The 57,671-nt window shown below is 45.7% G+C and carries 51 protein-coding genes (1 of these 51 cut by a window edge); 27 read left to right on the top strand and 24 right to left on the bottom strand.

What is annotated here, in order from left to right:
* On the bottom strand, positions 1–579 hold the 5' end (the start) of the coding sequence (locus ACQEXP_RS03305; protein WP_426968204.1) for a HAMP domain-containing methyl-accepting chemotaxis protein. Its footprint begins 1,422 nt before the window's first position; only the first 579 of its 2,001 coding nucleotides appear in the window; it begins with the start codon at positions 577–579; the stop codon falls past the left edge of the window.
* A gap of 162 nt (positions 580–741) precedes the next feature.
* Positions 742–1,281: a DUF3332 domain-containing protein gene (locus tag ACQEXP_RS03300; protein WP_269375559.1), complete on the bottom strand. Its 540-nt coding sequence runs from the start codon at positions 1,279–1,281 to the stop codon at positions 742–744.
* 569 nt (positions 1,282–1,850) lie between these two features.
* On the opposite strand from ACQEXP_RS03300, the gene ACQEXP_RS03295 reads away from it, so the two are divergent.
* The 4 genes from ACQEXP_RS03295 to ACQEXP_RS03280 all read left to right on the top strand — a co-directional run bounded on the left by ACQEXP_RS03295 (position 1,851) and on the right by ACQEXP_RS03280 (position 7,105).
* The gene (locus tag ACQEXP_RS03295; RefSeq protein WP_426968202.1) at positions 1,851–3,401 is read left to right on the top strand and encodes an alanine/glycine:cation symporter family protein; all 1,551 of its coding nucleotides are present in this window, start codon (positions 1,851–1,853) and stop codon (positions 3,399–3,401) included.
* Between the two features lie 488 nt (positions 3,402–3,889).
* Positions 3,890–4,996, top strand: coding sequence for a pyruvate dehydrogenase (acetyl-transferring) E1 component subunit alpha (gene pdhA, locus ACQEXP_RS03290; protein ID WP_269375561.1), 1,107 nt, complete (start codon positions 3,890–3,892; stop codon positions 4,994–4,996).
* Positions 4,989–5,972, top strand: a complete 984-nt coding sequence (locus tag ACQEXP_RS03285; protein WP_426968200.1) for an alpha-ketoacid dehydrogenase subunit beta — start codon at positions 4,989–4,991, stop codon at positions 5,970–5,972. The genes pdhA and ACQEXP_RS03285 overlap by 8 nt, the downstream gene beginning before the upstream one ends.
* Positions 5,969–7,105, top strand: a complete 1,137-nt coding sequence (locus ACQEXP_RS03280) for a dihydrolipoamide acetyltransferase family protein (protein ID WP_426968198.1) — start codon at positions 5,969–5,971, stop codon at positions 7,103–7,105. The genes ACQEXP_RS03285 and ACQEXP_RS03280 overlap by 4 nt, the downstream gene beginning before the upstream one ends.
* A 49-nt stretch (positions 7,106–7,154) precedes the next feature.
* Here ACQEXP_RS03280 and ACQEXP_RS03275 read toward each other — a convergent pair whose 3' ends face one another.
* The 3 genes from ACQEXP_RS03275 to ACQEXP_RS03265 all read right to left on the bottom strand — a co-directional run bounded on the left by ACQEXP_RS03275 (position 7,155) and on the right by ACQEXP_RS03265 (position 10,703).
* Positions 7,155–8,801, bottom strand: a complete 1,647-nt coding sequence (locus ACQEXP_RS03275) for a methyl-accepting chemotaxis protein (protein WP_269375564.1) — start codon at positions 8,799–8,801, stop codon at positions 7,155–7,157.
* Positions 8,802–8,968: 167 nt separating this feature from the next.
* Positions 8,969–9,940 carry an electron transfer flavoprotein subunit alpha/FixB family protein gene (locus ACQEXP_RS03270; protein ID WP_426968196.1) on the bottom strand — a complete coding sequence of 324 codons (972 nt, stop codon included), beginning with the start codon at positions 9,938–9,940 and terminating at the stop codon, positions 8,969–8,971.
* A gap of 10 nt (positions 9,941–9,950) precedes the next feature.
* A complete protein-coding gene (locus ACQEXP_RS03265) occupies positions 9,951–10,703 on the bottom strand; it encodes an electron transfer flavoprotein subunit beta/FixA family protein (protein ID WP_426968194.1) in 753 nt (250 codons plus the stop codon).
* A 110-nt stretch (positions 10,704–10,813) separates the two neighbouring features.
* Between ACQEXP_RS03265 and ACQEXP_RS03260 the strand changes: the two genes are divergently transcribed.
* The gene (locus ACQEXP_RS03260) at positions 10,814–12,472 is read left to right on the top strand and encodes an electron transfer flavoprotein-ubiquinone oxidoreductase (protein WP_426968192.1); all 1,659 of its coding nucleotides are present in this window, start codon (positions 10,814–10,816) and stop codon (positions 12,470–12,472) included.
* Positions 12,473–12,499: 27 nt separating this feature from the next.
* Here the strand turns inward: ACQEXP_RS03260 and ACQEXP_RS03255 are convergent, their stop codons facing one another.
* Positions 12,500–15,067: a DUF294 nucleotidyltransferase-like domain-containing protein gene (locus tag ACQEXP_RS03255; protein ID WP_426968190.1), complete on the bottom strand. Its 2,568-nt coding sequence runs from the start codon at positions 15,065–15,067 to the stop codon at positions 12,500–12,502.
* Between the two features lie 363 nt (positions 15,068–15,430).
* Here ACQEXP_RS03255 and ACQEXP_RS03250 point away from each other — a divergent pair, with 363 nt between their 5' ends.
* The 5 genes from ACQEXP_RS03250 (at position 15,431) to ACQEXP_RS03230 (ending at position 22,909) form a co-directional block, all read left to right on the top strand.
* Entirely contained in the window at positions 15,431–16,891 is a 1,461-nt protein-coding gene (locus ACQEXP_RS03250; protein ID WP_269375569.1) for a DUF3360 family protein, read from the top strand.
* Positions 16,892–17,279: 388 nt separating this feature from the next.
* A complete protein-coding gene (locus ACQEXP_RS03245; protein ID WP_269375570.1) occupies positions 17,280–18,512 on the top strand; it encodes an L-lactate MFS transporter in 1,233 nt (410 codons plus the stop codon).
* 63 nt (positions 18,513–18,575) lie between these two features.
* Positions 18,576–20,189 carry a VRR-NUC domain-containing protein gene (locus tag ACQEXP_RS03240; RefSeq protein ID WP_426968187.1) on the top strand — a complete coding sequence of 538 codons (1,614 nt, stop codon included), beginning with the start codon at positions 18,576–18,578 and terminating at the stop codon, positions 20,187–20,189.
* A 134-nt stretch (positions 20,190–20,323) separates the two neighbouring features.
* Entirely contained in the window at positions 20,324–22,681 is a 2,358-nt protein-coding gene (locus ACQEXP_RS03235) for a fatty acid cis/trans isomerase (protein WP_426968185.1), read from the top strand.
* Positions 22,682–22,720: 39 nt separating this feature from the next.
* Entirely contained in the window at positions 22,721–22,909 is a 189-nt protein-coding gene (locus ACQEXP_RS03230) for a hypothetical protein (protein WP_006879632.1), read from the top strand.
* Between the two features lie 36 nt (positions 22,910–22,945).
* Here the strand turns inward: ACQEXP_RS03230 and ACQEXP_RS03225 are convergent, their stop codons facing one another.
* Genes ACQEXP_RS03225 through ACQEXP_RS03215 form a run of 3 tightly spaced genes read right to left on the bottom strand, consistent with a single transcriptional unit; the run spans position 22,946 to position 27,816 of the window.
* Complete coding sequence (locus ACQEXP_RS03225) at positions 22,946–24,205, bottom strand: sigma-54-dependent transcriptional regulator (RefSeq protein ID WP_426968183.1); 1,260 nt, start codon at positions 24,203–24,205, stop codon at positions 22,946–22,948.
* Complete coding sequence (locus ACQEXP_RS03220) at positions 24,192–26,552, bottom strand: ATP-binding protein (protein ID WP_426968181.1); 2,361 nt, start codon at positions 26,550–26,552, stop codon at positions 24,192–24,194. Before ACQEXP_RS03220 ends, ACQEXP_RS03225 begins: the two co-directional genes overlap by 14 nt.
* Positions 26,539–27,816 carry an ABC transporter substrate-binding protein gene (locus ACQEXP_RS03215; protein ID WP_426968179.1) on the bottom strand — a complete coding sequence of 426 codons (1,278 nt, stop codon included), beginning with the start codon at positions 27,814–27,816 and terminating at the stop codon, positions 26,539–26,541. The genes ACQEXP_RS03220 and ACQEXP_RS03215 overlap by 14 nt, the downstream gene beginning before the upstream one ends.
* 357 nt (positions 27,817–28,173) lie before the next feature.
* Between ACQEXP_RS03215 and ACQEXP_RS03210 the strand changes: the two genes are divergently transcribed.
* From ACQEXP_RS03210 to ACQEXP_RS03195, 4 genes are all read left to right on the top strand, one after another.
* Positions 28,174–29,634: a pyruvate kinase gene (locus tag ACQEXP_RS03210; RefSeq protein ID WP_426968178.1), complete on the top strand. Its 1,461-nt coding sequence runs from the start codon at positions 28,174–28,176 to the stop codon at positions 29,632–29,634.
* Positions 29,635–29,868: 234 nt separating this feature from the next.
* The gene (locus ACQEXP_RS03205; RefSeq protein ID WP_426968176.1) at positions 29,869–31,617 is read left to right on the top strand and encodes a formate--tetrahydrofolate ligase; all 1,749 of its coding nucleotides are present in this window, start codon (positions 29,869–29,871) and stop codon (positions 31,615–31,617) included.
* A gap of 146 nt (positions 31,618–31,763) precedes the next feature.
* A complete protein-coding gene (locus ACQEXP_RS03200) occupies positions 31,764–33,653 on the top strand; it encodes a DUF294 nucleotidyltransferase-like domain-containing protein (protein ID WP_426968174.1) in 1,890 nt (629 codons plus the stop codon).
* A 7-nt stretch (positions 33,654–33,660) separates the two neighbouring features.
* Positions 33,661–34,380: a 3'-5' exonuclease gene (locus ACQEXP_RS03195; RefSeq protein ID WP_269375888.1), complete on the top strand. Its 720-nt coding sequence runs from the start codon at positions 33,661–33,663 to the stop codon at positions 34,378–34,380.
* An 81-nt stretch (positions 34,381–34,461) separates the two neighbouring features.
* Here ACQEXP_RS03195 and ACQEXP_RS03190 read toward each other — a convergent pair whose 3' ends face one another.
* A complete protein-coding gene (locus ACQEXP_RS03190; protein WP_426968172.1) occupies positions 34,462–35,058 on the bottom strand; it encodes a DUF1294 domain-containing protein in 597 nt (198 codons plus the stop codon).
* A 206-nt stretch (positions 35,059–35,264) separates the two neighbouring features.
* Between ACQEXP_RS03190 and ACQEXP_RS03185 the strand changes: the two genes are divergently transcribed.
* A complete protein-coding gene (locus ACQEXP_RS03185; RefSeq protein ID WP_426968170.1) occupies positions 35,265–35,585 on the top strand; it encodes a hypothetical protein in 321 nt (106 codons plus the stop codon).
* 67 nt (positions 35,586–35,652) lie between these two features.
* Complete coding sequence (locus tag ACQEXP_RS03180) at positions 35,653–36,339, top strand: helix-turn-helix transcriptional regulator (RefSeq protein ID WP_426968168.1); 687 nt, start codon at positions 35,653–35,655, stop codon at positions 36,337–36,339.
* Between the two features lie 9 nt (positions 36,340–36,348).
* On the opposite strand, the gene ACQEXP_RS03175 is transcribed toward ACQEXP_RS03180, so the two are convergent.
* Positions 36,349–36,564 (bottom strand): cold-shock protein, encoded by a 216-nt coding sequence (locus tag ACQEXP_RS03175; RefSeq protein ID WP_269375582.1) that lies wholly within the window; start codon positions 36,562–36,564, stop codon positions 36,349–36,351.
* An 82-nt stretch (positions 36,565–36,646) separates the two neighbouring features.
* Complete coding sequence (yjjG, locus tag ACQEXP_RS03170; RefSeq protein WP_426968166.1) at positions 36,647–37,321, bottom strand: pyrimidine 5'-nucleotidase; 675 nt, start codon at positions 37,319–37,321, stop codon at positions 36,647–36,649.
* A 95-nt stretch (positions 37,322–37,416) separates the two neighbouring features.
* Here yjjG and ACQEXP_RS03165 point away from each other — a divergent pair, with 95 nt between their 5' ends.
* The 5 genes from ACQEXP_RS03165 (at position 37,417) to ACQEXP_RS03145 (ending at position 41,587) form a co-directional block, all read left to right on the top strand.
* Complete coding sequence (locus ACQEXP_RS03165) at positions 37,417–38,325, top strand: LysR substrate-binding domain-containing protein (RefSeq protein ID WP_426968164.1); 909 nt, start codon at positions 37,417–37,419, stop codon at positions 38,323–38,325.
* A 133-nt stretch (positions 38,326–38,458) separates the two neighbouring features.
* Positions 38,459–38,593, top strand: coding sequence for a hypothetical protein (locus ACQEXP_RS03160; RefSeq protein WP_426968162.1), 135 nt, complete (start codon positions 38,459–38,461; stop codon positions 38,591–38,593).
* Positions 38,594–38,663: 70 nt separating this feature from the next.
* The gene (gene elbB, locus ACQEXP_RS03155; protein WP_426968160.1) at positions 38,664–39,314 is read left to right on the top strand and encodes an isoprenoid biosynthesis glyoxalase ElbB; all 651 of its coding nucleotides are present in this window, start codon (positions 38,664–38,666) and stop codon (positions 39,312–39,314) included.
* Between the two features lie 292 nt (positions 39,315–39,606).
* Positions 39,607–40,755 carry an L-threonine dehydrogenase gene (yiaY, locus tag ACQEXP_RS03150; protein ID WP_426968159.1) on the top strand — a complete coding sequence of 383 codons (1,149 nt, stop codon included), beginning with the start codon at positions 39,607–39,609 and terminating at the stop codon, positions 40,753–40,755.
* 100 nt (positions 40,756–40,855) lie between these two features.
* Positions 40,856–41,587 carry a dienelactone hydrolase family protein gene (locus tag ACQEXP_RS03145; RefSeq protein ID WP_426968157.1) on the top strand — a complete coding sequence of 244 codons (732 nt, stop codon included), beginning with the start codon at positions 40,856–40,858 and terminating at the stop codon, positions 41,585–41,587.
* Positions 41,588–41,639: 52 nt separating this feature from the next.
* Here ACQEXP_RS03145 and secF read toward each other — a convergent pair whose 3' ends face one another.
* The 4 genes from secF to ACQEXP_RS03125 all read right to left on the bottom strand — a co-directional run bounded on the left by secF (position 41,640) and on the right by ACQEXP_RS03125 (position 45,734).
* Positions 41,640–42,542 carry a protein translocase subunit SecF gene (secF, locus tag ACQEXP_RS03140; RefSeq protein WP_269375589.1) on the bottom strand — a complete coding sequence of 301 codons (903 nt, stop codon included), beginning with the start codon at positions 42,540–42,542 and terminating at the stop codon, positions 41,640–41,642.
* Positions 42,543–42,544: 2 nt separating this feature from the next.
* Positions 42,545–44,392: a protein translocase subunit SecD gene (gene secD / locus ACQEXP_RS03135; protein ID WP_426968155.1), complete on the bottom strand. Its 1,848-nt coding sequence runs from the start codon at positions 44,390–44,392 to the stop codon at positions 42,545–42,547.
* Between the two features lie 85 nt (positions 44,393–44,477).
* On the bottom strand, positions 44,478–44,960 hold the full coding sequence (locus ACQEXP_RS03130) for a hypothetical protein (protein WP_426968153.1): 483 nt from the start codon (positions 44,958–44,960) through the stop codon (positions 44,478–44,480).
* Positions 44,961–45,062: 102 nt separating this feature from the next.
* On the bottom strand, positions 45,063–45,734 hold the full coding sequence (locus ACQEXP_RS03125) for a hypothetical protein (protein ID WP_269375593.1): 672 nt from the start codon (positions 45,732–45,734) through the stop codon (positions 45,063–45,065).
* 54 nt (positions 45,735–45,788) lie between these two features.
* On the opposite strand from ACQEXP_RS03125, the gene ACQEXP_RS03120 reads away from it, so the two are divergent.
* Entirely contained in the window at positions 45,789–46,364 is a 576-nt protein-coding gene (locus tag ACQEXP_RS03120) for a hypothetical protein (protein ID WP_426968151.1), read from the top strand.
* 195 nt (positions 46,365–46,559) lie between these two features.
* A complete protein-coding gene (locus ACQEXP_RS03115; protein ID WP_426968149.1) occupies positions 46,560–48,842 on the top strand; it encodes an EAL domain-containing protein in 2,283 nt (760 codons plus the stop codon).
* Between the two features lie 53 nt (positions 48,843–48,895).
* Here the strand turns inward: ACQEXP_RS03115 and ACQEXP_RS03110 are convergent, their stop codons facing one another.
* Both ACQEXP_RS03110 and phhA read right to left on the bottom strand, forming a co-directional pair.
* Positions 48,896–49,225 carry a 4a-hydroxytetrahydrobiopterin dehydratase gene (locus tag ACQEXP_RS03110; protein WP_138972024.1) on the bottom strand — a complete coding sequence of 110 codons (330 nt, stop codon included), beginning with the start codon at positions 49,223–49,225 and terminating at the stop codon, positions 48,896–48,898.
* Entirely contained in the window at positions 49,218–50,009 is a 792-nt protein-coding gene (phhA, locus tag ACQEXP_RS03105; protein ID WP_426968147.1) for a phenylalanine 4-monooxygenase, read from the bottom strand. Before phhA ends, ACQEXP_RS03110 begins: the two co-directional genes overlap by 8 nt.
* 226 nt (positions 50,010–50,235) lie before the next feature.
* On the opposite strand from phhA, the gene ACQEXP_RS03100 reads away from it, so the two are divergent.
* Entirely contained in the window at positions 50,236–52,236 is a 2,001-nt protein-coding gene (locus ACQEXP_RS03100) for an acetoacetate--CoA ligase (protein ID WP_426968145.1), read from the top strand.
* Positions 52,237–52,287: 51 nt separating this feature from the next.
* Here ACQEXP_RS03100 and ACQEXP_RS03095 read toward each other — a convergent pair whose 3' ends face one another.
* Positions 52,288–52,866, bottom strand: coding sequence for a class I SAM-dependent DNA methyltransferase (locus tag ACQEXP_RS03095; protein ID WP_426968550.1), 579 nt, complete (start codon positions 52,864–52,866; stop codon positions 52,288–52,290).
* Between the two features lie 144 nt (positions 52,867–53,010).
* Between ACQEXP_RS03095 and ACQEXP_RS03090 the strand changes: the two genes are divergently transcribed.
* Both ACQEXP_RS03090 and ACQEXP_RS03085 read left to right on the top strand, forming a co-directional pair.
* On the top strand, positions 53,011–53,889 hold the full coding sequence (locus ACQEXP_RS03090; protein WP_138972028.1) for a LysR family transcriptional regulator: 879 nt from the start codon (positions 53,011–53,013) through the stop codon (positions 53,887–53,889).
* A 193-nt stretch (positions 53,890–54,082) separates the two neighbouring features.
* Positions 54,083–54,976, top strand: coding sequence for a cation diffusion facilitator family transporter (locus tag ACQEXP_RS03085; protein WP_426968143.1), 894 nt, complete (start codon positions 54,083–54,085; stop codon positions 54,974–54,976).
* Between the two features lie 33 nt (positions 54,977–55,009).
* Here ACQEXP_RS03085 and ACQEXP_RS03080 read toward each other — a convergent pair whose 3' ends face one another.
* The 3 genes from ACQEXP_RS03080 to ACQEXP_RS03070 all read right to left on the bottom strand — a co-directional run bounded on the left by ACQEXP_RS03080 (position 55,010) and on the right by ACQEXP_RS03070 (position 56,399).
* Positions 55,010–55,498, bottom strand: coding sequence for a GNAT family N-acetyltransferase (locus tag ACQEXP_RS03080; protein ID WP_426968141.1), 489 nt, complete (start codon positions 55,496–55,498; stop codon positions 55,010–55,012).
* Positions 55,499–55,515: 17 nt separating this feature from the next.
* Positions 55,516–55,866, bottom strand: a complete 351-nt coding sequence (locus ACQEXP_RS03075) for a hypothetical protein (RefSeq protein WP_426968139.1) — start codon at positions 55,864–55,866, stop codon at positions 55,516–55,518.
* Positions 55,867–55,982: 116 nt separating this feature from the next.
* The gene (locus tag ACQEXP_RS03070; protein ID WP_426968137.1) at positions 55,983–56,399 is read right to left on the bottom strand and encodes a hypothetical protein; all 417 of its coding nucleotides are present in this window, start codon (positions 56,397–56,399) and stop codon (positions 55,983–55,985) included.
* A gap of 265 nt (positions 56,400–56,664) precedes the next feature.
* Here ACQEXP_RS03070 and ACQEXP_RS03065 point away from each other — a divergent pair, with 265 nt between their 5' ends.
* A complete protein-coding gene (locus ACQEXP_RS03065; protein ID WP_426968136.1) occupies positions 56,665–57,060 on the top strand; it encodes a hypothetical protein in 396 nt (131 codons plus the stop codon).
* Positions 57,061–57,124: 64 nt separating this feature from the next.
* Here ACQEXP_RS03065 and ACQEXP_RS03060 read toward each other — a convergent pair whose 3' ends face one another.
* Together ACQEXP_RS03060 and ACQEXP_RS03055 are read right to left on the bottom strand one after the other, a co-directional pair.
* The gene (locus tag ACQEXP_RS03060; protein WP_426968134.1) at positions 57,125–57,520 is read right to left on the bottom strand and encodes a DUF2391 family protein; all 396 of its coding nucleotides are present in this window, start codon (positions 57,518–57,520) and stop codon (positions 57,125–57,127) included.
* Between the two features lie 17 nt (positions 57,521–57,537).
* Positions 57,538–57,648 carry an ACT domain-containing protein gene (locus ACQEXP_RS03055; protein WP_426968132.1) on the bottom strand — a complete coding sequence of 37 codons (111 nt, stop codon included), beginning with the start codon at positions 57,646–57,648 and terminating at the stop codon, positions 57,538–57,540.
* Positions 57,649–57,671: the final 23 nt, after the last annotated feature.

Genomic DNA, 57,671 nt, shown 5'->3' with positions numbered 1-57,671 from the left:
TGATGAAAGCGCGTTGGCTAACGAGGTATAGCTATCTGCATAGAGCCTAAATAGACGCTTACGCTCTCCTCCCTCTTTATTCCCTGCTTCGTCATTGATTAAACCTTGCAGTTGATCGAGTGCCACCTCTGCGATAGGAGCGGCTTCAAAGATAAACAGTGAGTGAGCAGGAAGGTTTTCATCGCTATGGCTGAGTTCGGCGATTTCATTCAATGATTTGGTTACCACTGTCCATTGCGACAAGACTCTTTGGTAACTATCTGCCACTAACAGTGTTTCTAATTGGGGGATCGCTTCATCAACCTTGAGCACCGCTTGGGCTAAGTTGTCTCTCTGCTCAGCCCCCGTCATTTCATCTCCTCCAAGCAGCATGTACGCTCGCAGAGAAGATACTGTGGCTTGAATAGATTGCTGAATTGAACGACCGGCATCTACGGTCGGCAGATCACTCTCTAGCAGTGAACGAGTCTGCGTATCGACGGTATTAATGCTGCGGAAGATTAAAAATGCGGAAACGATAAAAAGTACTGCAAGTGACAGAAAACTTAGCTGTAACTTCCCTGATATCGTGAGTTTCATCCATTAACTCCTATAGTAAGTTCAATGCTTACTATAGCGTCTTGCTCAATGTTGTTAAATAAATGTGTATCAATAAATTAAACTTTTGTATGAGGCGGTCGGTAAGTGCAAAAAAAAAGTCCCCGCTAAGCGAGGACTTCGAAACACGATATAACTGGGCTATTAAATATTTGCCGCTGTTACGTAATTCGTTAGCTCATCATTAGAGACTGTCGTGATGTACTGGTCATCTAGGTAGAAAGCTACGCTATCTTGTGATTTTTCACCACGAAGTACTTGTTGAGTACCATCAATGTATGAAATATCCATCTGCATTGTGTTCTCGTCGATTTGCTGCATCGTTGCTTTTTCGATGTTTGCGTTGTTCGACAAAGGAACATCTTTAAGTGAGCTGTCTAAATGGCCGTTCACTTTGATGTAGTTTTTGGTCGGAGTATCCACTACCGCTGGTGATTTACCAGAAATTGGGTTGGTACCTGTCCAGAACTCAATCGCGTTGAAAACGAATAGATCGATAGTACCAGCGATACCATAGACAGGTGAAAGAAGCAGGAACATACCTTCACGACCGTAGCGGTTATCTACCACTTCTAGGTTGAATTTTGAAACAAGACCCGTTGTCGCCATTTGTCCCATACAACCAGTAAGAGAAGAAACACCTAAGCCTACTACGATAGCCATTTTTAATACGTTAGTTTTCATGTATACCACCACTTAATCAAGATGGCGCGCATCGTACTCTTGTTTTCGGCTAAATCAATCCATCACAATAGACATTTGACACAAAATTTACTGTGTTAACCTTTTGTTTTAAATAGGTTATTTCCTACAACACAATCTAGATATAGTGTTGTGATAATACCCAATCCCCCCTCTATAGTGATCGTGCAGCTCGGATTTAGGCTCGATAACATTTTGTTTCAGAATGCAGTACAAATAATCTGCAAAATCGGGGGTTAGCCTCATCTACTACTGTTCAAATAGTAATCAGACAGTTTTATATATCCACCCAAACCGCAAAATATCCGACCAAAATAGTCAATTATATCTTTATATAAAATCCAGATTTTTCACAGAAAGCAGTGAATAAGTTCAAAATTAGCCTGACTGGTTAGTAAAAATCAGAATTGTTTGCTAGATCAACTTTTCCGTCAAAGATGTTGCGTGCTTATTTATTAAATGAATAATAGGCAACGTTACACAAATGTAACAAAACACAACACAATATAAGTATTATTTATAAAAACACCCATTTCACAGGCAGGAAAAGCATGACAAAGCGTATTTCGCTAGCCATATTGGCGAGTATATTTGCAGGTAGCGCTGCAGCATCCAACTTGGATGACAAAATCAACGAAGTCGTTGCACCTATCGTTAACCCTTTTGTAGGAATGATCTTCTCGACTATTCCGTTCCCTTTTAGTGACGTACAGGTGCCGTGGATTGTTCTTTGGTTAGTTGTTGCAGCAACTTTCTTCACAGTCTACTTAGGCTTCATTAACGTGCGTGGTTTTAAACACGCTATCGAGTTGGTATCTGGTAAGTTCTCAGATCCAAAATCAAAAGAAGATGGTGAGGTTTCTCACTTCCAAGCACTGACAACAGCTCTTTCGGGCACAGTAGGTCTAGGTAACATCGCAGGTGTTGCTGTGGCTGTGTCTATCGGTGGCGCTGGTGCAACATTCTGGATGATCCTTGCAGGCCTACTTGGTATGTCGAGCAAGTTTGTAGAGTGTGCGCTTGGTGTTAAATACCGTAACACGAACCCAGACGGTTCTGTTTCTGGTGGTCCAATGTACTACCTAAGCAAAGGTCTTGCTAAACGTGGCAATGCCGCATTCGGTCGTACTCTTGCCGTTCTGTTCTCTGTGTTCGCTATCGGCGGTTCACTTGGTGGCGGTAACATGTTCCAAGCAAACCAAGCGTTCAAACAGGTTGTAAGTGTTACTGGTGGCGATGCTTCATTCTTTGCAGATAAAGGTTGGTTGTTTGGCCTGATCCTAGCAGTGATCGTTGGTATCGTAATCATCGGTGGTATTAAGTCTATCGCTAAAGTTACTGAGAAGGTTGTTCCATTCATGGCAACCATCTACGTTGGTGCCGCAATCATCATTATCTTGATGAACTTTGATCGCATCGATGACGCATTCTCAGCAATCTTTAACGGCGCATTCACTGGTGAAGGTGTTGCTGGTGGTGTAATTGGTGTTCTAATTCAAGGCTTCAAACGTGCGGCGTTCTCGAACGAAGCGGGTGTTGGTTCGGCGGCTATCGCTCACTCAGCGGTAAAAACAAAAGAACCAATGTCAGAAGGTTTTGTATCGTTACTAGAACCTTTCATTGATACTGTTGTTATCTGTACTATGACTGCACTAGTTATCATCATCACTGGTTACCTAGACACTGATACAGGTCTAGCGGGTGTTGAACTAACGTCTGCGGCATTTGGTAGCGCAATTAGCTGGTTCCCTTACCTACTTGCTGTAGCCGTAATCCTATTTGCTTTCTCTACTATGATCTCTTGGTCATACTACGGTCTAAAAGCTTGGACTTACTTGTTCGGTGAGAGCAAAACAGCAGAAATCATCTTCAAAGTTAAGTTCTGTATCTTTGTTGTCATTGGTGCGGCAATGAACCTTGGTCCAGTCATCGACTTCTCAGATGCAATGATCTTTGCAATGGCTCTAGTGAACATTGTTGGTCTTTACATCCTAGTACCAGAAGTGAAACGTGACCTAGCGGATTACCTAGAGCGTTTCAACGCAGGCAAAGTGTACAAAGCACAGCAACAAAAACAAAACCTAGCAGAGCAACCAGAATAATCTGAAATTTCGCTCTAACTCGTTAAACAGCAGGCTTCGGTCTGCTGTTTTCGTTTAGATACACGGCTAAAAAACAGATATTTTGTATCTAAACTTGCAAACCAATCCTCTAGAACAAGCTCAATCACAAGTATAAATAACTAACTATTTAGCCCGCCTTTGTTAATAAACGCGATTTTTCGCCACAATTCACGCAAGTGTAAGCTCAGCTTTACTACACAATAATCATTCTCAACATGCGACTTTTAACATCTTTGTTACACTTACCTTAAAGTGTAATGATTGAAATTGATCGCTGTTTTCATCTTTGTTTACAGGTGAAAAATACGCAGGTGGCGAATTCATCAGCAGGTTGTTTTAGTCACTTACTTAGAGATGTATGAAACTTAAGTATCTATCTGGGCTTTGATGTGCCGAAACATGGTCACTGAGTCAGACACCGTTGCTCGAAGTGCGATCCACTAATGAGTAACATAAAGGAGATAGTAATGAATGTTCAGACACTACCCATGTTACGCTTCATCGACCACGAAGGTAACGCGGTCAACCAACTTCCCGCATGGGCAGACTTAGCGACCCTAACCGATTTTTATAAAGATATGCTGCTCACCCGAACTTATGACAATAAAGCGGTGGCGCTGCAACGAACGGGTAAGCTGGGTACTTACCCTTCCCATCTGGGTTCTGAGGCTTATGGTGTGGCAATTGGTCATGCGATGCATCCAAGAGATGTCTTTATTCCCTATTATCGCGATATGCCCGCCATGTGGGTACGAGGCATCGCGATGGAAAAGAACCTACAATATTGGGGAGGCGATGAACGAGGCAGTGACTTTCATGTCGCGCCCCAAGGTAGCGATACCCCAGAACCATGCCATGACTTACCTTTCTGCGTACCTATTGCCACGCAGTGCACCCACGCTGTTGGTGTTGCTGCGGCACTGAAAATAGACAATCAGCACCATGCCGCCCTCGTCACCTGTGGCGATGGCGCGACTTCGAAAGGTGATTTTCTAGAAAGCATCAATTGCGCCGGTGCTTGGAACCTGCCACTTGTGTTCGTCGTGAACAATAATCAATGGGCAATATCGGTACCCCGAGCGCTGCAATGCGCCGCTGATTTTCTCTCTGATAAAGCGCAAGGCGCTGGGATCCGTGGAATTACCGTCGATGGGAACGATGTTGTTGCTGTGCATGACACGGTTCTAGCGGCGTTAGATCGCGCCCGCAAAGGTAAGGGGCCGACACTTATCGAAGCCGTCAGTTACCGCCTCAGCGATCATACCACCGCCGATGATGCGACGCGTTACCGGAGCGGTGACGAACTGAACCAAGCTTGGCTATATGAACCCGTTAAACGCCTCAAAACCTATCTGATTAGTCACGGTGCATGGAACGAAAACCTTGAACAAGAGTGGCTCGTCTCGTGCAAACAACAAGTCGAATTAGCCGTCGAACACTATCTGTCTCTGCCACCTCAAGCGCCTGAAACTGCGTTTGATTTTCTTTATGAGCAAGCCCCCGTCGAACTGAATCAACAACGCGATGAGCTAATAAACAAAGCAATGCGCATGCAAGGAGGCAAACATGGCTGAACTTACCCTAGTCGAAGCAGTTAACCTTGCACTGCACTATGAAATGAGTCACGACTCTAGCGTGGTTGTTCTGGGCGAAGACGTCGGCGATAACGGTGGTGTATTCCGTGCCACCGTTGGCTTAAAAGAGAAATTCGGTCTTCGCCGTGTGATTGACTCCCCGCTTGCTGAAGCGCTTATTGGAGGTGTCGCGGTTGGCATGGCGAGTCAGGGATTGCGACCCGTTGCAGAGTTTCAGTTCCAAGGGTTCGTCTTTCCTGCGTTGGAGCACCTTATGTGTCACGCGACTCGCATGAGAAATCGAACACGTGGTCGCCTAACCTGTCCCGCCGTATTTAGGGCACCGTTTGGCGGTGGCATTCACGCTCCGGAACATCACTCTGAAAGTGTCGAGGCCCTGTTTGCTCACACTGCTGGGTTTAAGGTTGTCATCCCTTCTTCCCCACAACGCGCATATGGATTGCTATTAGCGTCGATTAGAAGCAACGATCCCGTTATGTTTTTCGAGCCAAAGCGCATCTATCGCACCGTCAAATCTGATGTGATTGATAACGGAGAAGCGCTTCCCCTAGATACTTGCTTTACTCTGCGTAAAGGCCGAGACATTACTTTAGTGACATGGGGCGCATGCGTTGTTGAGTCACTGCAAGCGGCGCAAACCTTATCCTCGCAAGGAATTGAAGCGGAAGTCATTGACCTCGCCTCCATCAAACCCATTGATATGGATACCATACTTTCATCGTTAGAAAAGACTGGCCGATTGCTCGTTGTCCATGAGGCCAGCAGAACGTGTGGCGTTGGGGCGGAGATCCTTGCTCGCACCGCGGAAAAAGCGATGTGTCTACTAAAAGCACCACCGAAACGTGTCACGGGATTCGATACCATCATGCCTTACTACCGTAACGAAGACTATTTTATGATTCATGAGCAAGACATCGTCTTAGCTGCACGTGAGCTTGTGGAGGGTTGGAAATGAAAACGTTTTTATTACCAGATCTGGGCGAAGGTCTAGCAGAATCCGAAATTGTCGAATGGCACATTAATGTCGGCGATTCGGTCGAGCTAGATCAAGTGGTGCTCACCGTTGAAACAGCAAAGGCGGTGGTGGAAGTACCGGCACCCTACTCAGGCGTTGTGGTCAGTCGCCATGGCGAAGCAGGTGATGTGATAAACATCGGTGCACTGTTGCTCGAAATTGAAGAGCAACCTGAGTTAGTCGGCACCGCTGTGACAAAACAGAAGCAACAAGACGCAGCCACTGTGGTTGGCAATGTGTCGCAAACCACACACCATGTCGACGTTGACGATTTTTGGATCGGCAGTACTCACAGCCCTTCTACTGACGGGCTGGTTACGGCGCTACCTTCAACACGCCTGTTGGCTAAAAAGCTCGGCGTAGACTTAAACGCTGTCAGCGGTACCGGACCAAATGGAATCATCACTGATAATGACATTTATGCTGAAGCACGTAAGCAGAGTCCTGGCACTGAAGTGTTAAAAGGTGCACGTAGAACCATGGTATCAACCATGTCTGAGTCGCATCACAGTGTCGCGGCGGTGACGATTACCGAAGAAGCGTCTCTCGCAAATTGGACAGCATCGGAGGATATATCCGGGCGATTGATTCGTGCCGTTGTCTATGCCTGTCAGGAAGAACCGGCTCTGAATGCGTGGTTCGACGCAGAAACCATGACCCGCTGTGTCCATAGCCGAGTCAATATTGGTATTGCCGTTGACAGCAGCCACGGGCTCTACGTCCCCGTATTGAAACGCGCTGAGAGTTATGACGATAACGGCATCCGAACATGGTTAAATGAAACCGTCCAAGGAATCAGAGAACGTAAAATTGGCCGAGACAGTTTACAACATGCAACCATCACTCTCTCTAATTTTGGAGCCATTGCTGGCATTTTCGCTACACCCGTTGTCTCACCACCTCAGGTCGCGATTGTTGGTGCAGGACGTATCATCGAACGTGTGGTCATAAAAGATGGCGTTCCAGTTGCGGTTAAAGTTATGCCGCTATCGATTACTTTTGACCACAGAGCATGTACCGGTGGCGAAGCCGCAAGATTCACTAAAAAACTGGTCGAGCATCTTCAGCGTTAACGATGAGCCAACGCCGCATCTATCATGAGCGGCGTTGGCGTGTTAAGCATTACACTTTGAAGTTACTCACCAGTCCATCCAACTGTCGAGATAGTCCCATAAGCTGATCACTACTCACATTCAACTGCTGCGCAACTTGTGCCGTTTCAACAGTAAACTGATTGATCTCTTCGACGTTGCGGTTGATTTCACCCACCACGCTTGATTGCTGCTCTGTGGCCGTTGCAACTTGGATATTCTGATCACTGATATGCGTAATATGTTGCTCGATTCTGTTCAATGATTGATTTGCATTAACGGCACTTTCTACCACCAGCACACTCTTTTCTTTGCCATTAACCATTGCATTAACGGCTCGGTTTGACTCTCCTTGCAAGCGGTTAATGACCCCTTGGATCTCTTCCGTCGAGTCAGCAGACAGGCTGGCAAGTTTACGCACTTCATCAGCCACTACGGCAAAGCCTCGACCTTGCTCTCCCGCACGCGCGGCTTCAATCGCAGCATTGAGTGCTAACAGGTTTGTCTGCTCCGAGATGCCGCGAATGGTATCGAGTATCGAGCTAATATCATCAACTTGGCTCGCCAATGAAGTCACAATTTCGCTGGCTTGCTCCAGTTCTTGAGTCAACTGGTTAATCTGGGTTCCTGCGTCATCGACGATTTGAGCACCCGATTGAGCTTGGCTGGTCGCGTCTTTGGCAACTTCCGCTGCCTGAGCGGCGTTGGTAGCAATCTCACTAACCGTGGCACCGAGTTGATGAATAGCTGTTGCGACCTGTGTGGTACGGTCTCTTTGGTTAGTACAATGGTTCTGCGTTAACTCTGCATGTTGGGAGACTTGTTGAGCCGTTAGTGCGAGCTGTTTAGAGTTTGTCGCCACCTCTTTAATTGAATCATGCACACGGCTTACAAAGGCGTTAAAGCTATCCGCAATGGAGGACAGCTCATCTTTCCCTGCCAGTTCTAAGCGACTGTCTAACGCCATTTGCTGTGCAGCAAGTGAAATAGAGTCTTGAAGATAAGCGACGCGTCGTTTGAGACTGATGACCGTTACCAACGCAGTCACAACAGACAAAAATAAGCCAATCGCAATGATGACAAACAATTGCTGTTTGCCCGCAAGATAGTCGCTATTGCTCTGCTGGTGCTGTTGCTGCGCCTGTTCAAGTAAAGTATCAAGAATGGCGTTAGCATGATTTTTTAACACACCATACGTCTTAGCATATTGTTGTTTATAAATCTGTCGCGCGCTCTCCAAGTCATTGTTTTCTAAAACCGCCAACATAGGATTCAGTTCTTGAGCGACCATGCGCTCAAATTCCTTGAGTAACTTGGTTACCTCTTGTTTGAGTTCAGTGGTTGCCTGAGCTTGTACAGCATTTTCGATTGCCTGACGCATCTCAGGAATATCCTCTTCTCGGGTCTCTTTAACCCGAGTCAGTACCCCTTTTTGATCGCGTAAGGAGGTGTCTTGCAGCAGCATCATATCGATACCGACTCGCATTCGAGGGATTCTTGAGGCAACTTCGGCCATCGAGCGCATCGGCGCAGACGTGTTTGAATACAGTTTCTCTGACTGTTGATTGAGATTGCTGATACTCTTGTATCCCGCAACACCAACAGCAATTAATGCGATGCATGGCAGAAGCACCGCAAATATTAGGCGGCTTTGTAAGGTGAATTTATTGGCAAGCATTGTCATTCCTTGAATCAAATTTATTATTATTTGGTTTACTTATAAACTTGATAATAGCGACAACAATCTTGCTCAGATACCTTTCTTAATGACCCTTTTGTTCATTAATGATGTTAATGAACTTTATGAACAAATCTCTCTATTTATCTGTGAGTTAGACGGAAATCCTATCCGCCATTTCGTCCGACTTGTTCTATTAATTCTGGGAGTAATGTGAACAAATCTCCCACTATGCCATAGTCTGCTATTTCGAAAATTGGCGCATCAGGATCGCTGTTAATCGCAACAATCACCTTGGAGTCTTTCATACCTGCTAAATGCTGTATCGCCCCCGAAATACCCACTGCGATATAGAGACGCGGTGCAACAATTTTGCCCGTCTGACCGACCTGTAAATCGTTAGTAACAAAACCCGCATCAACAGCCGCTCGTGAGGCTCCTATCGCCCCACCGAGCTTATCAGCCAAAGCTTCTACCATAGCAAAGTTTTCTTTGCTGCCGACACCTCGCCCACCAGAAACCACCACATCCGCATTGGATAATTCTGGGCGTTCACTTTCAATCTTGTCGCGGCGGATAAGCTCTGTTCCCTGACAATCTATCGCTAGGTCCAGATTCACCATTTTGACCGTGTTAGTCCCCTCAAGGGATATTTTGTCAAACGCAGTGCTTCTCACCGTCATAACTTTTACATCATCGTGGCTTTGTACTCGCGCTAACGCATTACCCGCATATATGGGGCGCACTATCGTATCGTCGCTTTCAATCGCAACCACGTCAGACATCATTCCAACCCCTAGCAGAGCCGCGATCCGTGGCATTATGTCTTTGCCAAAGCTCGACGCCGAACAGAGCAAATAGCCATATTCAGAGGCACAACTCATCACCAGTTGTGCAAGATTTTCACTTAGCTGAGATTGATACACTGAGCTATCTGCCACTAACAACTCGTCGATTCCTTCACAACCACTGAGTTGATTACAAACCTCATCACATGGGTTACCCGCCACCAATACGCTCAGTTTGGCATCAGAAGAAAATCCTTTTAACTGCATAGCAGCAGTCAGCACAGATAATGTCGCCGCAGAGATCGTCTTATGATCATGCTCTGCGACAACTAAAATATTGGCTTCGCTCATCACACACTCCTTACTCAATCACCTTGGCTTCATTTCTAAGTTTCTCGACCAAATCGGCGACGCTCGCCACCATGATTCCAGCTTCACGCTTAGGAGGAGCGAAAACCTCCAGCACAGTCTGAGTCGGCGAACAGTCCACATCCAAACTTTCAACGTTGACGATATCTAATGGTTTGCGCTTCGCCTTCATGATGTTGGGTAGCGATGCATAACGCGGCTCGTTGAGTCTTAGATCGGTACTTATGACGGCTGGCAGGGTTAATTTAAGCGTTTCCAAGCCACCATCCACTTCACGAGTGACCAGCAGCTCATCTTGAACAAGGTCGATGTTAGATGCGTACGTCGCCTGAGGACACGCCATAAGACCGGCTAACATTTGCGCCACTTGGTTGTTGTCCGTATCAATAGACTGTTTGCCAACAAGAACCAGCGGGGTCTGCTCTTTTTCTGCAAGCCGTTTGAGAATTCGTGCTACTGCGAGTGGCTGAAGCCTCTTTTCACTGCTGACATGTATCGCTCTATCCGCTCCTAATGCAAGCGCACTGCGCAACTGCTCTTGGCAATCATCAGTGCCGATCGAGGTGACGATCACTTCACTGACCTTACCCGCTTCTTTCATTCGAATCGCTTCTTCAACGGCAATCTCGCAGAAAGGGTTGATTGCCATTTTAACGTTATCGGTTTCTACACCCGAACCGTCAACTTTGATACGTACCTTCGTGTACGGGTCAATAACACGTTTAATCGCTACCAGAACTTTCATCGCCATCTCCGAAAAGCAAAGTGATAAATTGAGCTTAGTAAAGTTTACGTTTACGTCAACTGTAACTATATTTATTGCATGATGTTGAATCGTCGTGAAGGTTATGAGAGATGGAAAGAGAGAGTATGGACTTTGATGTCGTGATTGTCGGCGCTGGCCCCGCGGGACTTTCTGCCGCCTGTAGGCTGGCGCAATTAGCCTTACAACATCAACAAACGCTGTCAATTTGTGTCGTAGAAAAAGGCGCAGAAGTCGGGGCTCATATACTTTCTGGTGCGGTATTTGAGACCAGAGCGCTCGACGAACTCTTCCCAGACTGGCAGGTACAAGGTGCACCAGTGACGACTCGCGTCTCCTCTGATCAATTTATCTACTGTACCAGCAAGGCAAACCACATCTCGCTACCACATTGGTTGACCCCACTTTCTTTGCGCAATGACCAAGATAACTATGTGATTAGCCTAAGCAAACTTTGCCGCTGGCTAGCGACTCAGGCAGAGAAGCTTGGGGTTGAGATTTTTCCGGGCTTCCCTGCGAGACAAGTTTGCTACGACGAACAAGGGAATGTAACTGGCATTATCACGTCAGATATGGGACTCAACAAACAGCGAGAACAAAAAAGCACTTTTCAGGCGGGGATCCAACTGAACGCCAAACAAACCATCTTTGCCGAAGGCGCGAGAGGCAGCTTAGGAAAAGAACTGATTAGCCACTTTAAGCTTGATAGAGACAGTCAGCCACAACACTACGCGCTCGGTATCAAAGAGCTGTGGCGTCTAAAGGGCGATGACTCTCGTTTCAGTGCGGGCAAGGTAATGCACTCGACTGGCTGGCCATTGAGCGAGTCAGATTCAACCGGAGGCGGCTTTCTCTATCATCTCGAGGATCATTTAATCGCCGTCGGTCTTATCACTGACCTGAACTATACCAACCCTTTTCTAAGTCCTTTTGATGAGTTTCAGCGCATCAAACATCATCCTCAGTTTGCTCAGTACTTACAAGGAGCGGAGCGTATTGCCTATGGTGCAAGAGCTATTGCCAAAGGCGGGTTACTCTCTTTGCCCAAACAACAGTTCTGCGGTGGGCTATTGATTGGCTGTGAAGCAGGCACTCTTAACGCTGCCAAAATCAAAGGATGTCATACCGCCATGAAATCAGGCTTACTTGCCGCTGAAGCCGTGTTTGAAGCGATAGAACAGCAGTTGCAAGAAGCGAATTACGCACAACGGTTTACTGACTCCTGGTTGTATGAGGAGTTGAATCAGAACCGTAACTTCCCAGGTAGCATTCATCGTTATGGGACGTTATTTGGCGGCGCACTGACGCTATTTGAGCAAAACATCTGGCAACGTCTAACGGGCACCGCGCTGAGTTGGGATATTGGCGACCCACAAGCTGACTATGTCACCTTATACGAACGCTCTCGTTGTCATCCTATTCACTACGAGAAACCCGACGGCCAGTTAAGTTTTGATAAGCCCTCTTCTGTGTATCTCTCTGCAACCTTTCATGAAGAAGATCAGCCTTGCCACCTACTGCTGTCTGATCAACATATCCCAATTACTCATCATATGACCTTGTTCGATGAACCGAGTCAACGCTATTGCCCTGCGGGGGTCTACGAAATCGTCAATGTTGAGGGCCAGCGAAGGCTACAAATCAATGCAGCCAACTGTGTTCACTGCAAAACCTGCGACATCAAAGACCCATCGCAAAATATTACGTGGGTTCCGCCCGAAAGTGGTGGTCCCAACTACACTGAAATGTGAGTCGATTCCCCCACTTCGGTGTGTTGACTAACGTTCTTGGCTGGCAAAGTCCATTGTCACTTTATCGTGGAAGATCGCGATTCGATTGAGGACATTAGTTAGGTTTTGTACCTCCAGCGGCGTGAGATCGTTCACCGCCAGCACATCGTTTACTCTGCGCAAATCACTATATTCAACGATCTGGTTCATAAAACGCAGGTGCCAAATATGGTCGAAGATGTAGACCATTTCTCGATAGGTTTTTGAATCAATCTCCTGCGCATTGAGCAAACCTTGTAATCGAATACGTGTATTGCACTCTCTAATGTCGTGCTGCAAAGCATAGAGTCGACAGAAGATTTCCATCGGTCTTAGGCACTCTTTGAGATTGATAGACATACATCCCTGCTTGCTCTCTGGATCATCATTAAAGGCAGGCAAAGGGACTTTATGCGAGAGGCAGTTTTGCGCATAGATGGGTAAAAACTCGGGATGTAATACCAACAGTTGTTGAATATGTGACTGAATATCATCGACTAATGATGCGTCGCCATACGTGGCACGAATATCGAAAAAGACGTTCAACTCTAAAATGGTTTCTGGGGAGGCTTGCTCTACCCAACGGGTAAAGTTGTCCTGCCACTCTTTTTTACTCAGACACCACTGATGGTTTGATGCCATGATCAGTCCATCGCAGTAGCTATATCCTGCCTGATTGAGCATGGCACAAACGCTTTCACCCAAATGGAGGAAATAACGTCGTATCGCTTTCAGATCCTCATCGTCTGGTGTCTCGAACACGATGGCATTGTCCTGATCGGAAAAGAGTGTCATATCGTGACGAGCATTGCTGCCAAACGAAACAAACGAGAATGGCACTGGCGGCGGCCCGATATCTTTAATTGTCAGTTCGACAAAACGACAAATAGCAGCATCGTAGGTACAACCTATCAGGCTACGCAAATGATCGGAGCGTGTGCCTGCGGCAATCATTTCACGAATCAGGTCTGTTAGTCTGTTCAAAGATTCAACTACATGGCTATGACTGTCACTACTCTCTATATCAGTAATGATACTGTTGCTCGTTTTACGATAATCACAACTCGGGTTTACCGAGCCGAAACTCGCCCCATACACTTTACGCACAATCGGGCGGAACGAAACAACATGACCCAGTTTTTCTGATAGGAAGATGCGTGAGGTACTCAAAATGATATCGATAGTACGGCCACTCTTCGTCACGATTTGCGCATCGAACTCGGCAGGCTCACTGTGATGATTGAACAGTTGTAACAAGTGATTTAACACGCGACGATTTTGTGGATGGTCGGAAAACAGCTCTTGCCAAATAGTGCGTGATTTGAGTTCCGTGTCGGTATAACCCAATAGTTGGTGCAAGCGAGTATTGGAAAATATTATCTTGCCGTCAGCTTCAAGGATGTAGCCCTCATTTGATGACTCTACCAGCGCTTTATACCGGTTTTTTGCTTCGTGAAGTGCAATTTCGGCACGCTTTTTCTTCTTCTCAATCGCCTTTGACTGACCAATAACGTACAAGAGGATCACCACCAATCCGAGTGTAATGCCAACAAAAACTCGGTATAAAGTGCTCTCTAGTTTATCGATCTCCTGCTCTACGTCTTGAAAATAGACGCCAGTACCAATGATCCACTGCCACTCTTCAACGCCTTCGACGTAGGTCATCTTAGGCGCAGTGATCGACGCGTCATCTTTCCATTGCCATTGGTATTCGAGATAGCCCTGCTGAGACGCTTTGACCAGTTTGACAATTTCGACAAAAATGGGGAAGCCTGTACTGTTTTCACTTTCGTAGTAATTGGTCAGGTCTTGGTTGGTTAAGTCACTCCTATAGGGGTGCATAACCATCTTGGGGTGCATATCTGTAATAAAGAAATAATCTTTATTTTCTGGCCCATAGCGCATCGCACGAATTTCCATCGCCGCCTTTTTCTGCGCTTCCTCTAGGCTGAGTATTCCACGTTGCTCTAAGCCAACATAGCTGTCGACGATACTCACCGCGGTTGACGTCAGCTCTTTTAGCATCTGGCGCTTTTGGTTGAGCATCGACTCTTCCACCAAAGGCAGAATGACATAGATAATCGCAGTGACAAACAGCGTAATCGCAACCACGGTGGGAACAACGATCCTTAGACTAAAGTTACTCAGCGTCGATTGATGTTCGCTCTGATGTGTACTCAAACCCACAAAGTAGTCGGCAAGCTCAGTCTCGTCCAATACCTCCGACAGATCTTGGTCATGACTTGTGTCGTGATATTTTGCGGTGAACGAGTCGTTGGTAAAATCTGCGCGAGTGGGTAAATAGCCGTGGTAATCGTCGCGAATATGCGTTTCTAATACGTTTTTAATCTGTTGAAGGGTATATCTGTCGCCAAACTCAGTAATCGCCTCTGTCAGTGCTTCTTTGCAGTGACGAAATCGTCTATGTGAATAGGGATCGAATTCTACCCCATCCGCCATGGTGTCACTGTGCTCTTCGCCATTGTAGTCAAAGAAGCCATCAATCCAGCGATGAATCTCTTCGGCTCTGACACCGTGCAGCTTCTCTGTACGGTCAGCATGTTCAGATATTTTCATTTGGTTTCAATTAACCCAATTTCATATTAATAAATTGTTAAAAAGTGCGGCCTGCGTTGCATTTTTACTAACATCCAATTTCCCAGCTTATGACTTCGCCCGCTTAATTAACCCAAATCAATATTTGCCCCATACCCCTTTCTTAGTATGGCTGCCATGTTTGATTGAATTTTTGACAAGCTAGCTTACTCGCTAACTTGTCTTCATTAGCGAAGTAAACCCATGGTTCCCTCTTTATCAAACATAAAGGTGCTTGGTAGCGTCTGGGATGTCGTCTCGTATTGATCGAAGGTCAGTATACCAAGTGAAAGCGGAACTCTAATTGACATGGTTCAACTTCGAAACATAACAAAGGAAGACTGAATGTCTAACACAAATAAAACCTTTTACAGGGATATGCGTCGCAAGGCGCAGGAATTTGAAAGCCGAGAAGAATTTCTAAACCATGATTTGACTATCATGAGCTTTCGTCGCTGGGGTATCCATTTACCTTCGCGCGACTACAGCATCGAGATAGAAGACTGGGTACCTGCACTCGCAGCGACGATAGGTAAAGTGGTAATGGTTACAGCTATGGTTGCCGCTTTTGCCGCTCAGTTTGGGTTGTCACCTGAGTTTGTCGCGGAAAACGTACGCTATGAACTGCTCATCGCTGGCGCTCTGTTTGTTATCCTTTTTTCCGCCATTCTAAACCCCAATGCTAACTTAGCCGGTACTCATGGCCCAATGATACCGCTCATTCCGCTGATTGCTGCGGCTGGAGGACACCCTCTCGCACTCGGTCTCATGGTATGTGCATTTGGTTTGATCCTTGCGTTTACCAAAGGCGGTTCAAAGCTTATGACGCTAACCGGTGTCGGTGTGCGAGGCGGGCTATTGATCTATCTTGGTGCCGTCGGCTTGATCGGTCAGATCAATAAGACGGAAGCATGGGCTGCAAGTACTGACCAAGGCTATATTTCATTTGCTGTGATTGGTGTAACGGTGATGGTTTACGCCTACCTCGCTAAAATCAACAAACGTTGGCTAGCCATTCCACTTTGTTCTGCTCTAGCGGGCATTGTTGCTTATGTGATGGGGGCTGAGTTTGCCTTTACTACCGAACCAGGATTACCACATTTCAGCCCATTCTACTGGTGGGGTGAGAATACGGGTTGGCAATTGGGTTGGCCAAATTTGGAGCATTTTATTGCCGTCACACCATTTGCACTTTTAGCCGTTGCAATGTGGTCACCTGACTACCTTGGCCACCGCGTATTCCAAGAGCTTAACTACCCGAAAGAAGCAAAAGGCGTACTGATGGACGTCGATGACACTATGGTCGGTGCATCTATCCGCCAAGGTGTCGGTGCTCTATTGGGTGGTGGTAACCTTGCCTCTTCTTGGGGTACCTATATGATCCCAGCCGCCATTGCAAAGCGTCCAATTCCTGGTGGTGCGCTGCTTACTGGCTTAATGTGTATTGCCGCATCCGTCATTGGTTATCCGATGGATCTCGCGATGTGGGAACCCGTGTTGCGTGTTGCTCTGATCGTTGGTGTGTTTCTGCCACTTCTCGAAGCGGGTATGCAGATGATCCACAAACATAAAGATTCACTAAGTGCTGGTATTTGTATCTTCGCTTGTGCTTTTGTTAACCCAGTGTTTGGTTGGGCAACCACAATGCTGCTAGACAACATGGGTCTGATTGGTGACCATGAACGTGCCAAGAGTCTATCGGCAAAAGACAAGTACCTGATCCCAGGCGCAGCCTTCATTATCTGTGTCGGCTCTCTTGCTGTCGTTGGTCAGCTACCAGGGATTCCTGCGTTAATCGGCCACTAATTATCCTCAAAAGGCATAGATGGGCGCCCGTCTATGCCTTTTTCTCCAATCTCAATACACTTCCTCGCGACGCGGCCTATTTCTCTTTCCTCAAATTGAGCGCTTATCGTACCGAGTTGCACAACGATTAAGCACTAACACCTCAAAACCATAAGCCTACAAACTATTCGAGCCAACTCCTCATCGATTTAAGCCATTATCCACACACTCCAGAAACAAAAATTCAACACTTTTGAAAAATATTCAAATTAAGTTGAAAAAGAGATTCCAATCACACTTCATTCGGTTATAATTCGCGCCCATTATGCCTTGTGTTGATAAACGCAAACTTAATTTGAACAAATCGTCTGTTAACCGATCCTCTTTTTGAGGACAACTGAGAAGAAAAATGAGCAAGATTGATAAAGCTATGCGCATCCTGCTAGCGGGATTCTGTATCAACCTTTGTCTTGGCATCCTGTATGCTTGGAGTGTATTTAACAAAGCACTAGTCACTGAATCTGGTTGGACCGCGGCTGAAGCATCAGCACCATACGCGACAGCAACCATCACTTTCTCTATCTGTCTTCTTGTTGCTGGCATCTTGCAAGACCGTATGGGTCCACGTCTTATTCTAATCCTTGGTACTGTGCTTACTGGCCTAGGTATGATCGCGTCTGGCTTTGTCGACTCACCACTGATGCTAAACATCACTTTCGGTGTTATCACTGGTGCTGGTATCGGCTTTGGTTATGCTTGTCTATCTCCTTCTGCGATGAAGTGGTTCCACGCGTCGAAGAAAGGTATGGTTAACGGCATCATTGCAGCAGGTTTTGGTCTAGCGGCAATTTACCTTGCTCCAGTAACCTCTGCACTCATTAACAGCATGGGCATTCAAACCAGCTTTATGGTGTTGGGCGTTGGTATTCTTGCTATCGCAGTACCTCTTGCAGCAACAATCAACAACCCACCTGCGGGCTACACACCAGCAGAACCAAAAGTAAAACAAGGTCAAGCGCCTAAAGCAGTTAAGAAATCTGATGACCTAACTTGGAAAGCGATGCTGAAAACACCACAGTTTTACTCACTGTGGATCATGTATGCATTTGCTGCGTCAGTTGGCCTAATGATCATCGGTAACATCACGACAATTGCAAGTGTTCAGGCTAACCTACCAAATGCGGTATACCTTGCCTCTATCCTAGCGGTGTTTAACTCTGGCGGTCGTGTTGCTGCTGGTATGCTGGCTGATAAAATTGGTGGCGTACGTACTCTGCTTCTTGCTTTCGTACTACAAGGCATCAACATGGTTCTGTTCGCAACATTCAAAACAGAATTTACGCTGATCATTGGTACGGCAATCGCAGCAATTGGCTACGGTACGCTGCTAGCTGTATTCCCTACGCTTACCGCTGAGTTCTACGGTCTGAAAAACTACGGCACTAACTATGGCGTACTTTACACAGCATGGGGTATTGGTGGTGCAATCGGTGCAGCAGTTGTTGGTTTCTCAATGACTAACGGCACAGGCTACACGCTAGCTTACACTATCTCAGCAGCGATGATGGCCGTTTGTATTGTGCTTTCATTCATCACTAAGCCACTCTCAGAAGCGAAGATCGCTGAGCTAAAACACGCTTAATAGATTGAATTGCTGATAGAAAGGCTTAACCTTAGGGTTAAGCCTTTTTTGTATGTATTGATCATGTCTGAGATTGTTGAACTCAAACCCGACTATTACCTAAGTAACTTCAGGAAACTGACGCTCCATGCCACAGAGTGGTATCCCGATCTGCTCTCTCAGGTCGAACATGCTTGGATTACCGCTTTCGAACAACTTGAAAAGGATGCTCAGTGCCTACTGGTCAGGCTATTGTCACGCAAAGGCGAATGGTTCCGCTCTGATAAACTTCAATATCTAGAAATAAACAGTATTCCCGCCGCGCTAGATGCACTTCACCAACAGGGATTTATTGCCCTTAACCCCAAACTAAATGAGACAGAACTCGCTAGGCAGTTATTGACGAAAGCAGAGATAGTTGCGCTATTTAGTGTCTCTAGCCGAACCCTACGCAAAGAACAAATGCTCAATGAACTCAGTAACGATGATTTTACTCGTTTCGAGCAACTTCCTTTTACGGTCATCAAACTTTTGCAGTCACAGGTTATTGATCTGCTTCTGGCGTTGTTCTTTGCCAATACGCGCCAAGACTTAAGCCAATTTGTCCTTGACGACCTCGGCCTACATCGATTTGAAAACTATTCGCTCAGTAATACGCGTCGCTTCTTTTCTGATCGCCACCAGCTTGATCAATTGCTCGCACTTTCCCAACTTCACCAATGCTATTCTGAATCTAACACTAGAGATTTCGACAATCTAACTAAGCTGCTGCAACAGATTCCAGACCCTATTGCGCATTCATACATCGAACGTAAACGTCAGCATCTGATCAACGATTTAGCACGCGACCTTGAACGCATAGGGCAACTCACCGACGCAATATTCTGGTTTAAACGGTCTGGACTGCCTCCTTCAAGAGAGCGGCAAGCGAGAATCTATGACAAGCTCGATGATACACAGGCGATGAGTGACGTTGTCACAGAGATATTATCTACCCCTTATGACATCTGTGAGTTGGAGATAGGACATAAGTTAGCGCAGCGCATCAAGCGTAAACGAGGCGAGCGTGTTACGCGTCCTCAAAAGCCACAAGTGATAGAACATCACTTACAGCTTGATCTGAGCACACAAGGTGTGGAACTTGCCGTCAAATCGCATTTCGAGCAGCTTGGCTATCACGTCTTCTATGCAGAAAATGCCGTTCTAACGGGTTTGTTTGGCCTCGCCTTTTGGGAAGTCATCTTCGCGCCTATTGAAGGAGCGTTTATTAATCCATACCAAGATCGGCCGCTAGACCTCTATCACGCGGATTTCGTCACCAAACGACATTCACAAATCGAAGCGGTATTGGAGAAAATAGCGCAGTTTGGTCTTAGCCATCTAAGAGAGTGCTATCAACTTAAACATGGACTGAGTAACCCTTTTGTCTATTGGCATAGCTTTGATTTGCCCTTGTTAAATAAATGCATCGAGTCAATGCCCAATGAGATGGTTGTCGGATTGTTTAACGTTCTCCTCTCCGACCTTAAAATATACAGAAACGGCATGCCCGATCTGATTTTGTTTAAAGACGGTCATTTCGAATGGGTCGAAGTGAAAGGCCCTGGGGATAAACTCCAAGATAACCAGTGGCGATGGTTCTATCAATTTACCCAGTTAAATGTCCCCTTCTCTGTTGCCTACGTAACCGCCATTTAACTCAATGTCGCCTCTATTGCCTGCCAACATCGATATTGTTTCAATTAATTGACGATGTTGAACCATGTTTTATTTGCTAAGTTGATGGGCTTCTGCTGCAATTAAGCCAATGTTGAACGAGCACAATTATCCAGATGAATTTACGTACATTTTTCATGTTTGCTGTTGTTTTAAGCTTCGCGGGCTGTGCAACATACGCCGGACTCAATTATGACCAACTATTTGGTCAGGCGAGTGTTCAAGAGCGTCGTAGTGATTTAAACAGTGTAGAAAGTGATTTCTTCTTATCTGAAGTCAAACCCATCATTGATAACCGCTGCGTGGTTTGTCATGCCTGTTATGACGCGCCCTGCCAACTGAAACTCTCTTCAGTTGATGGTATCGACAGAGGCTCAAGTAAAGAACAAATTTATCAAGGAACCCGCCTTACCGCCGCAACGCCTCATCGTCTTTTCGAAGATGCACAAACCACACAGCAATGGCGAGAGTTTGGTTTTCATCCGGTTCTTAATGAGCGAGTTCAAAACCCGACCGCAAACCTAGAAGCGGGCTTAATTGCGCGCATGCTCGCTCAAAAAGAGGCACATCCCCTGCCTGATCAGAAACAACTGGAGGGTTTCGACTTTGCAATCGACCGCAGTCAGGTCTGCCCTACCATTGAGGAATACGATCAGTACCTAGCAGACTATCCAACTTGGGGCATGCCTTATGGTATGCCAAACCTCAGTTCAAATGAGTACGCGACGCTAACCAGTTGGTTGCAAAATGGCGCGATCATGAACAAATCGATCCCACTGACTGACCAGCAAGCTCGGTTAGTGAATGAATACGAAACATTGCTCAACAAGAGCCCACGTAAGGTACAGCTGACGGCTCGTTACATCTATGAGCACCTGTTTTTGTCGCATCTCTATTTTTCTGACCTCAATGAAGAAACACCACGTTTCTTCACCTTGGTTCGTTCGTCGACACCACCGGGCCAGCCCGTCCAACGAATTGCTACGCGTCGTCCTTACGATGATCCAGGCGTTCAACGAGTCTATTACCGCCTAATTCCTGAGCAAGGCACCATCGTTGATAAAACCCATATGCCATTCGCCTTGAACGAACAACGGATGAGAGATTGGAAAGAGTGGTTCATCGACGCCAACTACAAGGTTGCTCAACTACCAAGTTACGATGTAGAAGTTGCTGCGAACCCAATGACCGCATTTATCGATCTGCCAGTGAAAGCGCGTTTTAAATTTATGCTCGATAATTCCCAAAACACCATCAATGCCTTTATTAAAGGGCCTGTGTGTCGTGGACAACTCGCGCTCAACGTTATCAATGACAGATTTTGGGTGTTCTTCCTTGACCCAGACAAAGCCGATCTGCCGGAAGTGAATGAATTTTACCGCTCTCAAGCAGACAACTTAAGACTGCCTGGAGAGTTAGAAAGTAATACTTTGCCCGTGACCAACTGGGTCTCCTATTCACGTCAGCAAGCACGTTACCTTGAGGCGAAGTCTGAGTTTATCAACCAATGGTTTGAAGGTGGTAAATACCTAACTACCGACATTATCTGGACGGGTAACGGCACTAACCCTAATGCAGCACTCACAGTATTCCGCCATTTTGATAGCGCATCCGTAGTTCAGGGTATGGTTGGTGAACCACCAAAAACAGCATGGATACTGGACTATGCCCTGATCGAACGTATTCACTATCTGTTGGTCGCTGGGTTTGACGTATATGGCAACTTTGGCCACCAATTGATGACACGTATGTTTATGGATTTCTTACGCCTTGAAGGGGAAAGTAACTTTATCGCACTGTTGCCAAAGGCGATGCGCCACCAGGAACACTCAAGTTGGTACCAAGACCAAAATACCCAACTTAGTGACTTCTTACAGCGCAATGTTAAGCCATTCGATCAACCAACTCAGGTTCCATACCACACGGATGATCCCAAAGCAGAGCTTTATGACATTCTTCGCACTCAGCTCTCCCCAGTGCTCAATAATCGTTATGATATAGAGCAAACTGGCTTTAGTGCTAAGAATGAAGCACTACTGAAAAGCATCAGTGACATCAAAGGTGAAGGGCTACTCGTTATACCGCAAATTGTAATGATGATGATTGAATCCAATCACGGAGAAGAACAGCTCTTCACCCTACTCCATAACAATGCACATACGAATATTTCCAGTCTGTTTGATGAAGAGAGCAATCGTGATCCCGCAAATGATGACTTAACTTTGGTTCGTGGAGTGATCGGTAGCTATCCCGCTGCGTATCTATCCCTTAAAGAAGAGCAAATCCCTCAACTGGTGCAAATGTTGAAAAATATCCGCACCGAAGAGGACTACGTTAAGTTGTTGGATACGTTCGCAATTCGACGCAGCTCGACGCAGTTTTGGCCTTTTAGCGACCGAGTTCATGCTTGGTATAAGCAAAATCAGCCTATCGAATTTGGTCTTCTTGACTACAATAGATTTGAGAATAGGTAGAACCGTTCAACTGCGCAGACAACGCATACGGAGGTAACTATGGGTATTAACGATAGCATCAGAGCCTTGGAGCAACAGATATATGTCGCCTGTTCCGAAGGAGACTACGACACAGTCAAAATGCTAGAGCATCAATTGGACAGCTTGAGAAACAAGGCTGAACATCCGTTTGATGACGATCCATACGCTCCAGAAGGGAAGCTGTTTCCTGAAGATGACTGGTACTAAAAGAGATAAACGCCTCACAACTCGTGAGGCGTTTTTTTATCGGCTCTTAAACGCGTCCTTGTCGATATTGTGTTTTTTCATTCTCAAGTAAAGCTTCTTGCGCGGTACTTGCAGATACGCCGCTGAATCACTGATTCGACCCGAATGCAGGAACAACGCATCTTCAATGACGCGTTTTTCAAAATCATCAACCAACTCGTCTAAAGGCAATTGAGCTTCGGCAGAAGTATTATGGCTATCCTTGCCAGCCAGTTTGATGATTCCAACCGAGTAGAGCTCAGCCACATTTCGTAACTCTCTCACATTTCCCGGCCATTCATGTGCTAGCAGTAGAGCCATATATTTTGCTTCTACTTCGGGTAAGCGTTTTGCCAATTTCCGGCAGCTGGACTTGAGATAATGGTGGAACAACACTTCGATGTCATCCGGTCGCTTTCTTAGTGGTGGGACTTCAATCTCCCCTTGATTGAGAACGTAATAGAGCTCTGCCACTAGTTTGTGCTCGACGATAAGTTGCTCCGGGTGTTGCTCAAATATCGCAATGACACGTCCGTGCTGCCCCTTTCTCTCTTTATCAATCATATGTTGTGCAAACACGCGTTGGCACTGCTCTGAAAATCGTTCAGGGCTATCAATAATTAAGGTTCCAGAGACAAACGAATAGAGCTTGGCACTTAATTCCTCACTGGCGATAGCGTCGTTTGCCGATAACAATTCGAGTTCCCCACCCGATTGCGACATATCATGTATTAAGTTCGCCACTAAGTGCCTGCCGACACCCATCTCACCATAAACCACCACATGATTACGTAGCCTAGAAAACTGAGAGACACTGTAGCGGATATGATTCAGCTGTGCAGACTTGCCCAGTAACGATCGTTTGATGGTCGATTCCATCTCTCTCTTTTGGTCGATGTAGACTTTTCGTTGCTCTAGATGATGGCGTACCGTTTCGACGAGTTTGGCTGGGTCGATGGGCTTTTCAACAAACTCACACGCCCCTTCTTTAACCGCTTCGACAGCCATTGGGATATCACCATGTCCTGTGACAACAATAACGGGTAGCCACTTATCAAACTGCTTAATCTGGCTTAACAACTCAAGTCCATGCATCTGTGGCATATACATATCGAGCAACACAACGCCCAACCAATCAGGTGATAAATAACTCATCGCTTGAGTAGGGTCTGCGACGGTTTTTGCTGCAATGCCTGCAATGCCCATCAAGTGCTGGTAAGCGTCGAGTACATCCTGATCATCATCGACCAACAGTAAAGAATAATTAAACTCTTGCATGTGATAACTCCAAAACAACCAAGGCACCTTTGTCTAAACGGGATGCCAAATAGATCCGCCCTGAATATTTCTCAACCAAAGCTCGGCTAATATTGAGCCCCAAGCCTAAACCCACCTCTTTGGTGGTGGTAAACGGTGTGAAGAGCTTGTCTATAATGAAAGGCTTAAAGCCACAACCACTATCCGATATCGCTATCACATGGTGAGATGTATTCGAGAATAGCTTTTCAATTCGAATTTCTTGGCGATGCCGATTTGACTCAGCAATGGCGTCACAACCATTGACCAGTATGTTGACCATGACCTGTTCAAGGGCTAATGCATTGCCATGGACATACAGTGGTTCGGTGAGCAAATTACATATGTTCGTTGCTTGCCGCTTAGCTTTAGGCCCAACAATTGCGATGGCTTGCATGACGATATCAGTAAGTAGCAAATTGTCCGTGATTTGATCAGTGTCCGATTTTTTGGCGAAGGTTCGCAGGCTTTTTATAATTTCACTCATTCGTGCTGACAACTGAGCCACTTGCTCAATGGAACGCCTAGTCGAGGTTAAATTACCGGAATCAGTGGAAAGTTGGGCGCTATAGAGATAGGTCGATATCGCATTCAGTGGCTGGTTCAACTCGTGAGCTAAACATGTCATCGTCTGACCGACAACCGCCATTTTCGCCGCTTGGATCAACTCATCTTGGGCTTGTTTTAAGGTTAGTTCCGCCTTTTCTCGCTCGACAATCTCTTCAGACAAAAGACGGTTTTTTTCGACCAAATCTGCCGTTCTGTCATTGACCATCTTCTGAAGTTCTATCGCCGTTAACTCTTGTTGCGTCACATCCGTGATTGTCACAATGACTTTATGTAATTGACCATGAGAGAAAAGGTGAAAATCGAAATGAAGATAACACGCTGTCTCGCCATCGAGTGGCAAGGTGAGCGCATCTTTTCCAGTGGTAAAAAGTGCCTGACCCGAGACAAATACTTTTGCTAATCGCTTGCGATCTTGATTACGAAACGACTGCCACAAAAGCTTGTGCTCGACTGTTCCTTGCATCGCCAGTAGTTTTTGGGCGCTAAAATTTGCAGATTCAACATACCCTGCGAGATCACACGTCAATAGACTGGCAGATGTATTATTGATCAGACCAACCGCATTCGTTCTTTGTAACTCTTCGACACTCGCCCCGTAGTCAATCAGCTTTTGACTTAGTTGGCCGATTTCATCGGCACCGTCAACCACAATCCGGTGACTAAAATCGCCTTTGATGATCGCATCAATACTCGAGCTCAGTGCGTTCAAACGGGCGACCACACGGCGATTTATAAAGTAATAGGTGACAAACAAAGACAAAAGGATCGAGATGCCAAAGCACACCAATAGCACAATGTTTCCATCGGAGACCAAGTTAGCCGTTCGCGTTTTGACATCAATAAAACTTGTGTCGGCATATTTAATAATCTGACCAATTTGCTGATGAATCGCACCGAGCAACTTTTCGATTTCGCTTTTAATTTCGGTGATGCGTGCGTTTAGTATCACCCCTTCCGACAGCAGCAGCGAAAACACACCATCACTCACGTACAACACCTGCAATTCATCCAACAATTGCTGATAAGAAATGCCGGAAGGTAGAATTAACAAGGGTTCACTCGTGGCGATTAACTCCGCGATGTTGAATTGAATAACGGTTGAGGCATTTTTAATCTGTTCCAAGTTTCGCGCCTGCAACGACTCTGTTGTTAGCACGAAGATATTCGATTCCAGATCCAACACACTTTGTATCACCCGCAGTTGTTCGAGCGTGGCTTTGTGCTTTTCTGAACTATCTCCTCGCGTCAACTGCCAGTAAAACTCTTGGCGAAATGACACCAACTCAGCATGGATATCTTGATGTAACCAGTTGATTTGCTCGGATAGCTTGGCCACTTTACGTCTTTGCTGGACTCGGTCGAACACAAAACGAGTGTATTGTTCTAATGTCTTCTCTAGCTGCGTATACAAACTCAACAGTTCGTCACTATCATTCTTCTCAAGTTTGAGTGGTTGAAAATTGGACAACTTCAGCTTAATAGAGTTAAGTAACTTATCGAGTTCATTTCTCTGGCGGTTTAATTCAATCTTGTTATTTGATGTAGAAAGCAGTTGAACTCGGGAGCGAATTTCGCTGCTACGACTCTCCAACATGTAACTCGTGTTGTACTTAGGAACACTGGTGTCGAGTAGACTACTCACCTGCTGGTCGAGCCGATACCAAGTTACCCATGCTAATACACAGACGAAGGTCAGCAGCAAAGTCGTAAAGGTAAAAGCCACCACCAATCTAGAACCGATCGTTTTACATATTTTCATTGGCGATCTCTACTTGCAACTCGTGAAACATCTCTTCAACCCGTTCCAGCCCCTCCTCATATTTAGTGGCGAAACGGTAGCTAAACTCCACCAGCAAGGCTTGTTCTTCGCCATCTTCTAAGGTAGAGGCATCACGTTGCGAACTGATGATGTTGGCTAACTCATTCACTTCTTGCTCCGTGACTGGAATAGTAAAAAGCTGGTTTAGTAGCTGATGAGCGACCTCAAGCCTAGCGGCATCATGACGATGAATTTGCACATATTGAGATAGGCCTAACCAGATATCTTGTAACTCCGGTAAGCGTTTGGTGATTGCTTCATCAAAAAGAATATTGAGCAACTTCTCGCGCTTCATCACCTTATTGAAGTCGAGCGGAGGGTTAGTGCCAAGATAGAGTGCAGGATCATAAATGGATTGTTTGGTTAAACTCGATTGAAGGATTCGTTGCTGTACATCATCCGACAATGCCAATTCAACAAATCGAATCGCTTCAGCAGTGTTCGTCGCGTTTTTGGCAATCCCGACATAAGTAGGCATCAGCGTAAAGTCAGGGTCATAGGTGAATCCTACATAGGCGAACTGCCGCTGTAGCGAAATGGCATAGCTGTCTATGGTCGGTCCGATACCAAACTGCCCTTTCGCGACATAATCACTTACGCCAAAGCTGCGTGAAGAAATAGTCCCTAAATTGGCGCCTATGTTTAGTATTGTCGACCAGCCTTGCTGCCAACCATGGCGTGCAAGTATGCTCTCCAGCATCAACTGTGTGGTGGCTGAGCGACTCGGTGTACTCATGGTGATATGCCCAAAATAAGCAAAGGACGAGAGATCTGAAAATCGAGTTGGGATTGGCAATTTATTCGCCGCTAGATACTCTCGGTTCCATACAATTCCCGCTCCAGAGTAGCCAATACTGAGCACTTTGTTTTTAATCGGAAATAAAAACGGTTCTAGCCACTGCGGAGGGTTTTGCTCTAGCACTATCGATGCAAGTTGATCCCTTTTATCAAGCTCCTTGAACAGGAATGGTGACGAGCTCAAGACAACATCAATGCCTTGTATATAGCTCCTATTAAGCAACTGCATCGCAGACTGGCTACGGCGATGAATAAGCTCAATATCCGCGTCTGGATTCTGTTGTTTGTATTTCGCAATTAACTCGCTCACAGGCTCACTTGAGAAGGTCGTTAAAATCGAAAACTGTTCCTTACCCGCGAGCACGCTCGAACTGAATCCGATCAGTCCGATGACCAATATCGCCATTTTTATTAAACAAAACCGCCAGCCCTTCACCTGATCCCTCTCGATTTATGGGATGAATATCTAATTTCCTTCACAAAGCCATCATTTTCACCGTCGCTCTGTGAGTCACCGATGACGCATCTGCGCGTCTGACCTAGGAATATTCACTCACTAATGAAACTAATTTCATTGGCTAGAGTGACATTTTTATCCCAGCCAAATGTATTAGTTGAGTCACTTTTAGCTCAAATTCGCCGTTTTGCGCTTTGTTCACTTCTCTCCCATCATCCTAAAAACAGGCGATTACTTGCTCATTTTGCATACCAAGCACGCTATCGTCGCGAAACGCTCCTTGGGCGATTTTAAGAGGGAAGGAAGATGAAAAAGACTAAAATCATTGCAACGCTCGGGCCCGAGACGCTGGATCAAAACCAGATTGATGAGATCTTGTGTGCGGGTGTGGATGTCGTCAGGCTAGACTACGCTCAGCGGGTTCCTGAACAACACGCTTCCATAGCAAAGCAAGTGCGTTCTAGCGCGCAAAAGCTCGGTAAGTTTGTCGGTATCTTAGTCGATATTCCAGGGACAAAAGTTCAGATCTCTGAGTTTGAAAATGGGCACATTGAGCTCAAGCAAGATTCAATATTTAATCTCGACGGAACACTGGATTCTAAGCTGGGCAACCAAAACACTGTTGGGCTTGACTACCCTCAACTTCTCAATGAACTCGAACTGGGCAGCATACTTTTGCTCGATTGTGGCCGTATCCAGCTGCAAGTTATACTGCTTGATCGTGTCAATCAATTTGCAAAAACCAAAGTTCTCGCGGGAGGAAGGCTGAACAGCCACCAGTCAATTAGCGTATTGGGAAAAGAGATTCTCTATCCTTCGCTGACTGAGTCCGATTGGCAGGGTATAGAGTTTGCGGCATCAATCGATGCGGAATTCATCGCGCTCACCTTACCGCCCGAGACATCTGAGCTACAACAGCTTAGCCAAGTGCTGGAAAACACTGGGTTCACCACTCAGCTGATCGCAAAATTTGACCACTCTAGATTTGATCACGATTTATCGACCATTGAACCCGTGCTTAGCGCAACGGAAGTGTGCATGATTGAAAACCTCGACTTCGTAGACGACATCCTCGATCAATATGCCGCCTCATTGGAGCACCCATTACTCATGAGAGCACGAGAGCTTAATAAACCAATCGTTGCCGCATCACCAGTAATGAGTTCAATGGCAGCCAGACTCCTTCCCACTCGCACAGAGGCGTTAAAGTTAGCGAATCTTGTCATTGCGGGAACGGACGCCGTAATGCTCTGCCCGGCAGTGACGAACGGGCCATACATGATTGATGCAGTCAAAGCGATGGTAAATGTGATTAGCAGCGTCGAGGCGGTGGTCGAATGCTTTGAGCATCCAAAAGACACCACACAACCAATGGATGCGAGCTGTAGTAAAAATTTTGCGATATCAACCGTACTGAGCATAAGTAAAACGCAACGCTATGTTGGTGTTGCCGTGATTACACATAATGGCGAAGCGCCTTTACTGATGTCTCGCTGCCAAAGTCATGTACCGATTTGGGCGTTAAGCGATAACGTCAAATTACTCTCATCGCTTTCAATATTACGTGGTGTTGAGCCTACATACGCCGTCATCGAAACTCATGATTCAAGAGACACCACCGACTCCATTGTCCGACTTCTTGAGCCTGAAATTCATCGCAATCATAGTCAGTCGCTGATCATTTCCTGCTTTGAATCACTCGAAAAGGTAGGCACTACGAATGTAAGCCGCTTAGTGCCAATTGCGTCAACTGAAATCACCACTTGATAGGGCTTTTGTTCACCGCTGTCCATTTACCCATGTTGCTCGTCACTATTTGTGGGATTGGCCTGTCAGAAGACAGGCCTTTTTTTAGTTAGCACGGCGGCACACATTTATTCATCACTCAATATCAGTTAAAATATGCAAAATCTAAAAAAGCTGCTTTCTGCGTTATATTTATCGAAAGCTTGTAAAAAGCAGTCACATCCCGACTTAAACTAGGTCCATATAGAGGATTTTATGCTGTCTGACATCGAAATCTGCCGCACCACTCCGTTACTTCCTATAAGCAAAGTTGCACAGCGAGCTGGACTGAAAGCCGATGAGTTCCAGAGCCAAGGTGAACATAAGGCAAAAGTCAGTTTATCTAGCCTAAAACGCCTTGCATCTAAAAAGACGGGGAAACTGATTGTCGTCACCGCTATCACCCCAACGCCACTAGGCGAAGGTAAGACTGTCACGACCATTGGACTTGCCCAAGGCTTGGCTCAACTTAATCATTCAGCAATGGCGTGTATCAGGCAACCTTCTATGGGGCCTGTTTTTGGCGTCAAGGGCGGGGCTGCGGGAGGCGGCTATTCGCAAGTGGCTCCTATGGAAGAGTTGAATCTCCACCTCACAGGCGATATTCACGCGGTCACTGCGGCGCATAACTTAGCCGCTGCTGCCATCGATGCTCGTATTTATCATGAGCAAAGACTGGGATACGAAGATTTCGAACAACGCAGTGGTTTGAAAGCATTAAAAATCGATCCTCAAAATGTGGTTTGGAAAAGGGTAATGGATCACAACGACCGAGCGTTACGCATGGTGACTGTGGGTCAAAATGAAGCTGGGAAAAACATTAATGGATTTGAGCGCTGCGATGGATTTGATATTTCAGCAGCCTCAGAGTTAATGGCCATTCTCGCCTTAGCCAGTGATTTAAAAGATCTTCGTTCACGTATTGGGCGAATCGTCGTCGCCTATGATTTGTCTGGTCAACCGGTGACGACAGAAGATCTGCAAGTAGCGGGCGCAATGGCAGTAAGCATGAAAGAAGCTATCGAACCCACCTTGATGCAAACTCTAGAGGGGGTCCCAACTCTTATTCATGCAGGGCCATTTGCTAATATCGCCCACGGTAACTCGTCAATCATTGCGGATAATATCGCCACAAAGTTGGCACAATTTACCGTCACTGAAGGTGGTTTTGGCTCGGATATGGGCTTTGAAAAAGCCTGTAACATTAAAGCGCAAGTTGCCAACAAGTCTCCTGATTGCGCAGTCATCGTCACGACGCTTCGCGGCCTTAAAGCTAACTCTGGTCAGTATGATCTAAAACCAGGCCAAGCAATTCCACAGAACCTTTACAGTGACGATCAAGACGCACTCCTTGCCGGCTTTGAAAACTTGAAATGGCATATTAATAATGTGAATGAATACGGTATTCCAGCCGTGGTTGCCATTAATCGCTTTCCTCAAGACAGTGAATCCGAATTGCTAACGCTAAAAGCCATGGTAGAAGCCTTGCCAAATGACGTACAAGTTGCAGTCAGCGAAGGTTTTAGCAAAGGTGGAGCTGGCACGCTAGAGTTGGCCCAGAAAGTAATCCACCAGTGCGAGAAGCCATCCCAATTCTCTCCTTTGTACCGTTTTGAACAAACCACTGAAGAGAAACTAATGGCTGTCGCCGAAGCTGGCTATGGTGCAGCGAGGCTAATACTGAGTGACGTCGCCAAGCAGCAGTTGGCTCAACTCAAAGCACACGGATTTGATGATCTAGCAGTTTGTTTGGCAAAAACGCCACTTTCGATCTCAACGGATTCGAGTGTTAAAGGCGCGCCTGAGAATTTCGATGTACCCGTTAGGGAACTCAAACTGTGTGCAGGCGCTGGCTTTATTTATGCTCTATGTGGCAACGTGATGACGATGCCAGGCCTTCCAGAAAAACCGGCATTTATGAATCTCGACCTTGATGAAAATGGTCACATTATTGGATTAAGCTAAACTGGCGTAGTCCCTGCCCACTTCACACTCTAAGGCTAAGTTATTCAATCTTAGCCTTTTTTCTTTACTGTGTTGGCCTCACTCCATGAAGTTCGCCTGAAGATCATGTACCATTAACTCATCACTCTCAAAGATTGGACGTATTCATGGAAGCAGAACTACTGGAAATTAAGAACTTCCTTTCCCAATACCCTCCATTTGATGAGCTCGAAGATGAAGTCCTCAGCTACGTCACTCAACATATCGAAATCTCTTACTATCGAGAGGATACCCCCATCATTCACTTTGGTGATGAAATCCATGATCTTTACATGGTGCGCAGTGGGGTGGTCGAAATATATCGACGCAAAGGCGAGCTCTACAACCGAATTGATGAAGGTGCGTTATTCGGTCAGATGGGACTACTGACCAACAATAAGGTTCGCTTCCCTGCGAAAGCCATCAAAGACACCCTACTCTACTGTATTCCAGAAGCGGTCTTTCAGCACTTGTATGAGCAGCACGAAGCCTTTGCTGACTTTGTCGAAGTAGAAGATAACGCGCGTCTGAGGCAGACCGTCTCAAACAGCAAAGAGCAAAACGATCTTACAACATCAAAGGTAAGAAACTTGCTCACCAGCAGCGCACCAACGATTCACAAGACGGAATCAATCCAAAACGCAGCGATAAAAATGGCGGAAGACAATGTCTCTTCGCTACTAATTATTGATCCCGAAGTGGCTCAGGATGATGATGACGACAACAGCCCTTTAGTTGGAATCATTACTGATAGAGACTTATGTACCCGCGTGTTAGCTCAAGGGCTCAATCCCAGCGACGACGTTGCTAGCGTAATGACGACTGAAGTCATCTCACTTGATCACAACGCCTATGTCTACGAAGCGATGCTGACTATGTTGCGATACAACGTTCATCATCTTCCGGTCCTCAAGGATAAGCAGCCGATTGGTGTCATCGAAGCAACGGACATTGTTCGTTACGAATCGCAAAACTCGCTCCTGTTGGTCAGCAGTATTTTCCAGCAACAATCGATTGATGAACTCTCGGTATTATCTGAGCAAGTGAAAGACAGCTTTGTTCGCCTCGTCAATGAAGACGCAAACTCTCACATGGTTGGCAGTGCGATGTCCGTGATTGGACGTAGCTTTAAACAGCGTATTATCGAACTTGTAGAGCAGGAATTAGGCGAACCACCGGTACCGTATTGCTTTGTGGCGCTAGGCTCAATGGGGCGCGATGAGCAACTGCTCGTCACTGACCAAGATAACGCGATCATCCTCGATAACACCTTCGTCAAAGAGAAACATGATGGCTACTTTGCGCAACTGGCAAACCGTGTATGTGAAGGATTGGATAAGTGCGGCTACAGTTACTGCACTGGCGATATCATGGCAACGAATCCAGACTGGCGTATGACTCGAACCGAATGGGAGGAGTGCTTTGCGGATTGGATAGATGACCCCAACCCTAAAGCGTTACTCAACGCTTCGATTTTCTTTGACCTTGATGGTGTATATGGGCGTCTAAAATGGGCGGAACAGCTCAATGGTTTTATTGTACGTAGAGCACGTAGAAACAACCGTTTCCTTGCCTGTTTAGCCCGCAATGCAATGAATCGGACTCCTCCGCTGGGCTTCTTTAAGAGTTTTGTGATGGAGAAAGATGGCCAACACAAAAACTCAATCAACCTTAAACGACGTGGCACCGCGCCGTTAGCGGATCTTATTCGCGTCCATGCCCTCGCCGTCGGCTCGCGGTCAAAAAATTCGTTTGAGCGTCTGGATGACATCCATGAGGCGGGAATTTTACCTAAAGGCAAAGCGAGAGACCTGCGTGATGCACTTGAGTTTATTTCGATCGTTCGTATTCGTCATCAAGCGCTCGACGTCGAAAATGAAATCGAGCCAGATAACAACATTGAACCAGAAAACTTATCGGATTTTGAGCGCCGTAACCTCAAGGACGCATTCCAAATTCTAAGCAATGCTCAGAACTTCCTTAAGTTCCGTTATCAAGCCAGTAATAACTTTAAGTGAGATGATGATGCTTAACAAAATCATATCACCCCCTTCGATCGACTGGCCGGCAAAGTTTGCTCGAAAATTGCGCATGACGACAACCCCTGCTCTACAACAGTACTATAAGGCTGGGGTTCCGTTGCCCAATACACCATTGGAAGAGATTACATTTCTGGCGATGGACTTTGAAACCACAGGCTTAAACTCCGACCAAGATGACATTATTACCATCGGAACCGTTCCCTTTAACTTGAATCGCATTTTTATAAATCAAGCTAAGCACTGGACGGTTAAACCTCGTAAGCAGTTAGCGCAAGAATCGGTCGTCATCCATGGCATCACCCACTCTGACGTTCTTGATGCACCTGATCTATCTGCCGTCTATGACCAGATCTTGGAACAGATGGAAGGGAAAATAGTGGTGGTTCACTACCAGCGTATTGAACGTGAGTTTTTCGATAAAGCTCTGATGGCTCGAATTAACGAGGGAATAGAATTTCCCGCAGTAGATACCATGCAGATTGAAACTCTCCTTCAGAAAAAGCTTACTGGTGGAATAGTCAACAAACTCAAGGGTCGCAAACCAGCGTCAGTCAGGCTCGGAGCGAGTCGAACCCGCTACGGTTTGCCTCAATACACCCCCCATCATGCCCTTACCGATGCCGTTGCAACAGCGGAGTTGCTACAAGCCCAGATTGCTTATCACTATCAGTCAGACATGCCGATCAGCCAGTTGTGGATTTAATCTTCTCCGGGTCTATACCATCACAAAGCCGCCCAAATCGGCGGCTTTGTGATATCAAACAGGATTAGAGGCAGGTTCTTCTCACGATATAGAGCGTAACATTGAGATCGCTTGTTCAAGTAAAAAAGCACCTTCGCTGGTCAATGACCAAGCAAACAACGCAATGTTGAGTACCAAGGTCGACCAGAAGAGGAACTTAAATCCGACATCATGATACTTGTGATGCATAATCGACTGAGCAAGCAAAGCCCCAACCCATCCGCCAAACACGTTCATTACATGGAAAGCAACTTCCGGAACTCGCCATCCACCGTTCATCATTGCGTGTCTGTCTAACGCATATAAGGTGTATGTGGCTGTGCTGGCGGCAAAATAAAGTACGCAAGATATGATCGGAAAGTCTAGTAAGACGACGCTACCGACAAGTGCGCTACAGAACCAGACGGCTATAGCGAGAGAAAAGTTAAACACCAAAGGCCGAGTCACGTCGACCGCTCTCATGGTTCCATTACTATCCGAACCTAAACGAAATACCACTGGTTCGCTGACACAGGGTAACTGAGAGTTATTCTCTAAATCATTGATATGAAATAAGATTTGAGTATCTTGGTTTTCTACAGAAATATAACCATAACCCTTGCTCTGATCCCATTGAGCAATTGTTCCTTGTATTGCCATGTTATTTCCCTTACCTAGCCTGAAGTTGCGATAAGCCTATAATTATTATTGCGTTAACATTAGCTATAGCACACATATTATACAATGCGCATATTCTGACCAACTTTGGTTAAATTATTTGATCTAGAACACTACTGACAGGTTCTGACACGACCAATCGATATCCTTTGCGGGAACTTGAACAACAAACTAAAAGGAATACGAAAATGAAAAGTGTGATTGAGATTGTTCGATTTAAACTGTTGAATGACGTTACCGCAGACCAATTGATCGCAGCCAGTAAACAGAGCCAAAAATTTGTGTCGTCTCTCGACGGATTTGAATATCGCTCACTGAGTTACGATCAAGAGTCACAAAGTTGGACGGATGTGGTCTACTGGGATTCGATGGAGAACGCAAAATCCGCAGGAGAAAAGTTCATGTCGAGTGAAGACTGTCAGCCTTTGATGGCGCTAATTGACCCTGAATCCGTAATCATGCAACATCAATCGATAGAGATGAGCGAGCTTGCTGCAAAATTTCAGTAAAGCGTAAATTCATAGTTTTAGGAAGTCGTTTCCGGCTTCCTAATCAACCCCTAGACTAGGACAACAAGTGAGTAAATCAGAGCGACTGTTTGAACTCCTGACGCTAATGCGTTCTAAGCGATATGCGGTTACAGCAGCCCAATTAGCTCAACAGATGGAAGTCAGTGAACGAACGATATACCGTGATATTCACTCACTGATCAATTCAGGTGTACCCATTTATGGCGAAGCAGGTGTTGGTTATATGCTCCAAGCCGGATCTCACTTACCACCTCTGATGTTTACCGAACAAGAAATGGTCGCGCTAGAGCTTGGTATGAGGATGGTGAGGGCTTGGTCAGACGATGAACTCGCTCAGGCATCGCGCTCCGCTTCAACCAAAATTTTATCGGTGTTGCCAGATAAGCTAAAAGCACAGCTAGAAGAATTTCCGATTTTTGTGCCGGAAATTCATTCGACCTCAGAAACAGCGACGAGAGGAAAAATGCTTCGACATGCGACGGATGACAAAATCAAAATCATCATCGAATATGTGGATCAACAAGAAAACAAAACATCTCGCTGTTTGCAACCACTAGGGCAAATCTTTTGGGGGAAAGTGTGGACCCTTGTTGCTTGGTGCGAATTGAGAAACGATTATCGCCATTTTCGAATTGATAGAATCGAGAAGCTCACGATTACCGATACAAGGTTCGAGACATCGACCGACAAATGTCTCGAACACTACATTAAACTTCACGCACCGAAAGCTTAGAAGTATTCGTTACTTCATGACCGTCGGTGAAATATTGAGCGCGATTCGACAGCCGTTGAGATCGGACTCAACATCAAACTCCACTAACTCATTTACATGAACGTCAATTGAAGTGGCACGCATATCTCGAACATGAAAAAAGACCTTATCGTTGCAGTTTTCATCTTCAATAAAGCCATAACCATGCTTCACATCTAAATCGATGATTTTTCCAAGAACTGACATGCTGCTTCCTCGCTATAACAGTGAATTCTGTTGTTCTTACTGCGCACACGCTCACTTCGATCACTGTTAATAAAAAAAGTTGCTAAGCCAGCAAAATATCTTTCAGCTCATGCAGAGAACTTACGGTGTAGTGCGGCGAAATATCGGCATCTGCTTCGGCCCCTACACTATTTAGCCAGCAAGTTTCGATACCAAAATTAAGGCCACCTAGGATGTCAGAATGTTGGTTATCTCCCACCATGAGAACTTTGCTCTTGCATGGCGACCCCATTTTCTCCAGCGCATGGCTAAAAATTGCTGTATCAGGCTTAGCAAAACCCACTTGCTCGGATATCACGACGTGTTCGAAATATTGGCTCATACCAGTTCTTTCTAGTCTGATTGCCTGAAGCTCGGTAAAACCATTAGTGATGATTCCCATCTTAGCCTTGCCATGAACCGCTTCCATCAACTCTTTTGCTCCTGGAAGTAAGGTACATATGTCAGCCATTGCTTCTAGAAAAGCGCTGTTTAACTCAGATGTAGTCGTACCTAACCTGTCTGCCCACTCTTGAAAGCGAGTGTGTTTTAAATCATCGGCACTGATGGTGCCATTTTGATAATCAACCCATAGAGGCTTATTGACGGTTTGGTAGTGCTCAAAATCTTGTGAAGTAAACTCTACGCCCTTGCGCGAGAACATGAGCTGCATCCCTTTAAAAGCATCAAAGTGAAACAGGGTTTCGTCAGCATCAAACAAGATCCAATCGTATTTCATTGCTATCTCCTAAAAATTTCATCGCTAGTGTAGATTGTTTTCAATAAGATGATAATCTCTAAGTTAAGAAATTCATTGTTTACCTACAGTCAACTATGCAAGCATTCTCTTCGATACCTGTTTTTGTCTCAGTGGTTGAAAATGGCAGTTTCTCTGGCGCAGCCGAAAAACTCAATATCACCAAATCCGCCGTCAGTAAACGGATCACTCACTTAGAAGATGAACTAGGAATTAGACTTCTTAATCGCACCACACGAAAGCTGAGTTTAACGGAAGCGGGTCAACGCTACTACGAGTATGTCGCGCAATCATTAAACTTGGCACAACAAGGACTAGACGCGGTTAGCGAGCTGCAAGGCAAGCCTCGCGGTAAGCTCAAAGTGACGGCTCCCATGTCCTTTGGTGTCCTACACGTTGCGCCTCTGATTGCAGAGTTCCTCGCTCTCTATCCTGGTGTAGAAATTGATTTGCAACTCGAAGACCAAATGGTTGACCTCATACAAGACAGTTTTGACATCGGCATCCGTATTGGCCACCTGCCTTTATCAAACCTGATTGCGAAAAGACTCGCGCCATGTGTCAGCGTGCTTTGTGCATCAAAAGAGTACTTAGAACAGCATGGTCACCCACAGCAGCCTAGCGACCTGATCAATCACAGTTGCCTACAGTACAGCTACTATCGCGGTGGTACCGAGTGGAGCCTCAATTCGGCTGGGCAAGAGTTTCGTGTTGTTCCTAAGGGTCGTTTATCAGTGAACAACAGCGAAGCGATTCGTCGTGCAGTATTAGAGGGGGCAGGCATTGGAAACTTACCAACATTCATTGTTGCCAAGGACATTCATGCAGGCCGTCTTGAAGTGGTCCTTGCCGATTACCAGTTACCCGTACATGCCGTCTATGCCGTTTTTCCTGAGAGGAAACATATGCCATTGAAAGTTAGAGTTTTCTTGGATTTCATCAACGAACGATTGGGCACTGACACCCCCTACTGGGATAAGTGTTAACCATTAATGTGACGCCTTGCTCAACTCTTCTCGTTGAAGTGATTTACGCAAGACTTTATGACCTGAAACAAACTTTCTCCGCTATTCTCCAGTCACAATCGAGGTGTTGCTAAATGCCTAGGAGACGTGCGAGATGAAACGATTTTTTCCTTCTAACATCATGCTAATTCCTTTTGTGGTGAAGAACTATTCTGAAGAGCCACAAGAGGATAGATGCGACACCGACCAGCAATCTGAGCCCAACGAGTCACGTGAATTGGAAGAATGAGACTCGAATCAGACCGGAGCGGTTATTAATTGACTACGCTAACAGCGCAGAACAATAAGGGAGTACAACAATGAAGAAAGTTGCCGTAATACTAAGTGGCTCAGGTGTCTTTGATGGGGCTGAAATTCACGAATCCGTACTAGCGCTGCACGCGATTGAAAAACAAGGTGCGAGCTGGCACTGTTTCGCGCCCAACATCGATCAACTTCATGTTATAAACCACAAGACCGGTGAAGAGATGGACGAGACACGCAACGTCTTGGTTGAAGCGGCACGTATTGCACGCGGGAAGATTGAGGATGTTGCAAAGCTCAATGTCGATGATTACGACGCACTATTGCTTCCTGGAGGTTTTGGCGCCGCGAAGAATCTCACCGATTTCGCAGTCAAAGGTGCAGAATGTAGCATTAACACTCATGTTGCTAGTGCATGCAGAGCGTTCGCTCAAGCGCGTAAACCAGCGGGATACCTGTGTATTGCTCCCACAATCATTCCGCTCATTTACGACCACGGTGTCAAAGCCACTATTGGTAACGATGCTGCGACCGCTGCGGCTTTTAATACCCTTGGCGGCCTTCACGTTGAATCGCAAGTAGACGAAGTAGTATTTGACGAGCAACATCTCGTGCTCTCGACGCCCGCCTATATGCTCGCCGAAAACATCTCTGAAGCTGCAAAAGGAATCGAAGCACTAGTCGAGAAATTAGTCTCACTCAGTTAGCCAGATATCTATGCACTATTGAGCCCCTGTTGGTATTCCTACTGGCAGGGGCTTTTTGTTTGTTCTGAACGCAAAAACTCTGACAATTTCTATTTATGTTGAGAAAACGATTGCGCTAACCCACTAATATTTAACAACTTATGTTCGATAAAAATGGAACTGGTCGGAGTTCACACTTTACTGCAACGCCTACCACTTTTGGGTGACAAAATTGTTCGAGATCAAGATTTAAGGTTGGATAGTTATGCGAATCTAAATGCAGATTTCAAATATAACAAGATGGAGCAATCCAATGACGAGTGCATTTTTTATCCCTACCGTAAACCTAATGGGCGCTGGCTGCCTGACTGACGCAGCAGACAATATTAAAGCTCAAGGTTTTAAAAAAGGCCTGATCGTAACCGACAAAATCCTTAATCAGATTGGTGTTGTAAAACGAGTTCAAGATCTATTGACTGAGCGTGCAGTAGACACTGTGGTATTTGACGGTACTCAACCAAACCCGACCATCAGCAACGTGAATGATGGTCTCGAACTGCTTATGGATAACGATTGTGACTTCGTAATTTCCCTTGGTGGCGGTTCACCTCATGACTGCGCTAAAGGTATCGCACTAGTTGCTTCCAACGGTGGCAAGATTGCAGATTATGAGGGTGTCGACCAATCAGCTAAGCCAATGCTGCCACTGATCGCAATCAACACAACGGCTGGCACAGCTTCTGAGATGACTCGCTTCTGTATCATCACTGATGAAGAGCGCCACATAAAAATGGCTATTGTCGATAAACACACAACACCGCTTGTATCCGTCAATGACCCAGAGCTAATGTTAGCAAAACCTGCCTCGCTGACGGCTGCAACAGGTATGGACGCATTAACCCATGCTGTTGAAGCTTATGTCTCTATCGCAGCAACACCTATCACTGATGCCGTTGCCATCAAAGCGATTGAAATCATTCAAGCTCACCTTCGCACTGCGGTAGAAAACGGCGATGATATTGAAGCGCGTGAACAAATGGCGTACGCACAGTTTATGGCAGGTATGGCGTTTAACAATGCATCGTTGGGCTACGTACACGCAATGGCGCACCAACTAGGTGGCTTCTATGACCTGCCACACGGTGTCTGTAACGCGATTCTGCTTCCTCATGTCCAACGCTACAATGCTCAGGTCTGCCCAGATCGTCTACGTGACGTTGCGAAAGCGATGGGCGTCGACGTTGAAGGTATGACCGCTGAACAAGGCGCTGAAGCGGCAATTGACGCTATCGTTGCGCTAGCTAAAGATGTAGGTATTCCAGCGGGTATCAAAGAGCTTGGTGCAGATGCTAAAGACATCCCAATCCTAGCAGACAATGCACTAAAAGATGCGTGTGGTTTTACTAACCCTAAACAAGCAACGCATGAAGAAATTTCAGCAATCTTTGCAGCAGCTATGTAATTAAAGTCTTTTCCTTTAGTCCTAGCCTCCTTCGGGAGGCTTTTTTGTACCATTCTTTTGCATTCTACGTACTACACTTCTACGACAACGGAGGTGTTTTATGAAATCAATATTCGGTCTTATCTTATTAACTTTATCGACTTTTACCGTGGCTGGTGAAAACAAAATTTACAATGTAAACGGTAGTGATTACGAGGGCTACTGGGCCAAAGTCAGTGACAATGCACCACTAGTATTGCTTATCCATGACTGGGACGGTTTAACAGAGTACGAAATGAAACGAGCCGATATGCTCAATCAACTAGGCTACAACGTATTTGCCGCCGATCTATTCGGTAAAGGGATACGACCAACAGAGATTGAAGATAGAAGACAGCACACAGGAGAGCTCTACAAAGACAGAGAAAAACTTCGTGCGCTAATGCAGGGCAGTTTGGATTTTGCCGCCCAGCTTGGGGGAGACAGTGACAACACCGTTGTGATGGGGTATTGCTTTGGTGGTGCAGCCGTTCTGGAGTCTGCGCGAGCAGGCATGAAAGCCAAAGGCTTTGTCACCTTCCACGGAGGGCTAGGTACTCCTGAAGGTCAATCTTATCAGAACACCACTGCGCCTATAATGATTCTTCATGGCACGGCAGACAGTGCCATTCCTATGTCGCAGTTTGCTGAGCTGGCTGAGCAACTTGAAACTGCCAAAGTTCCACATGAGATGATTACGTACAGTGGAGCACCGCATGCTTTCACGGTGTTCGACAGTCCACGTTATCGCGAAGATGCCGACAAGAAATCATGGGATAGTTTCACACGCTTCCTCGCCGCCAACACCAAGTAAAGAGTAAAAGCCCCGCGATAGCCTTATCGCGGGGCTTAGTCATCCCTATCGTCTATGGCGCCGTATCTATTTCTACGGGTAGATAGTGCTTAGGTTCGAGCTTCAACCACTCTGGCAAAACAGTACCGATCGATATCGATGACCAAGTGCCAGACAAAATACCAATGAACATCGCCACTGCAAATCCTTGTAATGCGTTGCCTCCCATAATCCACAGCGCTGAGACCGTTAGCAAGGTGGTTCCTGAAGTCACCATAGTACGGGAAAAGGTCGCTATTACCGCTTGGTCATTGATTTCTTCCGTTGGTAGAGACTGTTTTGCAATGAGCAACTCACGAATACGGTCAGCAATAATGATTGAATCGTTGAGTGAGTAACCCAAAATTGCCAGAATTGCCGCAAAGACGGTCAAGTTAAATTCCATTTGCGTTGCAGCAAAGAATCCCAATACCAGTACGACATCGTGAATCAACGCAAGCAGTGAACCACTTGCCAGACGCCATTCAAACCGAAAGCAGAGGTAGCCCAAGATACTTAGCATCGAAATCATCAGCGCTAAGCCACCTTGATCAACCAAATCTTGTCCAACTTGTGAACCCACCATACTGTTGCTGATCACGTCAACCTGATGCGAAATCGGTGCTAGGGTCTGACTTAAGTCAGCTACCTGTGTGCCGCTTTGAGGAATTGGGTAACGAATTACCCATCTTCCATCCTGGTCTGAGTGCGTAACGTTGGTAAACTCACCAAGGGCTGGTTGCAATACCTCTACCAACTGCGAGTGGGTCACATTGTTATCAACCTTGACCTCAGTCACCATACCACCGGTAAAGTCTAAGCCCATGTTCAGGCCATTCATCGCCAATGCGACCAGAGAAACGACCATCAGCGCTAAAGAAACAAAGCTTGTGATGTAGCGAATACGGCGAATACGCTGTTTAAAAAACTCAACCATGATTAAACCCTCACATCACGACGCGCATCGCGTCCCCAAACTAAGTTGATAATTGCACGTGATGCAAACACACCACTAAACATACTGGTCAACAAACCGAGACCAAGAGTCAGAGCGAAACCTTGAATTGGGCCATTACCAATCGAGTAAAGCACAACGGCGGTAATCATGGTGGTAATGTTGGCATCAAGAATGGTGCTCAGCGCGCTACCAAAGCCAAGATCAATGGACTGCGCAAATGTGCGCCCTTCTGCAAGCTTGTCTTTGATACGTTCAAAAATGAGCACGTTGGTATCGACCGCCATACCCACAGTCAGTACCAAACCCGCGATACCCGGCAGTGTCAGCACTGCTCCTGGTAGGAGTGCGATAAGACCAAGTAGGCTGACCATGTTGACCAATAGCGCCACATTCGCGACCCAACCTAGTCGGCGATACCAAAGCGCCATGAAAGTCAGGGTCATCGCAAGACCTAGCGCTAAAGCGGCAAAACCATTCTGAATGTTTTCAGCACCTAATGAGGCACCAATCGTGCGCTCCTCAACGATAGTCACTGGCGCAGTCAAAGAGCCCGCGCGAAGCAACAAGGCCAAGTTTTGTGCATCTTCCATTGAGCCTGCTCCAGTGATGCGGAACTGGCTGCCAAGCTGTGATTGGATAGTCGCGACACTAATAACACGTTCGCTGCGCTCTGTTTCACCTTTCGCATTGGTGGTGTACTCGCGGTACACGGTCGCCATTGGTTTACCAATATGGCCAGCGGAGAAGTCACTCATCATCTTGCCACCCGCATGGTCAAGTGAAATGTTAACTTCAGAGAAGCCCATTTTGTCGACGCCAGCACGAGCATTAATGATGTGTTCACCAGTCAACACTGGTCGTTTTGCTAAAGTGACATCACGGCCATCGTTATCTTTAAGTACAATGTCGCCATACGCCTTACCTTCCGAAGGCGTGCGGGCTTCATGAAAGGCTAGCGTTGCGGTCGCACCAATCACATTTTTCGCCAACGATGGATCTTGGACACCCGGTAACTCAATACGAATACTGTGCTCACCCTGACGCTGTACTAACGCTTCTGTAATACCCAGCTCTTCAATACGGTCACGCATGATCTTTAAGTTTTGCTTTAAAGTGACGGACTGGAACTCACTCTTGCTTTCAACCGTCGGTTTAACCGCAATGAAATCTGAATGTCGTTTAACATCCCAAGTTGGGTAGTTCTGCTTGAGGAAGCTCTGAATCGATCCTAATGCCTGTTCAGAGTCTGATTTAATATCAAACGCTTCTGAGCCAACCGCAGCGATCTGCACACCACGCAAACGCTCTTGACGTAGAAAATCTCTCACTTCATCGACCAAACTATTGCGTTGGTCTTCGAACGCTTTATCAATATCTACATTAAGGAGGAATTGAACACCGCCACGTAGATCTAGCCCGAGTTTAATCGGACTAAAGCCCATGTCGCTTAGCCACTTAGGTGCCACAGAGACGTAAGAGAAACTAATACTATCCTGTTTGCCGAGCAATTTATCTAGCTCTTGTCTTGCCAGAGTCTGTTCTGTTTCGTTATCGAACACCAAGGTGGTTTTGTTACCCATCTGTTCAATTTGGCTTGCTTGGATATCACGCTGATCAAGGTAATGATTCAGTTCAGTGACGTTATTTAAAATACTGTTTGATTGCTCTTGTGACGTTGTCACTTGAATCGACGGTTTTTCACCATACCATGTTGGTATAGCACTCAATGTCAGCATAATAATCGTGGCAATCAGTACCACGTATTTCCACGCTGAATAATGGTTCATAAGACGAGCAGAACTCGCCTGTTTAGCAGGATTTTTTTTCATCGTATTTCTTAACTTTGTTCGGCTCAGGCGTGCCTGAACCTAAATTACTAACGTAAGAAGGCGTAATCGCTTCCGAAAAAGTAAGTTAAAGAAATACTGGGTACTGGGCGTTTAACGCGACATAAAGTGCATTAGACTCTTTCCAGCCAGCTATTCGACTTGGTGAGGTATAACGAGTAGCAAGGGCATTAGTCGAATATAGACAGGTTGCCTTGTATAAACGGAAAAGCGCAACGACCGCAGGTTCAAAAGTCGGTAGTTCTAAATTGGACGAAGAATCAGCGTCATCAACAAAACGAGTAGAATGTAGCCAGCGATTGGTATTTACGATCGCTAACCAATCTTGAGCAAATTCCGATTGTGTGATCGGTTTAGGCTGAGAATCTTCTCTTACTTCGTCAAACAATGCCTGAGCATCGCTTTTAGACGCAGGTAGAAGAGTATTAATTCGGTAGCTTAATCGAGCGGAGGCTTCATTTTCAGCTTGCAGCAGATACGCAAACGCCTGCGAAGGTACGACCATCGCAAGAGTAAAAAGCCAAATGTATGAAATGAATCGACGAAGCATTGACCAGCCTGATTATATCTAACAGCGAGATAGTAGATCTAACCCCTAGGACAAACAACTAAAATGTTCTAAAAGCTAATATTCCATATCTGAGTCAAACCACTATCGGTAGAATATCTTACCGCTTAGCACATCAAGATAGATTTTGTTGGCTTGCTTTAAACCACCGCAGTAAACAAAGTAAGCTTGTTGTTCATTGAATGTCACGGAACGAATCCACCCTTTGGTTTCTTCAAAGTCTTCAGGAGTACAAGTTCCCTCTTTAAGCAGTTGGTCGGTTGTTTTTATAAACATCTCAAAGTGTTGCTTAAAGTCATCAGATTGCTCGATGTACTGGCTGATGGTTTCCATCCTCTCTTGCTTTGAAATCGTTGGCGCGACCTCAAGCAGTGCGTCCATCGGCACCCACTCTGCGACTTCAGGCCCCCCTTCTTCATAAACATAGTAGGGAGAAATTCGCCCCCAGCCATCTTTCTTTTCTAATATGTGTAACTTATCGCCACGGTAGACAGCGCTCTCAACAAACGCGTCGACATCTGGGGCTTCCCGTACACCCAGTCTAGGTGGGCTAACGTAATAATCTGTCACTGGGGGCGCAGGTGGAATCTCTTCCTCTTCTTCGACAATAGGCAGTGGCGTAACAGGTTGCTTTTCGTCTTCAGCCGCCTCTAGCGCTAGAGCATCTTGTTGCGGTTTGTAATAGAAAATGTAGTAACCACCGCCAGCACAGGCGATACCCACTAACAACAAGACAACCATGATGAGCTTTTTCATATCCGCCTAATCTTTTCCTATACTTATCGAGTTATAACCACCACAACAACCACGATGAAATGGCACTGTATTAATATTACTATAACGGCAGCACTGCTGATCACTTTACCTTTTAAGGTACTTAGTGCCCATTGTTCAGCTCCAGCATGGAACGAAATCCTCACTCTTCAGACCGATCTAGATCGAACTTATAACCTCCATGCTCAAAAATTTAATCAGTTTCTGCAAATCCATAACGAGCAGCCCTTTCTTTATCAAGAATTCACGCCTCAGGAAATCCGCCAGTTTTGGGACAGCAATAAGGACACCTTACATCAAAGTATGAATTCCCAAATTGAGGCATCACTTTTTGTTGTGGATAAAATACAACTAGAGCGAGACGCCCTACAGCAGCTATCTGAGCGCGCAGAACAACAGCTGCTACGCTGGCGTAACATCAGTCAACATTGTAAGCAGATAGACAATCAATCAAACGCCATCGCAAGCGAAAAGTATGCGCAACTTAATCAGGCGTTAATACTCGATATCAATAAACTGTTCACCAAACTGCTTATCCTAGAACAACGCTATGTGAATGAAGTCGAAGCATTACGCAGGGCCAGACCAGATACAGAAAACGACACCCCTTGATTTCAACCGCTATCGGTTGCCTATCGACAGCTACATTACTCTCAATTACTAGATCAATATCACATATTATCTGCCCAACACCACCTTGCATTGATAATAATAATAGTTACCATTTGCGTTATACATTTCTCGATTTGACTCATACGCCTCTTGAAACTTGCTCTTTCCTATAAACATGTAATTTTAATCTGGCTGTTGGGGACAATACTGGCGGTACTGAGTTACTTCACGGTCCACCAGTATGAAACGCAAAAGATCCACGCCCAGTTAGAAGCGCAATTGACCAACCGAATCCAAACCCTGTCGCAATCGCTTAAGAGTGTTGAGTCTTTAATCTATTCGACCCGTGCATTTATATCGAATAGCAACCGACCATCAGCCAAACAATTTGAATCCTATTTTACCGAACAAGTTCACACCAATTTGAGCGTCGGTTCTGTGATGTGGGCACCAGCAGTCAAGTTAGACCAAATCGCGGATTTCGAACGGCAAGCGCAGCGCGATGGTTTTCTCGGTTTCAAAATAACCCCTGCACTAGAGGAAGCCGACTCGAATATCTGGTTTCTTGATCAAACGACGTTACCCGTACTCTATCTGTCATCATGGTTTGAGGGCAGTGACCAATTAGGTGTTCGATTAGAATCCGACCCAAATAATGTCAGTGCAATGTCTCGTGCGATAACGACTGGGAGAATTGGTGTCTCCGACTTCACTCAAAATGGTCAAGCTAACGTCCGTCTTCTATTGCCCAAATTTTCGGATAACGGGAACTTGGAAGGGTTCATTGTTGCCAATCTGGTGCTACATGAGTTGCTAGGTCAGATATGGCATAAAGAAATCAACTCCTCAACAACGAAAATTCAAGCTCATATTGAGCCCAGTCAGCAACTCATCTTTGAGTCGCACATTAATACTGAACTGGAATCTGACGGGATCACAACACGTCTCGCGCAAGCCACTCGCGTCACGCGGATCCCTTTGTTCAACCAATATTGGCAAGTATCCATCACGTCGCTAGACCGAACGGGAAGTACCGCTCGATATGGGCTTACATTGATTATTTTGATCTTTTTGCTCACCTGTTCAGCGACTATCGCCGCAAATTTCTACGCGACGCGACTTAAAGTATCCGACCGTGTTATCGAAGAGAAAACGCGCTCACTTGCCGATCAAGCCATCAAAGATAATCTTACCAATTTAAAAAACCGTAACGCGTTAGGTCACGAAGTGGCGGCTCAACTCAACCTAATGAGTCGTGGAGAATCCGTTGGTTTCTCGATTCTGTTTATTGACCTAGACCGTTTCAAAGTGATTAACGACTCAATGGGGCATCTGCATGGCGATAAACTCCTTAAACAAGTCGGAAGCCGGTTAACTGAACACTGTCGTAGCAACGATATGGGCTTTCGCTTTGGGGGAGATGAGTTCGTCATCTGCTTACCCGGCCTTATTTCACGTTCAGCACTCAGTCATATCTGTCAACGTTACTCAAACGTATTAAGCCGTCCATACACTATCGACGGCCAGTCCTGCCATATTGGTGCCAGTATCGGAATTTCGATTGTTACTGATCCAAACCAGACATTAGCAGGCATACTCCGCGAGGCCGATACCGCTATGTATCGTGCCAAAAGCTCTAGCCATGAAAAAGTCGTCTTTTTTCACGAGAAAATGTTCTCGCAAGCGAAAATGCGTTTCACTTTAGAACAAGAGCTAACCAGCGCCCTCGCGTTAAAGCAGCTATCGCTGGTTTATCAGCCAATCTATTGTGCAGATAGCGATAAAGTGACGGGGTTTGAGTCATTACTCCGCTGGAATCATCCTAAACTTGGTCAAGTCTCTCCCGCAGAATTTATCCCAATCGCTGAAGAGACTGGAATGATAATCAAGATTGGTGACTGGGTCGCCAATGAGTGTTGTAAGACTCTGAATCGGCTTTGGCATTCTCGGAAAGAACACGATGTGCCAAGGATTAACATTAACGTATCTGCCAAACAATTTGAGTCCGAGCACATTTACCACACACTGGTTCAGTTGCTAGACCAATATGATTTCCCTGCCCATCTGGTCGGAATAGAGATTACCGAATCTATGCTACTGCGAGAAGAATGCAGTGCTCATCAACTTCAGCGTATCAAAGCGCTGGGGGTCACCTTATATCTCGATGATTTCGGTACTGGGTACTCTTCTTTGTCGGTTCTAAACGAGTATCCCGTTGATGTACTTAAAGTCGACCGAAGTTTTGTTAGTCGTCTCGCGCTTGGTCAGAGTAACGCGGATAACTTATGTCGAGCGATCATCTCAATGGCACATACCATTGACCTCGAAGTAGTTGCTGAAGGTGTAGAAACGCCAGAACAACTCGCAATACTGCGCCAACATCATTGTAATTATGTTCAAGGGTACTTGAAGTCAAAGCCACTTACGGTCTGCAAAATCGAGCAAGTTCTGAATCATAAACAGCAGTTATCTGCGTAATCTAGCAGCAAAAAAGCCTGATAAAATCAGGCTTTTTTGAACCAGGTTGCATGCTAAATCAGCTTGTCACACTTGGCTGCGCAAATGAAATCGTTCTGATGCAGACCTTTTATCGAATGACTCCACCATGTGACCGTCACCTTACCCCACTCAAGTAAAATTGAAGGATGGTGAAATTCTTCTTCAGCCAGCTCTGAGACTTTGTTGGCAAATTCCCAAGCAAGTTTGTAGTTTTTGAACTTGTAGACTTTTTCTAGCTGGGGGATGCTGTCTCGTTCAAGCATTTGCCAATCTTCTAGCTCAGTCAATAGCAGTCTTCTTTCTTCTGCGCCTAGAGCTACAGCAGTAGCGGTGCACGCTTCGCAACGCAATTCATCAAGCATGATTTACTTCCTTTGGTTCAAATAGTGGGGGTAACAATCCAGCAGCCATCGCCTGTTTTACATGAAACATCAGATCCATCTTACTCAGGGTATAAAGTTGATCGATGTTGTCTAAGACAAAATATTCCGGCTGCATAATGTCAATTCGATAAGGTGTTCTAAGCACGGTGTGGAGGTCAAACTCAACCCGTTTGGCATGCGGATCATCCAGTGCATACAAAGTCTCACCTGGAGAAGATAGAATCCCGCCGCCATAAATTTTTTGCTCACTTCCCTCTCTGACAAGACCAAACTCGACAGTAAACCAGTAAAGTCTCGCCAGATATACCCTCTGCTTATCACTCGCGTCTCGACCCAACTTGCCGTACATATTGGTAAATTCAGCGAACTCAGGGTTGGTTAGCATTGCACAGTGGCCAAATATCTCATGAAAGAAATCCGGCTCTTGGAGGTAATCAAACTCCTCTCTACTCCGCAAAAAGGTAGCTACAGGGAACTTTTTGTCTGCAAGTAATGCGAAAAATCGGTCAAAATTAATCAACGCTGGCACGGGTTCAACTTGCCAGCCCGTCGCTTGCTTGAGAACCCGATTGATATCAACAATTTGGGGCGCTCTATCTAGTGGCAGGTCCAATAACTCCAACCCTGCCAAATACTCTTTACAGGCGCGTTGTTTGACTAAGTGGAGTTGGCGACTGACTAAATCACTCCATACTTGGTCTTCTTCTGAACTCCATTCAACTATCCCTTTATCATTCACAGGCTTAGAACGATATTGTGTCATGACTAGCTCCATTAACAATTCCTTCACATTAAGCCTATCGTCATGCAGGGGCGGTGACAATTTAGCCAGCCAACTCTCTCACACCGACCGTGTGTAACAATTATTTTACATTTGAACACTTTTTTCTTATTTTTCAGCCATCTGTTGAAGCTCTGTAAGTTTGACTTTGGCTACCTTTTCATCAAAGCTTATTCGAGAAAACGGAGAACAATAAGACGAGGATGTCATGTCTAATTCGCAGACGAACCTTCCAGCACCTATTTGGGTTCCAAGTAGTGAGCGAGTGGAATCATCAAACCTGAGCCAATTTATAAAACACATTAATATTCAGGGGAATAGAATCGATAGCTATGCTGACTTGCACCAGTGGTCGATTGAAAACAAAAAGAACTTCTGGCTCGAGATTTGGCAGTTTTGCGACGTCATTGGCTACAAGGGCGACTGCATTTTAGGCGAAGGATTGGCCAAATGGGGCCAGTTTAACCCAAGCCGAGATACGATCTGGTTTCCGCAATCGCAACTAAATTATGCCGAAAATCTGTTGGCCTACTCTTTTCAGGCACCAGATGACACCGCAATTTGGTTTAAGAACGAACGAGGGTCTAGTCGTCAACTGACGTGGCAGGAACTGTGTGACCAAGTTTCAATCATTCAGCAATGGTTGGTTCAAAATGGCGTTGAAAAAGGCGATGTCGTCGCTGGCTACCTTCCACATATGCCAGAGACTGTGATCGCCATGCTCGCAACGACCAGCCTTGGGGCTATTTGGACTTCAACATCACCTGACTTTGGTGCGGAAAGCGTCATCGAACGATTTGGGCAAGTTCAACCCAAGATTCTGTTTTGCTGTAATGGTTACGACTTCAACGGTAAGACCTTCCAAATAGAAGAGAAAAACCGCAAAATTGTTGACGCGATTCCAAGCATCGTAAATACCTGCCAAATTGACTACTTACAAATAGAGATGTCAATGGATGACCGCTGTGAGTCATTCTCTGATTGGGAAGCAATTTTTGCCAGCTACCTACCTCGCGGGATGCGCTATGAGCGAATTAGTTTTAATGATCCTCTTTTTGTCCTCTACTCTTCAGGCACGACAGGCAAACCAAAGTGTATCGTTCATTCAGTGGGAGGGACGATATTAAACCATCTCAAAGAGCATCAACTTCACTGTGATATTCAACCGAAAGATCGTATTTTCTACTACACGACCTGTGGTTGGATGATGTGGAACTGGCATGTATCCGCTTTAGCTAGCGGCGCGACCTTGGTAATATTTGACGGCAGCCCTATGTACCCTAACGAGCAAATACTTTGGCAACTGGCTGAAGACGCTAAGGTCACGCTGTTTGGTACATCGGCAAAATACTTAGAAGCTCTAGAGAAAAAACAGTTTAATCCTAGCAGCCAGTTCCCGCTAAAATCGCTAAAAACACTCTGTTCTACTGGCTCAGTCCTTTATCCTCAACAATTTGATTTTGTGTATTCCAATATCAAAGTCGATATCCACCTTGCATCCATATCTGGCGGAACTGATATTTGCGGTTGCTTCGTATTGGGCAATCCAATTTCTGCGGTTTATCGCGGAGAGTGCCAAGGTGCAGGCTTGGGTATGGACGTCAAAGTGCTCAATGAATCTGGTGAAGCTATTATTGCCACCCGTGGTGAATTGGTTTGTCAAAACAGTTTCCCCAACCAACCGTTAGGGTTCTGGCACGACGATGGCGAGCGTTACCATATGGCTTATTGGGATAAATTCGAAAATACATGGCACCACGGCGATGATGTCGAAATGACCCCACGAGGCGGAATGATTTTCTACGGACGAAGTGATGCCACTTTGAACCCTGGGGGGGTTCGTATCGGAACGGCAGAAATCTATCAGCAAGTTAACCAACTGACTGGGATCCAAGATTCTATCGCCGTTGCAAGGCAAGTAGATGGCGATGAAAAAGTCGTTCTGTTCGTTCAGCTCGAGCCTCATGCATCACTGACCGAACACATGATTTCGACCATAAAAGAGACGCTGCGTCGTAAGTGCTCACCACGACACGTTCCGGCGGAAATCTATCCTTTAAGTGAAATACCCAAAACCAAATCGGGTAAATTGGTCGAACTGGCAGTCAAACAAGTTCTACATGGACACGAAGTTAAAAATCAGGGGGCAATTGCCAACCCTTGGGTACTAGACGAGGTCAGTCAATATCAGACCGTCCCAGTGGTATAAAACATAAAGCCCAGTATTTCTACTGGGCTTTATTGTTTAAACCGAATCGAGTTACTTTTTGGCAACCGCCATCAGCACGGTTTGTTCACCGTGCGGGGTTGTGATAGTAAACGGCGTAGTGATTTCTACTTGACTAAAACCTACACTCGTCAGCACTTGCTGAGCGTGGACAATCGTCATTCCGCCGACTTCGTCTTTGTCCGACAACCAATCCCAGTGAACAAAATGCCCGCCTTCATCGAGGATGCTGTAAACAATATCCGCGACATCTGAATAGTTTGGTAGGAAACTACACACTGAAGAGGCAACCACTAGATCAAACTGTGCTCGAAATGCAGGGTGCATCGCCACTAAACCACGAGTCAGTAGATCAACCACGGGTTCTACATTCTGAAGCTCTTTCTTATCGAGTTGTTCTATCATTGCTTCAGAGCTGTCGAGCGCGACAATATCTTTTGCCGTTTGAGACATTCTTTGGCTAAGCAGACCTGTTCCGCAGCCAAAATCAAAAATATGTAACCCTTTAACATCAACTACTTGCTGTAGAGATTCAAAAGCTTTATCCGCATATACACTAGTCGTGTTATCCGAGTCCCAATCGAGTGCGACATCGTCCCAACTATTAGCCATCATGATCTCCCTGTAACAACATTCATTAGGCATGCCCCAAGAGTATCAAAACTGCATGAAATTCATAGCATTTCAATTCGGAAAACAGACAATTGCCAGAGATTGAGATAATATCGATTCGAGACTAACCAAATTGAACAAAAGATGAACCTTACTCAGATCGAAGCTTTTTGTACTGTGTCCGACACAGGCTCGGTTTCCGAAGCCGCTCGCCAACTAGAGTGCAACCGCACACGCTTGAGTATGGCGATTAAAGCACTAGAAAAAGATCTCGATGTCGAGCTTTTTGTTCGTAGTGGTAACAATTTGGTGCTTTCTGAAGCGGGTAAGGCCATTTACAAAGATTGTCACAATATGCTGGTGACCGCAGCACGTATTCGTAAAACCTGTACTCACGTATCAGGTAAGTTTAACGCCGAAGTATGGATAGCTCGTGATGATTCTCTGCCTGACGAACTGTGGCAGGATCTCTCTCATAAGCTTAACAATCGCTTTCCCGCCACCGCATTTAACATTGTTTTAGCCTCTAGTGGTGACTTGGCAAACCTTGTGGCAACTTCCCAAGTAGACTTCGCGTTTGGCGTCGATTACGAACGACTCAATGACCCACATATCACGTTCCAGCCATTAGGCAAGATACGCCTGATGTCAGTATGTCGTTCCACTCACCCACTGGCCAAACTTCGTCGGGTCTCGGATGACGAACTGCGTAACGCTATGCAAGCCGTCATGGTTTATCTAAATGAAAAGGATAATCCAGAATTACAACCCTTTTCGCTGCGTCACATAGGCTTCTCAAGCTTTGACTACATACTCAACACTATTCTTGAAGAAGACGCTTGGGGCGTACTCCCTGAACCGCTGATCCGACACTTGCTACGCAAACAGGAACTCTCGGTCATAAAACACACTTATGGCTTAACCCAAGAAGATTACTGTATGTTCACCTCTTCAGGTATGGCAGAGCATCCTGGAATGTCTTGGCTGGCAGACAAATTAAACGAATTTTTGTTTGATTTTTAATCATTGCGACGATTATTTGATCCAGCAATCAGTCAGCGACAATATTTTTGACACCGCATTATGCTCGCATCTCATTGAAAAATAACGACTTTAACTAAAAAATATCTATTTAACATATTGGGCATTCATATAGGGATTGTCTAATTCTCTTATTTTGAGAAAAATATAGGGGAATTTTACAAGAGAACTCATCATGTGTGCCCGAACAAGCCTTAACGAAAAACGAATCCTAACCTTCTCAGCTCTTTTAGCATCGGGCTTTGCGGGTAGCGGACTCGTACTCGGCTTACTAGTTGGCTCACTTGTCATTGTTTTTGACGGTGTATATTCACTGGTCAGTTTGCTATTAACTTTGTTGTCGCTCGCCGTGTCTAGATACATTGCTCAGCCGTCCAAACGCCAGTTTCCATTTGGTAAAGCGATGCTTGAGCCTCTGGTGATTGCGATTAAAGGTAGTGTGATTTTAGCGATCGTTGCCTACTCACTGTATTCAGCTGTTCAGGCATTAATGAATGGTGGTCGTGAAGTTGACGCTAGTATTGCAACACTTTTCGGTGTGGTAAGTGTTGTTGGTTGTAGCTATGCATGGTGGTACATCGCTAAAAAGTCGACACTTATTTCATCTGGATTGGTAGACGCTGAAGTAAAACAGTGGCAGATGGACACGTTGCTTAGCGTTGCTGTGACCTTAGGTTTCGTGGCTGCGTGGCTGGTATCCGTTTCACCATTCGCACAATATGCCGTCTATGCGGATCCAGTGATGATGCTGCTGATGTCTTTCTACTTCATTAAAGTACCACTTGAGATGTTAGCCGGTGCATTACGCGAGCTACTGATGATGAAACCTGACGAAGAGATCTGTCACGCGGTAAACAAAGAGGTGCTCGCCCTAGAGACACAAGTTGATCAGGAACTTGCCGTAGCGGGGGTTATCAAAGTAGGTCGTGAGCTGCGCGTGAGATTGGATGTACATTCTCAAGGACAACAAGTTCAGGTGGCTGAACTAGAGAAAGCGCGTCGTATTCTAAAGGATAAACTGTCGCGCCTCTCATTGGATCTGAACGTGACCATGAATATCGCTAACTAATGGCTTAGCTCCACAACGTCCGCTTTGTGGAGCTTACTCTATGTGACTCAATTCTTTACTCATCAACACTAGATTCCAATCTTGCCCTTCATAACGACGCGTTCCCTGCTCTACCTTATCTACCTGAAACCCGAGTGATTGGTAACATTTACGAGCAACATCATTGTGTTCAAACACCGCTAATCTCAACTGAGAAACCACAAAATGGGATTGTGCATGATCGATTAATAGTTGCAGCATCTTCGCCGCCAGTCTCTGGCCACGAAACGGAGGTGCAATAAACACTCGGCAGATACGAAAGCAGTCTGCCCTTTCTTGGTAAAGCTCAACATATCCAGCGTATTCGCCGTTGTGCTCCAGCATAAAAGGGTGAACAATTTCCTTATTGCAGTGAAACTCAATCTGTTCGTTGGTCAATGGAAACTGGTAACAGTTTCCTCCCCACAAATAGTTGAGTTGGTCTGAGTCGATCCAATCGATTAGCACACCATAATGCGAACTCATAAAAGGTATCAGTGACATATTACGCTCTTCCTAAGCTATATAATGTTTAAAATGATGCATCCTGTTAACGCAGGAATACCTGCAATAAACAATACCAAACCATCTTGGTAGTTTTGTCGATAGCGTTTTCTTTCATCTTTCTCGACGTCAAAACCTTTGACCATCTTGTAGACTGAATTGAGCTTGGGGTTATTGTACCTCGCGGTTTTGCTATCGATTCCGCCTTCCCAAGTTAGCCCTGCCAAGCCCCAGATAACAAGAACGACCATAAACAAGAAATCAGAAAGTCGTGTGACGACAAAAAAATCAACAAAGTAGGAAAGCAACCACACAACTATAGCTGCAATGACATTTATGACCGCAACCTTTACTACCAGTTTCAACATCTGAACCTCCTAGCGCTGAGCTTTCCGCAGTGTGAAGGCGGTTTGAAAGCCGCATCCCCTGCGCACGTTAATAAACAAAAGGCCCACCGTAAGTGGGTGAGCCTTCGTTTTTTAACCTAAGACGCTAGTTGAGATTCAACTTGCTGAAATACTTTGTACTCTGCGTTACTGCAGCCGCGAGCAATCGATACCCAGTAATCTCCCGTTTCATCCGTTGCAACAAACTCAGCCCTAAGTTCGTATTTTCTCCAAGACGTAAACGCAAGAATTAGAGTCAATGCGAGCATTAAAAAGCCAAATTGTGGAACAAACGCCCAAGTCGCGGCCGACAGCATTAAAGCGAGAGAAATAACATGCACCATGTTATCTTTTATCCCAAGCTTACGTACTTCTACCTGTTTTATCTTACGCAATTGGTAATCGTCACCACGAACCGATATTTGGTCTGTGTTGAGATTAAAATCCGACATTACGTAAGCCCGACGAAAACGGAGAATATCCACTAGCCTATAGTTGTTAGTTTTCTTGCTCATCACCTTTTCTCCATGTTATTAAAGGTTAGTAAAAACTAATATAATCATGAAGTTATTGTGCTGAGAAACACTTTATAATACAGCCAAATGAGCAATGCAATATATATAAACAGTACGAATATCTGTTATTTTTCGACGCCGCGATACCCCGGATTTTAATGAATAACTATCAATCATATACTGAGGATAAAAGCCGTACTAAACGCTTTGAGAATAGAGAGTTGTATAGGTACAATCGCCAGCCAAACAACACAGGTGCCAGAAGATGCTATTTGACAATGACATAGAAGAAATGATCGGCTATTTCGACCGTTACTGCAAAGCGCCCCATATTGATGCGCTCGATCGAGTATCGGATGACCAAGTGAATCTACTGCTCGATTTCTTGACCCTTGCTCATAAATTGCAATGTGATATCTACGCTACGCGCAATTTGAACAGCTCTCACTTCCTCGGCGTGGGCACCTTCGCTCTAACTCAAGAACGAGCGCCGCAAGGCAATCTGTTCGTCAAGATTGAAGCAGATACACTGTACCTCACGTTTGAGTTAGACCCTTGTAACGAAGAGAATCTGTTGACCCCGATTCGCGTTATTGATGCACTGGTGTATTTAGCCGACTGCAAAGGTCATAGTTTGTTGCCTGAAGACTATCAGCGGTAGCAAACCCAAACCCAAAATAGCGATCAAATTAGCTCATTGGAATTCGTTACTTTCTGTCTAACGCTTACTCTTTATCAAAGCTGTCTACCACTATCGCACCCATCGATGCGGGCATGGAGACAATCACCACTCGCTTGATGGCAATGAGAGGCTCCGTCAGCAAAGGGAGCTTGTCGATGCAGAAAAGCACTAGCGCCACCACTAAAGCAGTGATCAGATAAGCGAGTATGATCCTAAGAACAAAGACAAATTTACGAGTGGATATGCTGCGCTGAAAAACACTTTCGTAGGTATAGAGAGTCAGAAAAACCACCGACAAACTAAACAACATCACTAAATTTAACCTTGGTAATGTTTCCCCCAAGCGCCATGCTTCTTCAGAAAACGAAATGGGAACCGCAAGCGCAAATGCACCCACAAAGATTTGGCTAGCGTCTTCGAAATTAAAGCTATACTTCACTTTCGCCTCCTAAGATGTCACTGGCATAATGGCTCGCTGCTAATAGTACAAAACATAAACTCGTTTTGCGTTAGCTTAGGGCACATTGATTTTAGCCGTTGTTTTAGGTCTGTGATTCCTGACACCATCGCTTCCTTACTTTTTTAACGCC

This window comes from Vibrio sp. TRT 1302 (assembly GCF_050113875.1).
GTDB lineage: Bacteria > Pseudomonadota > Gammaproteobacteria > Enterobacterales > Vibrionaceae > Vibrio.
The sequence above is the reverse complement of the archived record's forward strand: the minus strand, read 5'-3'. Positions and strand labels throughout refer to the sequence as shown.

Bases quoted from the DNA above. Each gene is read 5' to 3' on its own strand.
- ACQEXP_RS03250 (WP_269375569.1), top strand. From the start codon at position 15,431: ATGTCTAACACAAATAAAACCTTTTACAGGGATATGCGTCGCAAGGCG.
- ACQEXP_RS03095 (WP_426968550.1), bottom strand. From the start codon at position 52,866: ATGGCTAATAGTTGGGACGATGTCGCACTCGATTGGGACTCGGATAAC.
- ACQEXP_RS03145 (WP_426968157.1), top strand. From the start codon at position 40,856: ATGAAATCAATATTCGGTCTTATCTTATTAACTTTATCGACTTTTACC.
- ACQEXP_RS03215 (WP_426968179.1), bottom strand. From the start codon at position 27,816: ATGGCGATATTGGTCATCGGACTGATCGGATTCAGTTCGAGCGTGCTC.
- ACQEXP_RS03055 (WP_426968132.1), bottom strand. From the start codon at position 57,648: ATGGTGTCAGGAATCACAGACCTAAAACAACGGCTAAAATCAATGTGC.
- ACQEXP_RS03205 (WP_426968176.1), top strand. From the start codon at position 29,869: ATGCTGTCTGACATCGAAATCTGCCGCACCACTCCGTTACTTCCTATA.
- ACQEXP_RS03130 (WP_426968153.1), bottom strand. From the start codon at position 44,960: ATGCTTCGTCGATTCATTTCATACATTTGGCTTTTTACTCTTGCGATG.
- ACQEXP_RS03255 (WP_426968190.1), bottom strand. From the start codon at position 15,067: ATGAAAATATCTGAACATGCTGACCGTACAGAGAAGCTGCACGGTGTC.
- ACQEXP_RS03270 (WP_426968196.1), bottom strand. From the start codon at position 9,940: ATGAGCGAAGCCAATATTTTAGTTGTCGCAGAGCATGATCATAAGACG.
- ACQEXP_RS03265 (WP_426968194.1), bottom strand. From the start codon at position 10,703: ATGAAAGTTCTGGTAGCGATTAAACGTGTTATTGACCCGTACACGAAG.
- ACQEXP_RS03110 (WP_138972024.1), bottom strand. From the start codon at position 49,225: ATGCTTGATGAATTGCGTTGCGAAGCGTGCACCGCTACTGCTGTAGCT.
- ACQEXP_RS03195 (WP_269375888.1), top strand. From the start codon at position 33,661: ATGCTTAACAAAATCATATCACCCCCTTCGATCGACTGGCCGGCAAAG.
- ACQEXP_RS03160 (WP_426968162.1), top strand. From the start codon at position 38,459: ATGAAACGATTTTTTCCTTCTAACATCATGCTAATTCCTTTTGTGGTG.
- ACQEXP_RS03300 (WP_269375559.1), bottom strand. From the start codon at position 1,281: ATGAAAACTAACGTATTAAAAATGGCTATCGTAGTAGGCTTAGGTGTT.
- ACQEXP_RS03175 (WP_269375582.1), bottom strand. From the start codon at position 36,564: ATGTCAGTTCTTGGAAAAATCATCGATTTAGATGTGAAGCATGGTTAT.
- ACQEXP_RS03280 (WP_426968198.1), top strand. From the start codon at position 5,969: ATGAAAACGTTTTTATTACCAGATCTGGGCGAAGGTCTAGCAGAATCC.
- ACQEXP_RS03165 (WP_426968164.1), top strand. From the start codon at position 37,417: ATGCAAGCATTCTCTTCGATACCTGTTTTTGTCTCAGTGGTTGAAAAT.
- elbB (WP_426968160.1), top strand. From the start codon at position 38,664: ATGAAGAAAGTTGCCGTAATACTAAGTGGCTCAGGTGTCTTTGATGGG.
- ACQEXP_RS03075 (WP_426968139.1), bottom strand. From the start codon at position 55,866: ATGTTGAAACTGGTAGTAAAGGTTGCGGTCATAAATGTCATTGCAGCT.
- phhA (WP_426968147.1), bottom strand. From the start codon at position 50,009: ATGACACAATATCGTTCTAAGCCTGTGAATGATAAAGGGATAGTTGAA.
- ACQEXP_RS03245 (WP_269375570.1), top strand. From the start codon at position 17,280: ATGAGCAAGATTGATAAAGCTATGCGCATCCTGCTAGCGGGATTCTGT.
- ACQEXP_RS03230 (WP_006879632.1), top strand. From the start codon at position 22,721: ATGGGTATTAACGATAGCATCAGAGCCTTGGAGCAACAGATATATGTC.
- ACQEXP_RS03100 (WP_426968145.1), top strand. From the start codon at position 50,236: ATGTCTAATTCGCAGACGAACCTTCCAGCACCTATTTGGGTTCCAAGT.
- ACQEXP_RS03185 (WP_426968170.1), top strand. From the start codon at position 35,265: ATGAAAAGTGTGATTGAGATTGTTCGATTTAAACTGTTGAATGACGTT.
- ACQEXP_RS03085 (WP_426968143.1), top strand. From the start codon at position 54,083: ATGTGTGCCCGAACAAGCCTTAACGAAAAACGAATCCTAACCTTCTCA.
- ACQEXP_RS03190 (WP_426968172.1), bottom strand. From the start codon at position 35,058: ATGGCAATACAAGGAACAATTGCTCAATGGGATCAGAGCAAGGGTTAT.
- yjjG (WP_426968166.1), bottom strand. From the start codon at position 37,321: ATGAAATACGATTGGATCTTGTTTGATGCTGACGAAACCCTGTTTCAC.
- ACQEXP_RS03065 (WP_426968136.1), top strand. From the start codon at position 56,665: ATGCTATTTGACAATGACATAGAAGAAATGATCGGCTATTTCGACCGT.
- ACQEXP_RS03240 (WP_426968187.1), top strand. From the start codon at position 18,576: ATGTCTGAGATTGTTGAACTCAAACCCGACTATTACCTAAGTAACTTC.
- ACQEXP_RS03260 (WP_426968192.1), top strand. From the start codon at position 10,814: ATGGAAAGAGAGAGTATGGACTTTGATGTCGTGATTGTCGGCGCTGGC.
- ACQEXP_RS03210 (WP_426968178.1), top strand. From the start codon at position 28,174: ATGAAAAAGACTAAAATCATTGCAACGCTCGGGCCCGAGACGCTGGAT.
- ACQEXP_RS03070 (WP_426968137.1), bottom strand. From the start codon at position 56,399: ATGAGCAAGAAAACTAACAACTATAGGCTAGTGGATATTCTCCGTTTT.
- ACQEXP_RS03090 (WP_138972028.1), top strand. From the start codon at position 53,011: ATGAACCTTACTCAGATCGAAGCTTTTTGTACTGTGTCCGACACAGGC.
- ACQEXP_RS03080 (WP_426968141.1), bottom strand. From the start codon at position 55,498: ATGTCACTGATACCTTTTATGAGTTCGCATTATGGTGTGCTAATCGAT.
- ACQEXP_RS03125 (WP_269375593.1), bottom strand. From the start codon at position 45,734: ATGAAAAAGCTCATCATGGTTGTCTTGTTGTTAGTGGGTATCGCCTGT.
- ACQEXP_RS03225 (WP_426968183.1), bottom strand. From the start codon at position 24,205: ATGCAAGAGTTTAATTATTCTTTACTGTTGGTCGATGATGATCAGGAT.
- secD (WP_426968155.1), bottom strand. From the start codon at position 44,392: ATGAAAAAAAATCCTGCTAAACAGGCGAGTTCTGCTCGTCTTATGAAC.
- ACQEXP_RS03235 (WP_426968185.1), top strand. From the start codon at position 20,324: ATGAATTTACGTACATTTTTCATGTTTGCTGTTGTTTTAAGCTTCGCG.
- ACQEXP_RS03285 (WP_426968200.1), top strand. From the start codon at position 4,989: ATGGCTGAACTTACCCTAGTCGAAGCAGTTAACCTTGCACTGCACTAT.
- ACQEXP_RS03200 (WP_426968174.1), top strand. From the start codon at position 31,764: ATGGAAGCAGAACTACTGGAAATTAAGAACTTCCTTTCCCAATACCCT.
- ACQEXP_RS03295 (WP_426968202.1), top strand. From the start codon at position 1,851: ATGACAAAGCGTATTTCGCTAGCCATATTGGCGAGTATATTTGCAGGT.
- ACQEXP_RS03220 (WP_426968181.1), bottom strand. From the start codon at position 26,552: ATGAAAATATGTAAAACGATCGGTTCTAGATTGGTGGTGGCTTTTACC.
- pdhA (WP_269375561.1), top strand. From the start codon at position 3,890: ATGAATGTTCAGACACTACCCATGTTACGCTTCATCGACCACGAAGGT.
- secF (WP_269375589.1), bottom strand. From the start codon at position 42,542: ATGGTTGAGTTTTTTAAACAGCGTATTCGCCGTATTCGCTACATCACA.
- ACQEXP_RS03275 (WP_269375564.1), bottom strand. From the start codon at position 8,801: ATGCTTGCCAATAAATTCACCTTACAAAGCCGCCTAATATTTGCGGTG.
- yiaY (WP_426968159.1), top strand. From the start codon at position 39,607: ATGACGAGTGCATTTTTTATCCCTACCGTAAACCTAATGGGCGCTGGC.
- ACQEXP_RS03120 (WP_426968151.1), top strand. From the start codon at position 45,789: ATGAAATGGCACTGTATTAATATTACTATAACGGCAGCACTGCTGATC.